Raw genomic sequence first — 57671 nt, 5'->3', positions numbered from 1 at the left:
CTGGGACTAAACGTTGGCGATGCTCAAGATCAACGCCATAGCTCCAAAAAGGTTCTTTATTCCCAGCCCGGCGACCGTAGACACGTACCCCCATAATACCGGGAATTTTTAGCTGGCGGATAAACTGCGTAACTTTGTTTGCTACTTGTTGACGCTCTGGACAAACTGGTGCATCACACATGATGTGCAATAAATCATTTTTGTTCAGCAGCAGTACGCGAATTCCACCTGTCAATAGCCGCCAATCCAGGTCAGGATTGAGTAAGCGTTCCAGTAAAAAAACGATCGCTGGTTGATCGCCAGTATTCGCCAAATCTAGCGGCGATGTGGCAAAGACGGGATGCTTTGCAGCAGGTAAAGCCAGCCAATCAATCCAAGTAGGTTGCTTGTCGCCTGCTTTTTGTCCGTATACGGTGGCGGCAAGAATGCCTTGGGGAGCGATCGCTTCTAGCTGAGGTAAAATCGCCTCTAAGCACACTACCTTGTCGGGGATTGGGGCAGTTCCTAAGGGATCAAAAGCTGGCGTACAAAAGATATGTAGGGTTGATTCTTTAACAGAAGTTTGGACAGCAACTTTTAACTCTGACAATACCTCAGTTAATAATCGAGCGATCGCTTGGACATCCCCCCAACGCGCCCACTCCTTAAGCATCACCTCTGGTGGCGTCAAATCTACTCGCAGCAGCCAGTCAGGGGCTGTTTCGCCGCTCACCTGGGAAACAATTATTGCATCTTGGTAGCCGGAAAGCTTCAGATAACGCAACTTCTGCGCTATCGGTTCAGCAAGCAACGATGCATCAGGGCTATAGCTCGACTGGCAAAATATCCATAGGCGATTTTCTTCCGGCTGAGAGTTCTTTGACTTATATGGCTTAATCTTTACTTGTACTGATACGCCTAATACACTTAAAGTTTCACTAAGATACCGGGCAATGGCTTCTGGGTTGCCTTGGCGTGCCAAACTTTCGTTAGAGACAATCAGCGCCCCACCCGATTGTTTTGATTTTTCCGAGTCTACTAGCAGTGCTTGCTGCACCTGCTCCAGATGCTTTTCTATCTGATTCAAGTAAACCCGATGGCACCATTTGGGGCGCTGTTCCCCTTTTCTCCGGCCGTAGACAAATACTTGATATATTGAGGGTTGTTCGTTGCTTGTGAGGATATCCAAGTTTGTTTGCTGTAGTGCTTGCAGCAAATCAGACAAAGTATGCCAACGCTGGGGACATTCTGTACCTTCACAAAGAATATGAAGGTCATTTCCCCGTAATCGGACTTTCACCCCGAAAGTGTTGATCCCTGTTGCTTGGCTTACCCATTGCACTAAGGATTGCTGGCGATCTGGTAATACTGTTTTCATCGGAAGTTAAATTTACAGGAAGCGATTGTTGGGGGATAGTGCCTGCACTTGTAAACTAGAAACATAGGTCTATCACACTGTGACGGTTTTTTTTAACAATTTTGTTACCTTCGTAGCTTACAAAATCGGACAAGATAGTCTTGTACAGGTTGCGAGTCTGACTAATGTTGAGTTTTGCGTTTATTTTACTAATAAGGAGTCATAAATTAGAAGTTAGGAGTTATGAGCAAAGCCGGAGACGCTCTGCCTCTGGTTAAGGGTTAAGAGCCAGGAGTCAGAATAATTCTATATGACTGGCTGATGACTTGTCCTTTAAAACTGGACTTGCGTCCCATTGCGCTAACGGCCCTGATGAGCGAAACAAACAACAAGCTTATCTCATTTAAACTCCGTCTTTTGATCATTGGAGTAATCCTAATTTCTAACTTTTAACTCCTAACTCCTTTTTACTCATAATTCCCATAACCAAAAATTAGCAATGCCTTCTGCCAACCAACAGCCCTCATCTAACCCCGCATCCAATCCGGATTTATTTAGCATTCCCCAGTCGTTCCTTTTACAAGTAGGTACAGCGTCTATATTACTGTTGCTCATTACAGGAAAAAATACAGTAAGAGCACTAGAAGCCATAGGGGAAGCCAGTGAAGAATTATTTCGAGGCGATCGCCTACCCATTCTCGACTTCCCAGAGGATCACGAAACTGATCAAACTTAAAAAATATACACCAAATAATTATCTGCTCAGGAACAACCGGATGAGCATTAGGTGTAAAACCTAGAAGCGTAAACAGTAATTAGCTTTACAACAATAGAGAATATGGGTTCCCTTTTATACTCTTCGTCTCAAACTGCGGATATATACCCGGTGTCGGAATTATTTTTACGTCATCGTCTCCAGGTAGTGGAAGAATTGTGGGAGTCAGTTCTCCGGCAAGAATGCGGTCAAAACATGGTAGACTTGTTGCGCCAGTTGCGCGATTTATGTTCACCAGAAGGACAAGCAAGAAATGACCAAGCATCCTCAGCCGTAAAATTGATTGAACAACTAAATATCAACGAAGCAATCCGCGCAGCTCGTGCTTTCGCTCTGTATTTTCAGTTGATTAACATCATAGAGCAGGAATATGAACAACGGCAGCAATTGAGTCGCTATGAGGCAGAAACAGAGGCTATAGCGCCAGAAACAGCATCAAATGTTAACTATTCCTCCAATCAAAGAGAAGATGACGCGCCTGTTAGCAGGGGAATAGCAGCAGAGTTGCTGAGAAAGAGTTATTTAGAAAAAGCGCCAGTCAAACCAAAAGGTACTTTCGCTGCCTTGTTTCCCTATTTATTCAAACTGAATGTACCACCCCAGCAAATTCAACGTCTAATTGCACATCTGGATGTGCGCTTAGTTTTCACAGCGCACCCGACAGAAATTGTTCGTCATACCATCCGAGATAAGCAGCGACAGGTGGTACAACTATTACAAAAACTGGATGCCTTGGAAAACCACTCTGGTAGCACACCAGGAGCATATCCTTGGGAAGCAGCAGATGTGCGCGAACAATTGCTCGAAGAAATTCGGCTGTGGTGGCGCACAGACGAACTTCACCAGTTCAAACCCACTGTGCTGGATGAAGTAGATTATGCCCTACACTACTTCCAAGAAGTTTTATTTGATGGCATCCCCCAACTGTATAAACGTTTCAAACACACCCTATCCAATACCTTTCCTTGGCTAGAACCACCGAGTAAAAACTTTTGCTCTTTCGGCTCCTGGGTAGGCTCAGACAGGGATGGGAACCCATCAGTCACACCAGAAATCACCTGGCAGACAGCTTGTTATCAGCGCAAAATGGTGCTGGGGAGATATATTCAATCAGTGAAAAATCTGATTGAATTATTGAGTGTGTCGATGCACTGGAGTGATGTCTTACCAGATTTGCTGGAATCTCTAGAGTTGGATCAGTCCCAGTTGAGTGAGGTATACGATGCACTGGCGCTGCGTTATCGACAAGAACCGTATCGGCTGAAACTGGCTTATGTACTGAAACGGCTAGAAAATACTCGCGATCGCAATCTAGCCTTGTACAATCGGGAAACGCCAAAAAATCAAGATAGTCCCCTGTATCTTTCGGGAGCCGATTTTTTAGCAGAACTGCGGATGATTCAGCGCAACTTAACAGAAACAGGTTTAAGCTGTCGAGAATTAGAAAATCTGATCTGTCAGGTAGAAATTTTTGGTTTTAACTTGACACAGCTAGATATTCGCCAAGAATCATCTCGCCACGCCGATGCGCTCAATGAGATCCTAGAATACCTGCAAATATTACCTCAACCTTACAACGAACTATCTGAGGAGCAAAGAGTCGCTTGGCTCACAGGAGAACTGCAAACCCGGCGGCCGTTAATTCCGGCAGAATTGCCATTTTCCGAAAAAACCAACGATGTAATTGAAACCTTTCGCGTCGTGCGATCGCTACAACAAGAATTTGGTGTCAACATCTGCCAAACTTACATTATCAGCATGTGCCGCGACGTGAGCGACGTGCTGGAAGTACTACTGTTAGCCAAAGAAGCCAGACTTTTTGACCCCGCTATTGCTGTGGGAACTATTCAAGTTGTCCCCCTATTTGAGACAGTAGAAGATTTACAACGCTCCAGAAGCGTTATGCAAAAACTGTTTGAACTCCCGTTATATCGGGCTTTGTTAGCCGGCGGCTACGAACAGACAGTAGAGGATGCCGATGAAAATTCATCCTCCCCTGCCTCCCCTGCCTCTTCCTCCCCCCTCTCCTTTAACTTGCAAGAAGTGATGCTGGGGTATTCTGATAGCAACAAAGACTCTGGTTTTTTAAGCAGCAACTGGGAAATTCATAAAGCTCAAAAATCACTGCAAGAAATAGCAGAAAACTATGATCTAAATTTGCGGATTTTTCACGGACGCGGCGGTTCTGTGGGACGGGGTGGGGGCCCTGCTTACGAGGCGATTTTGGCTCAACCGGGTCATAGTATCAATGGGCGAATCAAGATTACCGAACAAGGAGAAGTTTTAGCTTCCAAATACTCCTTGTTGGACTTGGCTTTGTACCACATGGAAACCATTACCACTGCTGTGATTCAAGCTAGCCTGCTGCGGACAGGGTTTGATGATATTGAACCCTGGAATGAGATTATGGAAGAATTAGCAGCGCGATCGCGTCAACATTATCGGGCTTTAATCTACGAACAGCCTGATTTTGTTGACTTCTTCCACCAAGTAACCCCAATTGAAGAAATTAGCCAGTTACAAATTAGTTCCCGTCCAGCCCGACGCCCATCTGGTAAAAAAGATTTAAGTAGTTTGCGAGCTATTCCTTGGGTATTTAGCTGGACACAAACCCGCTTTTTGCTGCCTTCCTGGTACGGCGTTGGCACAGCTGTGCAAAACTTCTTGAACGAAGAACCAGAAGAACACTTGAAATTGCTACGTTACTTTTACGTTAAGTGGCCCTTCTTCAAGATGGTGATTTCTAAGGCCGAAATGACCTTGGCAAAAGTTGACATGCAAATGGCACACCACTACGTCCAAGAATTGTCAAAACCAGAAGATCAGGTTCGTTTTGCCAAGGTTTTTGAGCAAATTGCTAGCGAGTTCTATCTTACAAGGGATTTGGTCTTAAAAATCACCGATCACAATCGACTATTAGATGGTGATCCTGTCTTACAACGATCTGTGCAGTTACGCAATGGCACGATTGTCCCTTTGGGATTTATCCAAGTTTCCCTGCTCAAGCGCCTACGGCAGTCCCTAAATACTACTGCTACTTCTGGAGTCATCCACTCTCGTTACAGCAAAGGCGAGTTACTGCGAGGAGCATTGTTAACTATTAATGGGATTGCAGCCGGGATGAGAAATACAGGTTGAACCACTGCATGGAGTCATTTGTCATTAGTCCTTAGTCCTTGGTAATCTTCAAATGACAAATGACAAATGACAAATGATTAAAAACAGAGTTTTAATTTGCACTTTTTTGGCGCTGTCATCAGGTTTTTTTGGTGCTTACACCAGTGGCCAAATCACCATCATGCTGCATAGCCAAAAGTGCCAAAACCAACCTTGGGGTTTAAAGGAGATGTGCAACGCTTGGATCACACCAGGAGCAATATGGCAAGGTAGCACAACAGGACTATGGACAGGAACTATTTTAGGGGCATTTGTTGGTGGCTTGGTAACGCGACAAGTTCGTGATTAATCTCGGTGGGAAAAAGGTGTCAGCAAGGCTGGTAAAATCTACCCATAGCCTTAAGAACAAATCACCATGCCTACCGAAACTAACCCAGGGAATCAAACTACCACAGGTGCTGATGCTATTGATGAAGCGATCGCACAGGGAATTGATTTTGATGGTTCTCCCATTCCGCCTGCCAAGCTAGAACTTTATAGTAAAGTCATGGCGCTAGAAGGCAATAGACAGCGCAGTGGCGTATCTAATACTATGCGATCGCGCATTGTGCGAATTGGTGCAAAACACATTCCCCAAGCAGAACTCGACCAATTACTCGTAGATGCTAGTTTCGCACCCCTAAAAGAGAAAGAAATTGCCTTTTTCTATAGTGGTAAATAAAGTTAGAAGTTAGGAGTTAGGAGTTCGTTGAGATAAGATACTCTAGCGATGTCTGGCGACAAACTCTGACACTCCTTTGCACAGCGTAATGCTGTTAATTCCCTACCGCCACACGTCTGGGGTTAACACATCAATTCAACTTTCTACCTCACACATCCCAAATTGCCATCTGTATTTTGGCTTCTTGAGTTTTTTCCTATTGCGTCGAAAAGTGTATCTTCAGCAAGATATTGTCAACTTTGCCTTGTGTTTGAATTGGCAGGTGGCTATATGTACTTAATTAATAGCTGAAAGACTTGGAGAACACATGTCAGAAACTACGTCAAATTCAGAAATGCTATACCGAGTTCTCGGCAGTACAGGAGAGAAAGTTTCTGCGATTGGACTAGGTGGTTGGCACATTGGCTTGAAATACGTTGATGAGCAACTGGCTATCCGAATTGTTAGAACAGCCATTGATCGCGGCATCACCTTTATGGATAACTGTTGGGATTACAACGATGGAGTCAGCGAGATTCGCATGGGAAAAGCGCTGCGCGATCGCTATCGAGATAAAGTATTCTTGATGACGAAAATCGATGGCCGCTCTAAGAAAGAAGCAGCAAGACAACTAGACGAATCACTTCAACGCCTACAAGTTGATTACATCGATCTTGTGCAACACCATGAAATCATTCGGTACGAAGACCCACATCGAGTTTTCTACAAAGAAGGGGCGAATGCTGCCTTGATTGAGGCGCAAGAAGCCGGCAAACTCCGATACATTGGCTTCACTGGGCATAAAGACCCGTATATTCATTTGCACATGCTGGAAGTTGCAGCCACTTATGGGTTTAAATTTGATACGGCTCAGATGCCGCTCAATGTGATGGATGCCCACTACCGAAGCTTTGCAAAGCTGGTTGTGCCAGAACTGGTGAAACAAAACATCGGCGTTCTGGGGATGAAAAGCTTGGCAAACGGTATTCTTTTACGGTCAAATACTGTAACGCCAATTGAGTGTTTACAATATTCTTTGAATCTGCCCACATCGGTTGTGATTACCGGAATTGATAGCATGGAGATTCTAGAGCAAGCGTTTGAAGCAGTGCGGACGTTCCAGCCAATGAACGACGAGCAGGTGCGATCGCTCTTAGCAAAAACGGCAGAAGCAGCATCACGCGGCGAGTTTGAGCCTTTCAAAACCTCATCAGTTTTCGATGGCACTGCCCAAAATCCAGATTGGCTGGGAGAGGAGCCACAGCGCCTCCAGGAATTCATGCCAGCGTAGCAGAGTAGATTGCATTAGTTGACACAACTGGTTTAAAACTGGGGAATTTGTTGCTTTTTCAATTGCTTTGTAATAAACCAGTGCTAGAGTCTCAACCATGATCACGGAAGTTGTCCAATCTTCATCGTTGGGATTGCATAGCGTATTTTCCGAAACAGTGTGCCGCCCCAGTTACGCTGTAAACAAGGTACTTAGGAAGGTTTCTTAACCTTCCTAAGTACAGCATTTCATTCATTCATAGTGAATTAAATTTGGCAATACCTTGCAATGTTAATGCGTCCCTCTGCAATGTTAATGCGTCGGCTGCAATGTCAATGCGTCCCTCTACAATGTCAATGCGTCCCTCTACAATGTTAATGCGTCGGCTGCAATGTTAATGCGTCCCTCTGCAATGTTAATGCGTCGGCTGCAATGTTAATGTGTCCCTCTGTAATACCAATGCGTCCCTCTGCAATGTTAATGTGTCCCCCTGCAATGCCAATGCATCAAGATGCATTAAAAACGCCACGCTTTTACGCAAAACTGTACTAAGTCGCCTCCATGACGTTGTTGTTCTTTGATGAATAGTTAAATCACATCAACATATTTGGGATCTTTGATGTGCATAGTTTTTAGCAGCAGCCAGCAAGGGCAAAAACTGACTTTAAACCTCTTAGACTGTAATTGCGATCGCAGCCCCACACTTTGGGCATTTGGAAAGTAACCGCAAAAGGAAGCTTAAACTAACTGCCTCCACAAGCTATAAAGTATGTGTAGATCAAACAGCGAGATGTTGAGAAAAAAATCTGTATGACAAGCCATCAAGAAACCCTAACTAGTAACGAATCCGTCAATGAGCTAATCGCCGAGACGAAAAGTATTAACCATCTGGAAGTAATTGAAAATGTCATCGACTCTTTGGAACAAGATGACAGTGCGATGGTTAACCACACTCCAGAGGGTGGTTATCACTGGAAGTTTAAATATGGAAGTGTGGAAGTATTTGTCCAACTCAACGGCACAAGCGATGAAGACACTATAACGGTTTGGTCTGCGGTGCTAAATTTACCTGCTAAAAATGAACCTAAGTTGATGCGGTATCTTTTGGAGTTGAATTGCTCTAGTACTTTTGAAGCGCGTTTTGGTATTATTGAAAACCGAGTGGTTGTGATCTCAACACGCACCTTAGCAGAGTTATCTCCTGGTGAAGTGTCTCGGCTGATTACCATTGTGGCAACCATCGCTGATAATAACGATGAAGCTTTACAATCAGAATTTGGTGCAACTTGACTAATCGCTTCGCTTCAGTTATGAGTTATGAGTGCTGAATTATATAAATTTTTTAATTCAAAACTCCTAACTCCCAACTCCTAACTCTTGAATTCTAAAGTGTGGCGACTAATTCCTTTGCTAGAGGCGGGTGGCAATGTGCAAATGGCAATTGACCGCTGGTTACTAGAACAGCACCAGTCTGGACATCCGCCAACTCTGCGCTTTTATACTTGGTCGCCACCTGCGATTTCTCTCGGCTATCATCAACGCCAATACCCTGAATATTGGCAACATTTAACTTGGCAAGGGCAAAAACTGGATTTAGTGCGGCGTCCTAGCGGAGGGCGGGCGGTGCTACACCAAGGTGATTTAACTTATGCTGTAGTAACATCTGGACTGGTGGGTAGTCGCGTTCAGGTATACGAAAAAATTTGTGAGTTTTTGATTCAAGGCTGGCGATCGCTCGGCGTAGAATTAGATTACGGTACGGCTGGGCGAGGTTACATCCACAACCCTAACTGTTTTAGCACCGCTACCAGTGCAGATTTAGTTTTGCCAGATGGTGCCAAACTTATTGGTAGCGCTCAACTGCGACGTGGTGGGGTAATTTTGCAACATGGTTCTATCCGTTTGCAACCGGATGCTGAACTGTTCACTCAAGTATTTGGTGCAGAATCTTTTACGACTATACAACTGCCTCAAAGTCTGAGTGTAGAAAAAATTATTGCAGCTTTAATTGCCGCAGCTAATAATTGTTTTGATATGCAGATAGAGGTGAAACCCCTCTCCTCATCTGAGTGGGAAGCAATTTTGGAGCAACTTTAGCAACGTAACGATGCTAACGTTGCAGTGTTAGCGTCGGCGTAAGGCACCAAATCAAATTACAGTCTTTATTGAACATATTAACTACTTTAAATCATTTGTACAGGGTGATATTCCAATTTATGATTGGCATACTTGGTTTAATAAATATGCACCTCAGCTATTTTCAAATATAAAGCGTTTAGATTATCTGCGTTTGAAATTTTACCCTCTAGAACACTTGTGTAAAATTTTAGATAAATACGGCATTAGTTACAAAAAGCGGGAACGCTGCTATAAGTGTAGCGATGTATTATTCCAGGCAATTCCCGGTATAACAATTAAAGAAGAAATCATAACCTTCGCCCAAAACGCCAAGTTTAATGCAACAGAAAAAATACCTGAAGAAGCTTGGATGCATCCGGGTATGCACTGTCCAAATTGTGGTTTTACTATTTTTCACAGTTATAAAATTGACTAATTAATTTTATTGGTTAGTGTAGTGCATTCGGCGTTGAGTCAGCCGATTGATTTGCACCTGAATTTCTAGTTTTGTAGGTGATTATCTCAAAAACTCTAGCGCATGTGCAAGAAAATTTTCTGCATACCAATTAAAAAATGCCTGGGAGTGTTGCCGTGTTTCCACCCCAGGCATCTTTTATTCTTAACTTGCTCCTCACACAAATATAAGCTATCACTATATCTATCAAAAGGCAAGTATATTGAGTGACACTTTCTAAACTGCACCACTAATCCAATTTTTAAATACCAATTAAAAAATGCCTGGGAGTGTTGCCGTGTTTCCACCCCAGGCATCTTTTATTCTTAACTTGCTCCTCACACACTAATATAAGATATCACTATATCTATCAAAAGGCAAGTATATTGAGTGATACTTTCTAAACTGGACTACTAATCCAATTTCTAAATACTAATTAAAAAGCGCTTGGGAGTGTTGCCGTGTTTCCACCCCAGGCGCTCTTTATTTATAACTTACTCCTCACACACGATTAGACAATATCACTAACTCAATCAGAAAGCAAGGATATTGTGTGACACTTTCTAAACTGCACACGTGATGGGCAATAATTAGTGTAAAAAGTGACGTACACCCGTGAATACCATCACCAAACCCAGTTCGTTAGCAGCAATGATAGAATCTTGATCGCGCAAACTTCCCCCTGGTTGGACAAGGGCTGTAATTCCGGCTGCTGCGGCTGTTCTGACTGAATCATCAAATGGGAAGAATCCATCGCTGGCTAGAATTGCATCTTTGGCTTTTTCTCCAGCTTGTTCTAGGGCAATTTTAACTGAGCCGACGCGGTTCATTTGACCAGCACCTACTCCTAGTGTAGTGCGATCGCCACTGACAACAATGGCATTAGATTTAACGTGTTTGCAAACTTTCCAAGCAAACAGCAATTCGGCTAATTCGCTAGCGGTGGGTTGACGTTCGGTAACTACTTGCCATTGATTGGTATCAGCAATAACATCATCACTAGATTCGACAAGGAAACCACCTGCGATCGCTTTCACTGTATCCTTAGGGCCACTGCTCAAATCAGATAGAGTTAAAACCCGCACGTTAGATTTTTTGCCAAGGATTTCTTGCGCGTCCGCTTCACAACTTGGTGCAACGACACATTCTAAAAATGTTTTAATTAACTCTTTAGCTGTTGCCGCATCAATCGGACGGTTGAGTGCGACAATCCCACCAAAGGCAGAAGTAGAATCAGCATTGAAAGCTTTTTGGTAAGCTTCAGAAATACTGCTTCCCAGTGCCGTACCACAGGGATTTGTATGTTTGATAATCGTTGCTGCTGGGGTATCAGTGAATTCAGCAATAATTCGGCGTGCTGCTTCTAAATCAACTAAGTTATTGTAACTAAGTTCTTTGCCTTGCAGTTTTGTAGCGGCTGTCCATCCCGTTGGGGTAGTACCAGTTTGATACCAGGCGGCGGGTTGATGGGGGTTTTCGCCGTAACGCAGAGATTGCAATTGTGTGCCGTTAAGGGTATGATGCTGCGCCTCTGCGAGATAAGATGCGAACTGACAAGTCAGCGCTTGCGCTATCGCTTGATCATAACTAGCAGTATGCGAAAATCCTTTTAATGCCGCCTTTTGCCGAAACTCTAGGGATGCTTCGCCGTTATTTTGGCGCAATTCTTCCAAATACTCATCATACTGTGCTGGATCGCATAATACAGCGAGATGGGCGAAGTTTTTCGATGAAGCGCGTAGCATTGCTGGCCCACCGATATCAATTTGCTCAACAGCTTGGGATAATGTCACCCCTGGTTTAGCGATCGTTTCCTCGAAAGGATATAAATTCACCACCACTAAATCAATCGGGCGAATTTGGTTATTTTCTAAATCTGTAATATCTTGGGGAACATCTCGCCGGACCAAAATCCCGCCATGAATCCGGGGATGCAGCGTTTTGACTCGGCCACCTAAAATTTCTGGAGAACCTGTGTAATCTGCAACTTTGGTAACAGGGAGTCCTGCATCTTTGAGGGCTTGGGCTGTTCCCCCACTGCTGATTAAATCAAAGTCGAATTCTTCAACCAAGCTACGGGCGAGGTCAATTAAACCAGTTTTGTTAGATACACTCAGCAGGGCTAGACGCGCCATTGATCAATTCCTTAAAAGTAGGCTGGGAGCGAAGGATCTCAAGTTTTGCATAAGCCTCGCTTCACTTCAAGAGTATTAGGAATTATTCTGAAATCTGGTAGTGGCGTGACAACAATAAGTGATTGACAGGTTCTCCCTAACTCCTTTGACATTGAACAGTTTAGGCTAGAAAAGCAAATAATATGAAGAGTATGCAAAGATATTCATTTAAATCTAGACATCTAAGTAAAAATTCGGTATATGTTTATTGTCAGGTTATTTAGATATTTTCTGTTTTTAAGTTAAACATCAGCGGCAATAGCCTAGAACCAAGGCATAGAGATTCCTGCTCTTATGCCCTGCCAAGTATTTCCTCTTTTCAAGCTAGTAAGACTTACGCATTGACAAACCAACTAAATTGCGGGCTGTGGTTTTCAGGCATTCAAGCTTGATTTTTAGATTATTTTTCAGCGGTACTTACGGTTTTTACTGGCCTGGGCTACTGATGAAGGATGATTGAAATACTCCTGAAACTAGTTGTTTTTGTGAATCCACACGCTCATGAATTTGTACAGCGCTTAAGACTTAGATAGTCCTAGATTGGTTAGATAAGTACTACTTGCAAGCCAATCAAAAGGGGAATCTTCAAAGAAAAATTTCTAATCCTCAAGAGTCACATGAAAGAATGTCGAAACGTCAACATTTGGCGAATTTTTGTGTACTCAAACAGCATTAACTGTAACTTGAGAACTTAATTTACTCAAAACAATCGATTTAGGTAGAAAAAAGTTATGGCAAATATCATTGGAACCGACGGGAATGATACCCTACTGGGCACTAACAGCGACGATACAATTAATGGTAACGGTACTACTACTCCAGCTAATGAGAACAACGATATTCTGACTGGTGGTGGTGATGATTACTTGATTGTTAACTTTTCAAAAGGCAATAACCTGCTGAATGGTGGTGACGGCAACGATACGTTCTCCAAGAACTACAGTGGCAATGATACGATAGATGGAGGTAAAGGTGACGATTTGTTGTCCTATGACAGCGATGGTTTCTACGCTATTACCGGGGGAATCACTTCGACTTTTAATCCTACTACTAACATTGGCTCAATTAAGCTAGGCACGAACCAGGTTAGCTACAAAAATATCGAACAATTAAATATCTCAGGTACATCCTACGATGACAATATTGTAGGGAGCAACGGCAGTGATGCGCTTGGTGCAGGCGGTAATGGCAATGACACTATATATGGGGGAATAGGTGACGATTTGTTGCTCGTCTATAACAGCAATGCTACCGGAAGAATTTCTTCGATAGATGGGGGAATAGGTGACGATTTGTTGCTCGTCTATAACAGTTCTGCTAGCGGGGGAGTTACGACGACATTCAATCCTACTACTAATATTGGCTCAATTAAGGCAGGCAAGAGTCAAGTTAATTACAAGAATATAGAGCGATTAAATATCTCAGGTACATCCTACGATGACTTGATTGTGGGCAACAATGGCAACGATACGCTCGATCCGGGCGGGAATGGAAATGATACTATAGATGGGGGAAAAGGTGACGATTTGTTGAGCTTTTATACCTATGCTAGCGAGGGAATCACAACTACATTCAATGCTATTACTAATGTTGGAACAATTACGGCAGGCACGACGAATCGGGTTAGCTACAAGAATATCGAGCAATTAAATATCTCAGGTACATCCTACGATGACTTGATTGTGGGGAGCAATGGCAATGATACGCTCGATCCGGGCAGCAATGGCAGCAATGGCAATGATACGATAGATGGGGGCACAGGTGACGATTTGTTGTCCTATACCCCCAATGGTGGCCCGGGAATCACTTCAACTTTCGATGCTACCACTAATACTGGCTTAATTACGACGGAAATAAATCGGGTTAGCTACAAGAATATTGAACGATTAAATATCTCAGGTACAGAGTTCGATGACAATATTGTGGGCAGCAATGGCAACGATAGGATAATAGAAAACTTTACTTTCTCTGCTGGGTTTCGTGATCTTGTAACCATTGAGGTTATTGATGGCAATGACACAATAGATGGAGGTAAAGGTGACGATTTATTGATCGTCCATGACGGGGGTGGTAGCAAGGGAATCACTTCAGCTTTCAATGCCACCACTAACTCTGGCTCAATTACGGATGGCACGAATCGGGTTAGCTACAAAAATATCGAACGGTTAGATATTATAGGTACAAATTTCGACGACTTGATTGTGGGCAGCAATGGGGATGATACTCTCGACGGTAGTAATGGCAATGATATCCTCATAGGCGGCAAGGGTAATGATAGCCTAATTGGAGGATCTGGTACTGATACCTTTGCTTTCAATAGTTTCAATCAAGGCATTGATAGACTTGATGACTTCAAAGCGACTAATGAACTCATTCAAGTAACGGCTGATGGTTTTGGCGGCGGGTTATCAATCGGTTCACTTAAGACAAGTCAGTTTACCCTCGGAGCATCTGCAACCACTAGCACTCAGCGATTTATTTACAACAATATTACAGGTGCATTGTTCTTTGATAAAGATGGCAGTGCAAGTGCCTTTACTCAGGTACAATTTGCACAATTATCGGCTGGGTTGTCACTAACCAAAAACAATTTTGCAGTTGTTTAATCGTGATTAACGCTCTATCACTCTAGGAGGATGTTTTAAAAGTCCTCTAAGTGAAGAGCAAAACATTTTAGATACCCCTAAATCCATGCCACTTACTCATGGAGAAACCCCCAAGTGGAGCGACTGGTGTGGGCTAGGGGGGATTGAATAAGTGCCTAAAGCACCAGCGTCTTGAGCAAAAAACAAGTCGGTACTAGCCTTTTTTGTAGGTTTTCTTGCCTGCGACTTCGTGAGAGGATTGACCCAGTATTTAAACAAAGCTTAAGCATACTGTTTTTAAATACATCATAGATCCTCAATTCCATCGGAGTGGCTAACAGTGGTAAATAGTGAACTGAAGAATAAAGTAGCCTTGATTACTGGCGCAAATAAGGGTCTATGACTGGAGATGAGTCGTCAACTGGGACAACATGGATTGACGATTCTGAATACTAAGTCTACTTCAAGAGATAGGATCTACTAAAAGAGTAGGATTTTAGGAGTAAACCTCTGTCTTTACAAGCTATTACCGTTTCTACAGCAAGTTCTCAACCCCCCGTAGGCTTAATTGTCACTTTGCATGGTTGGGGAGCTAATGCTAAGGATGTAGCATCTTTGTTACCTTTGATCAACTTACCTGATTACCAGTTTGTATTACCTGATGCACCTTTTCCTTATCCCTATTCCCCTGTAGGGAGGGCATGGTATGACCTACGGGTGGAGAATATGTATCAAGGGTTGGCAGAAAGTCGGCAACTGCTAACTGATTTCTTGCAATCTTTAGAAAGCAGCACTGGTGTACCTTTGTCACGCACCATTTTAAGTGGATTTTCTCAAGGCGGAGCAATGACTTTAGATGTCGGCTCAAAATTACCCCTAGCAGGTTTAGTTGTGATGAGTGGGTATTTACATCCTGATGCATTAACAGCAGCTAAAAGTGGGATTCCGCCGACTTTAATTACTCATGGTAGATATGATGAAGTTGTACCACTGCAAGCAGCTTTGAAGGCACAAGAAACTCTAAAGTCTCTAGGAGTGGCAGTAAAATACCACGAATTTGACATGGGGCATGAGATAAATCCACAAACGTTAGAGGTACTACGGAATTTTATTGTGAATACAATTAGCTAGTCAGGATTACGAATTTTTTATGAATTCTGGTATAAATGCTGAAAATTTTCATGAAATCAATGACCTCTAATGAGTAAGATATATAGGGTGGCTGCGTTCAGCGCAACTTAACCCATGCTGAAGGCGAGTGCTGCATAAGGGAGGGGCGAGCATTATGACAACTCTAAGCATTTCCAAGAAAGAAATTGCTGCCATGACTGCGGCAGAAGTAGAAGAACTGGCTACACGTCTGGAGCTAGATAATTATAGTAATGCTTTTGAGGGTTTGAATGATTGGCATTTATTGCGAGCGATCGCATTTCAGCGTCCAGAGTTAGTTGAACCCTATATCTACCTCTTAGACTTGGAACCCTACGATGAAGCGTAGTTGAGAGTTAGGAGTTAGGAGTTAGGAGAGACGCGATTAATCGCATCTGTACAGGAGTTAAGACTTGGAAATTAATATTCGTAACTACTTGCTCCTAAGTTACTACTTACTCCTAACTTTTTACCATGACTAATCCAAAATTGAACAGGGTTCTAATTGGAGTATGTGGCGGTATCGCCGCATACAAAATTTGTGAACTAGTTTCGACGCTGTTTAAAACTGGGGTGGAAATCCGAGTCATCCTTACCCGTTCGGCGCAAGAATTTATCACCCCTCTGACAATAGCCACTCTATCCCGTCATGCAGCCTACACAGATGACAATTTCTGGCAACCAACTCACTCTCGTCCATTGCATATTGAGTTGGGTGAATGGGCAGATGTCATGGTAATTGCCCCCTTGACAGCTAATACATTAGCAAAATTAGCCTGCGGGATGGCTGATAATTTACTCACAAATACCGTACTGGCTTCTACTTGTCCCGTTCTGTTAGCACCTGCAATGAATACAGATATGTGGGAACAGCTATCAGTGCAGCGAAATTGGCAACAGCTATTGATAGATAGCCGATATCATGGGATGAGTACAGCATCGGGTTTATTAGCGTGCGATCGCATCGGTGCTGGTAGATTAGCAGAACCTACAGAAATTTTGGCTCACATCCAATCGTTATTACACACTCAAGGCAAACGAGATTTAGTCGGTAAACGAGTCTTAATTAGTGCTGGGGGAACGCGAGAGTTTCTTGACCCAGTGAGGTTTATTGGTAATCCTTCCACAGGTAAAATGGGATTAGCTTTAGCGCAAGCCGCACTTCACCGAGGCGCAAATGTAACTCTGGTGCATGGCCCAGCTAATTGGGATGTACCATTGGGAGTGCAGGCAATTCCTGTGATTAGTGCCGAGCAAATGCAGCACATCATGGTGGAGTGTTTACCCAATGCTGATGTAATTGTGATGTCAGCAGCCGTGGCAGATGTGAAGCCACGAGATTATAGTACAGAGAAATTGCCCAAGCGATCGCTCCCCCAAGCCTTACCCTTGGAACCTGTACCGGATATAATCGCCCAATTAGCAAAACTCAAACAGCCGCATCAGATATTAGTTGGCTTTGCTGCACAAACTGGAGATATTGTCAACCCTGCATTAGAAAAGTTACAGAGTAAAAAATTAGATGCTATTGTAGCCAATCCGATTGATCAACCTGATAGTGGTTTTGGTAGCGATAATAATCAAGCCATATTTTTAGATAGTCAAGGAAATCAGCTAGTGATCGCACCTTGTTCTAAATTAGAAATGGCGCATCATTTATTTGATTTTCTCATCTCCTAATTTTAGATTTTCAATTTTGGATAATGGAATTGAATTATTGAAAATCTAAAATTTAAAAGGTCTGTTCGCCTAGCATCTAGAAGAGTTTCCCCGAATTTCAATGCGAGAACAAATCTAAAATCCTGTTGAGTAAAATTCTTTACTTAGTTTTTAATGCATCCCCATGCATTGGCATTGTAAAAGGACGCATTAACATTGTATCGGAATGCATTGGCATTGTAGAAGGACACATTAACAATGCGGACGACGCATTGGCATTGTAGAAGGACACATTAACAATGCGGCCGACGCATTGGCATTGTAGAAGGACACATTAACAATGCGGCCGACGCATTGGCATTGCGGCCGACGCATTGGCATTGTAAAAGGATACATTGGCATTGCAAGGTATTACTGAATTTAATTTGCTATAAATTAATGAAATTTTGTAGTTAATAAGCCAAAGTTAGAGGTTGTTTGAAAAGTGGTGTGATTTTAATTGCGTTGTTACCCCCCTTAGTCCCCCCTTGTAAAGGGGGGAAACAAGAAAAATCCGGTTCCCTCCCCCAGGGCGGGCGCATCATGTCATTAGCTCTTACTTTATTGCGAAAAATTTAGGCGTTGGCGTAGCCCGCCGCAGGCATCGCTTTGAGGCTTAAAAAACAATCAAACGCAAAAGGAAAGATTGTTTTCATTGGTTTTTAACTTTCGTTGTGATCAAGAGTAATTTAGATGCGTTTGCCCTAACCCTCCCCAATATATCGGGGAGGGTTAGGGAGGGGTAAAAAAATATTTTATACATCATTATGAACTTTTCAAACATCCTCTTAAGACTCCAACCTAAAACTTGAATTTATTGAGCTTGCTGAAACCCCAGAACAAGCCCGAAAGCTGGTAGGAATAGTGTGAGTGACACCAGAGATATCAAGCAGCAATGGGAAAGGAAACTACTACTTTGAATTGGGTATAACCCGTATGGTCTATGGCTTTAAGGTCACTTCTCTAGATTTTATAATATAAGTAAGACTTAAAAATCACGCTTCAATTATATGAAAATCCTCTCATCAGAGCTAGTACATTTGGGATTTGGCAAATATGTGCGTTCTGACCAAGTAACAGCAGTTATACCAATAGAAGAGGAGCGAGGCCCAGGGCGACGAACCTTTGTTCACGTTCAAGGGCAAAACGATCCAATTATTGCCTCTCGCGCTGAAGATACCATCGTGCGTGATTTAGTACAGGAGCCACGCGAGGTTACGCAAGCCCGTCAGCAGCAAGAAATTCTTCAAGATTTATTGGTAAATTTAGGTAATGTTAATTCAACTGTGCGTCGAATTAACCGTGATGAAGGCAGTTTGGATCTTGATTTGTTAGAGCGACGAATTAAGCAAGTCCTTGAAAATTAATTGCAGAAATCAGCAAACTAAATAACGGAGAAGGATATTGCTGAATACAATTACAGACCAAGTTCCAGTATCAAATACACAAACAAAATCACCACGGTTGTGGATACCTGAACGGGTACTGTTTACACCTGCTGCCCTAGATGAGGTTTGGGGGCAGCAGATTCTTGCACGTGTGCAGTCACTCAACCTACCGATAGAAAAATTATCACAAAACCGCCTGAAGGGATTGCGCGGTGAGTCTGAGCGGGATACTTACAACATTGCCAAGCGTACCTTAGCGGTGGTTACTGCACCACCCAGTTCTTTTAAACTGAGTCCCATCCCACCTTCTGCGGATTGGCAGTTTCACCTTGCTGAGGGTTGTCCGGCTCATTGTCAATACTGCTACCTAGCTGGTAGCTTGTCGGGGCCACCTGTCATCCGCGTTTTTGCAAACTTACCGCAGATATTAGACAACTTAGCTAACTACGAGCAACAGGGGAAAACTACGAGTTTTGAAGTTAGCTGTTACACTGACCCATTGGGTATTGAGCATTTGACTGGAAGTCTGGCTGAATGTATCCGTTACTTTGGCACTCGTAGCAATGCACATCTACGTTGGGTATCGAAGTTTGATGCTGTGGATGGATTACTGGACTTACCACACAATGGGCATACCCGCTGTCGGATGAGTGTTAATGCAGCACCGATTTCTGGTAAGTTTGAAGGTGGCACAGCTTCCGTAACATCTAGACTTAATGCATTGCGACGGTTAGCGCTACCACAAGAGCGTGGCGGTGGCAATTATCCAGTCGGCTTGGTGATTGCGCCAATTATGCCGATAGACGATTGGCAGATACACTATAGTTCTTTGTTTGACCAGATAAACGAGGCACTGGATTTTGACTGTGACCTTACTTTTGAATTAATCTCCCATCGGTTCACACCTGGGTCAAAAGAAGTATTACAAACTTGGTATCCGCAATCAAAATTAGAGATGGATGAGGCAAAACGCAGTGTCAAGCGTAATAAGTTTGGTGGGACGAAGTACGTTTACGATAAGGACACAATGAAGGCGTTGCGTAGCTTTTTTGAGAGTGAGATTACTAAGCGCTTTCCAAATGCTGAAATTCTTTATTGGACTTAGTACAGTATTTCATTAATTCGTAGCGAATTAAATTTGGCAATATTCTGCAATGCCAATGCATCGACTTACTTTGTTAATGCATCGGCTTGCTTTATGAATGTGTCGGCTTGCATTGTGAATGCGTCGGCTTACAATGCCAATGCGTCGGCTTACAATGCCAATGCGTCAGCTTACAATGCCAATGCGTCGGTTTACAATGCCAATGCGTCGGTTTACAATGCCAATGCGTCGGCTTACAATGCCAATGCATCGGTTTACATTAGACCTCTTGCAAAAATCCTTGAATCACCCCTCCCCAACCCTCCCCTTTATAAGGGGAGGGGGCAATATTTCAAGTTTCCCTCCGTTGTAGCAAGTGGCGTGGGATAAAGGGGGGTCTATTCGACTTATGCAAGAGGTCTATTGTTAATGCGTTCTCCAGCATTAAAAACGCTACGTTTATAGGACTTACGCAAAAATTACCAAAAGGCTTAATTTATCGAACCGCCAAGACGAGGCAGTGCGTTGGGCGGCTCTGCCGACTTGAAGCAACTGCCGTGCCAAGAGCGCCGAGAATTCGTAGAGTGTGCGTAAGTCCTAGTTTATATGCAAAACCGTACTTAGAAGACGACTTCGCTCAAATATAGTTTGAGCAAATTACAGCTATTTTTAGCTAAATAGACCACGCAGTAGGGGATCTTGGCCTTGCGCCCCTAGAACAGATGTGGTTCAAAAAAATGAAACAGGCTGTAATTATTGGACAAGAGAGCGATCGCATAATATATCAATGATTTTTAAACGCTTGGGCGCTAACAGATGGGCGGGAAACAACGCGATCACTTTTCACTGGGTTGGGCTATTCGGCATCGCAAAGCGGGATAATTTGGGCAGATTACAGGCGGCGTTATACATTAATAAGTGTATCTGCAATACCGGACTTGTTCTGGCTCAGTCTCAATAGCAAAGGTTTGGAGATGTTTACTTTATCAGAAACTTCTATCCTGGGGACAATCCTACTGGTAGCTTTAGGCATTTTGGGTTGGGGCTTTTATCGCGCCAGACCTTTTGGTAAGCTGGGAATCTTAGCCTGGTTACAGTCGGTGGTGTTGATGACTCCCTGGCTCCTGTTTTTTGGATTGTTTGCCGCAGGGATTTACATAAATATAGCGGGTATATTGTTCTTAGTGGTGACATCCGCCGGATTGTACGTCTATTTGGGCAGACAGTTACGCACAGCTGGACAAGATGCTATCCTTAAGCAACGCGCAACAGAAAGACTCGCCGCTAATTCCTCAGTTGAAGCAAATTCTCCACAACTAGCAGTCGCAGAACTGAAACCGGAGATTCCGCCAATACCGGAAGATGACTTAAATGCAATTAAAGGTATCTTTGGTATCGATACATTTTTCGCCACAGAAACGATTGCCTACCAAGATGGAGCCATTTTCAAAGGCAATTTGCGGGGAGAACCAGAAGAGGTTCACAACCGTCTAACAGCCAGTTTACGGCAACGCCTTGGTGAGCAATATCGTCTGTTTTTAGTCGAAAACACAGAGGACAGACCAGTAGTAATTGTCCTGCCGAGCCGCAATGATCCCCGGCCGATGTTGTTATCGCAAAAAGCTTTTGCAGGTATTCTGTTGATAGCAACTATTGCTACAAATTTAGAAGCTGCGGGCTTATTGCTGAATTTTGATTTTTTTGGCAATCCAGGGCGGTTTCAAGAAGCTTTGCCCATAGGGGCTGGGATATTTACGGTTTTAGTAGTTCACGAAATCGGTCATTGGTTACTTGCCCGGCGTCATAAAATCCGCCTTAGCTGGCCTTTCTTTTTACCAGCTGTGCAAATTGGCTCTTTTGGTGCAATTACCCGCTTTGAATCTCTATTGCCCAACCGCAAGGTATTATTTGATATCGCTTTGGCAGGGCCAGCCGCAGGTGGTATTGTTTCTTTGTTAATGCTGATCACTGGCTTGCTGCTTTCCCACCCAGGCAGTTTATTTCAATTACCAAATCAGTTTTTCCAAGGGTCGATTTTGGTGGGAAGTTTAGCGCGAGTTGTCCTTGGCTCGGCGTTGCAATCATCCTTAGTAAGTGTTCATCCCCTAGTGGTGATTGGTTGGCTGGGATTAGTAATTACCGCTTTGAACTTAATGCCCGCAGGACAACTAGATGGTGGGCGCATTGTCCAGGCGATTTATGGACGCAAAACCGCAGGAAGGGCAACAGTAGCAACTTTAATTTTACTGGCGTTAGTGTCTCTGGGTAATACTATTGCCATGTACTGGGCGATCGTGATTTTCTTTTTGCAACGGGATCAAGAACGCCCCAGCTTGAATGAAGTCACTGAACCTGATGATGCTAGAGCCGCTTTGGGGCTTTTGGCTCTATTCTTGATGATTACCACGCTTTTACCTCTAACTCCCGGCTTGGCTGGGCGTTTGGGAATAGGATAGTGCTGAGTTAGGAGTACAGACGCGATTAATCGCGTCTGTACAGGAGTTAGGAGTGAAGCACATACGTTATACCAATTCTGTATGAAGATGCGCCAAACTACAGTGAACCTTCACTGTAATTAAGTGATGTGTTCACTGACAGCTTGCTAAGAAAATTAACTGAACGGTTTCCAACCTGCTAGCAAATTCGGGTAAGTTACGGATGTAGGGAAGATTTTTTGGAAACCAATCTGGCGTTCTTGTGGCTTTTCTTTGCTAATATTCCAAAGGGTTTCATAGAAGAAGAAAGAGACTCCAGCAAAATTGCGATCGCGTACTTTTTGCACTTGTGTTTGAATCTGTTGCATCGGTACAGATTTGTTTTTCAACCCAGCCATAATGCCCACACTCACTGGAATATGGCTCTTTGCCACTTTCACTTCTGGATACTCTAATTCACTCACAAATACATTTAAATCATCCCGATATACCTGCAAAACTAAGTCTTCAATAATTCCCAGCCGTTCCCACTTCTGCCAGTCTGCTAAAAAGAAGTTATAAGAGAAACGCTGAGGATTAGGAGCAATGGAAACTAGGCAATCTTTTTTAGTAGCTTTGATAGCTTTGAATACCCGTTTCGTAAACTCGGTGATTTTGTTAGCTCTCCAGCGCACCCATTCAGGATCTTTAAAGTTTTTGGAAGGAGCTTGACCACGGTGTTCTTTTTTGTAAAGTGCCACTGTATAGGCATCGTACCCTAATTCTGATGGTAAGCCAAAATGGTCATCAAATTGAATACCATCAATATTGTAATTTCTAACAATTTCAACGATTAAATCTTGAATAAACTGTTGCACTTCTGGGCGAAAGGGATTTAGCCAAACGCGATTATGTGGGCCTTCTTTGACAATCCGAGTGCCGTTGCTGCGACTGGTGAGCCATTGGGGACGATTTTTAGCTAATAGAGAATCCGCTGGTGCCATGAAACCAAATTCAAACCAGGGAATCACTGTTAACCCTTTTTGATGTCCCACATCAACAATTTCTCTGAGGATATCTCGCCCTTGCAATCCGGGTGTGGGATCGAGCGATCGCCCGATAACTTTGGCTGCAACTTTGCTAGGATACAATGTATATCCCCAATTCCAAACCGCCGGATATATAGTGTTAAAATTGAGTTGCTCAAGACGTTGCAAAGATGCCTTAAGGCGATCGCGCTCGAATAACACATCACTATCAATATTTGTTAACCACACTCCCCTTAACTCAGATGCGGGCGTTCGGGGCAGATTAATTTGAGCGTTCAATGGGAACGATAGCATCACCGTAGCTACCACACTCAAGATAACTATAACGGGAAACAAAAGAGACTTTCTGCTTTGGCGAATATTCCACCAAGAATAAAACTTAGCACACCACTTTACAAACCTTTTCATCATTTGGCTACAGACATGATCAAATTATGAACAATCAGCATGAATAGCGATCGTTTCGATTGTAAGCGCTAAAACAATCGCTATTTAATCCCATCACTGAGGTTTACTATTTGGCGCTGGCTGCAAGCTGATTCCAAGCTTTGACTATTGTCTGTAAACTCTTTGGCAAGTTATTTAGAGAAATATCATTGTACTGAATTGTACCCTGTTGACTGGTGATAGTGTAGGTGATATAATCAGCCGCACCACTAGGCGCTGGGTAACTCAGATTCCGAAACTTACTAAATTTAGAAAGTTCTAAAAATCTTTGAAATTGTTGCACTTGTTGCACAGAAACGCGGCGAACGCTACGCTCAGAATCATTGGCATCACCAATCCGCACCCGAATCAATCGCCCATCTTTGAGTAAAACAGTCTCATAGGTTCTGCCAGCAAAACCACCACTGGAGATTTGCCGAAATACTACATATTGAGCTAATGGTGGTGGTAACTCGCTGACTGGAATTTGCACAGGGGCCAGTGTATTTGAGCTAGCCTTTTGATTCAGCCTGATTGCAGAACCTGTTTGATTGGTATGATAAACCAAGGTTTGTTCACCTTGACCAACAACCACCCGCCAACCTGGTAGCAAAGCTTGGGTACAAAATTCATCAGCATTAGGTAATTCTAAACAGCCATCTCTCCAAGTTTGCTGTTGAGCCTCAATGATGGTTAGCTGAGAAATTGGCTGTTGCAAACGTTTCGAGGCGGCTTGCAAAACAGCATTTTTTACAGATGCAGGTAATTTATCTGAAGAAGTGTTTGTCGAAGCTAAACGTAGCGATCGCCCGTTACTATTGGTATGATAAATCCAGTTTTGTTTGTCATTGGACACTACAAGCCGCCAACCAGGAACTGACGCTTGGGTACAGAGTTCATCAGGTTGAGGCAGTTCCAAGCAACCATTACGCCAAGTCTGTTGATTATAATCAATAATTTGCACTTGTCTGGTTGAAATTCCCTGTCTGCGTCCTAAATCTTGCAGTACCGCGTTAGCTACTAGGCGTGGCAAGCGGTTTGGTTTAATATTGTCCTTGAGAACTTCATTGCTTGTTTCTAACGAAAACTTTGCAGTAGCGCCCGTAGCATCTTTGATAAGTGTTAAACTGCTAGCAATAGACAAAATTCCAGTCAAAATCAGAGCAGTGAAAATTCGCATTTTATTGGGGTCAAAGTAGTCTTTCAGCATAAATTTCATAGTATATAGGGATGTTAGCCAACAGTTATAGAACTCATAAATAGTATTCAGGCAAGAATATACAATAAAGTATATAATTCTATAACTTTACCAATTGAAATTAATTTAGTATCTCTTTTCTAAAACAGCTATAAAGACAGACGCTGCTGTAGTGATTGTTTGTTCCTTATGCAAATTCTGGATAAAAATGCACTTAATTAAAACGCCCTATGAGCTAAAGAATTGAAGAAGTTTTAGCAACAGTCTGTTAGGCAGAAAGTATTGCCTTAACTTCCCCAACATTTAAACCGATGATCGCCCCCACCCATTTATAGTGTCGCTGCAAGTTCCTGTAAGCGATCGCTTCCATCACGGAAGACGGGCCAACCATCCCCCACCAGCACTGCTTCTATCCGACTCAGTTGAGCCAATCTGTGAACAGAAGCAACAGCCTCGTCTCGATTCAGCAGCTTGTCATCTGGCAATATAGTTAAGCTACCTGCTTTGCGTGCCCTGACTAAATCTCCTGTAATCAAAGTCGTCTCCTCCAATAACAGAGCCAATTCACCGGGAGTTTTCGAGCCTTGGAGTTCAATCACCTTAAGTCCTGGTACAAATTCTTCTCCATCAGACAGCCAGCGATCGCAAGGTATGGGGAAAGTGTGTTTTTCTGCCAGAGGGCCAGCTATCTTAGCATAAGTTTGATCGGCAATTTCTTTACTTGCCCTGACATGCTCGGAATTTGTCAGCACAATCCAAACTACACCACCGAGGGATTTCAGATGATTCCAATCATGGTTTGATAGGGCTACTGGGTCAATCAAGATGTTGCCATCTGGGCGAATCCAGGCAATCCCATTGAAATCAATATTTCTTGCCGGATTGAAATTAGACCAGCTATAAAGATCGGGACGGTGCAAAGATTTCATGATGATTCTGGATCAGTACTTCAATAATTGACTATTAGTATCAATAATTAAGTATATAGATTATAAGGTTGCATTCTCTCTGGATCTGGAATTTGAGTATACTACGATAAATCTATCGATATTGTGAATTTTATTTGGTTTACAGAAATTCCCGGATAACTGCAATAGAGATCAACGGAGGTATAGGGGTGAATGAGATGCAGCGCCAAAAAATATCAGCGAAGGCAGACCAGTTTAAAGAGTCAGTGATTCGAGAGATGACGCGGGTGGCACTGCAACACGATGCAGTGAATCTGGCGCAGGGGTTCCCTGATTTTCCCTGTCCCTTAGAGTTGAAACAGGCAGCTTACGAAGCAATAGAGGCAGATGTCAACCAGTATGCCATTACTTGGGGCGATCGCCCATTTCGTCATGCGATCGCCAACAAAGTTCGTTGGTATCTCGGTTTAGATATCGATCCCGAAACCCAAATCACCGTTACCTGCGGTTCCACAGAAGCAATGGCAGCTGTGATGCTGGCGACAGTCGATCCTGGGGATGAAGTGATTGTATTTGAGCCATATTACGAAAACTACGGCCCCGATGCGATTTTAGCTGGTGCTATACCCCGCTATGTGACACTGCATCCCCCCGATTGGACATTTGATGAAGCACAGTTGCGTCAAGCTTTCAATGCCAATACCAAAGCTATTATTATCAACACACCCCACAACCCCACAGGTAAAGTCTTCACTCGTGAAGAACTCGCCCTAATTGCTGAACTTTGTCAAAAGTGGGATGTGTTAGCGTTCACAGACGAAATCTACGAACATATTCTCTATGATGGCACTCAACATATTGCCTTAGCGACCCTTCCCGGAATGGAAGAACGCACCGTTACCATTAACGGTTTATCCAAAACTTATAGCGTCACTGGATGGCGAGTCGGCTACATTTTGGCAAACCCCGAATTGACGGGAGCGATTCGCAAAGTCCATGATTTTCTCACTGTTGGCGCTCCCGCACCATTGCAACGAGCCGCAGTTGCCGCCATGCAATTGCCACCATCCTATTATCAAGAACTAGCCAAACTTTATCACCAGAAGCGAGACAGAATTTTACAGATTCTAGATCAAGTTGGCATTCCCTATTTCGTTCCCAAAGGAGCTTATTACGTTCTTGCAGATATTTCCAAATTTGGCTACAAAACTGATGTTGAATTTACTTATCATCTAATTAAAAATATTGGTGTTGCCGTAGTTCCTGGTTCCAGCTTTTTCAGCCAACCAGAAAAAGGACATTCATTGATCAGATTTTGCTTCAGCAAAAGACCTGAGACATTACAAACAGCGAGCGATCGCTTACTCAAACTCCAATCAATTCTACAACCCACATCGTAACACTAATTACTTCTCTCTGCGGTTCGTTATAGTAAGAGGTTCTGAGTTCATGGGACGCACTTGTATGCTGTATACAAAAATGTGCGTAGGCGTAGCCCGTCGTAGACATCGCACTGCAATGGCTTGTGAGATGATGAGCGATGACGCGAAAATGATGGAATGTGCTGCTTGCCGCAAGTGTGCAGAATCTTGCAGAAGTATGCACATGATGCCTGCATAATTTCTCAATCTAGCAGAAGTTTCTCTGCAACCTAATATTCAAGCGCTCAGATTCTTCAAATCTGGGCGCTTGAAGTAAAGACTTGACTAATGGGATTTAATACATTCGTCAGGGAGGAACAAGCCTCAAACTTATGTAGGGTAGGGGAAATACACAAAATGCTCAAAAACAGCCCAAACCCAGATATATAGCAACAGCCAAGGTGGTTAGGACATTAACAGATGATAAAACTTAGACACAAAAAGGCTTTTCACCCAGTCCCCAGTCCCTAGTCCCCAGTCCCTTGCTATATCAAGAAACTAAGCAAATCGATGTCAAAGTTTTTCTCTATATAGATTTGAGGCTATTTTTGGGGTATTTTTTACCTAAGTCCCACTAAACAACGTTCAAATTGACATGCACAATCATATCGTTGAAATCTTTGTCACCCCCATTTCCTAAATCCTCAAAGCCAAAGGTATTGTTTTTTAACAGACGAATGTGATCTGTCTTATCTGAGTTAGCTCCCAAAAATGTGAAGTAAGCCTTCGGATCGTTATTAGCATTGCCATCGAGAATGGCATCGGGTTTCCCATTGACAATAATAAACGGTGCAAACAGAGAATCAGGCTCGAAAGTGCCAGAGGAAGTTGCGGTGCCTTGGTTATTCACCGTCAAGTCAATGCCTGTAACACGTCCACGCACAGCAGCTTCGGTATAACCAGCCTGCCCGACGAGAATATCTGCTGTACCATCGCCGTTGGTGTCAATACCACCATTTTCATCAGCAACTTTATAAAAGCCTACAAAATTGTTGTATGCAGCTTCTCTATTAACGACAAAATCAGCTTTTACTGCTTGTGTCACACCACGTAAGTCAAGGAGTTCTCCTTGTTGCTGTCCTTGGGAAGCTGCACCCAAAGGCAAATCTTCATCTGTTGCCTGAATTTTGACCACCAGATCCTGGAATTCGTTACTGTTACTAGCTTTCCAAGACAAGGAGAAGTTATTGTTACTCAAGCTTGTAATTTTGAGATTGGTCGAGTCAGAAATCAGTACGTTTTTAAAAGGAGCTTGTCCAGCCAAGATACTATCAGTAGTGCTACTGGGTATCAAGTAAAATCTTAGCTGTTCACCAGAAGTAAATTCCGCTAAACTGCTCAAATCAGCATTAAATCCAGTCGGATAATTGGTAAGCGAGGAGAGAAGCACCTTGGATCGTTTCAAAGCGGCTTCAGTGTAGCCAGCATCACTAGAGGCAATACCTTGAATTTTCCCTTGTTCATCATCTACCGCAAATACTCCCAGTTCATAAATTTGATTAGAACTCTGTTCTGTGAGCTTGACTGAGAGGGTTGCTTTTTCACTGTTACCTTTACCTTTGATAGTAAAGATATCGTTATTAGCATTCTTCGTAAGGGTTGGTACATCGTTAACACCGGAATCATCCAGGTTATTAACTGCGATCGCCAACTCTTTATCAAAGAATGCTCCAGTTGCGTCAGTTGTCCGAACCCGGATGTTGTAACTAGATTTAGTTTCAAAGTCAGGGGAACTATTGATTTTAAGTTGACTACCATCAACGGTGAATGCACCATTATCAGTATCGCCAGTCCCCGATATTAAGCTGTAGGTAAATGTGTCGCCTGGATCTGGGTCGCTAGTCGTAAATGTGCCAACTACTGTCCCCGCAGCTACATTCTCGTCAATAGCTAGCTCACTTACTGTCACATCTGTGGGCGTATCGTTAACACCAGGATCGTCCAGATTGTTAACTGCGATTGTTAACTGTTTGGTATAGGAAGCTCCACCTGCATCAGTTGTCTGAACTCGGATGTTGTAACTAGATTTGGTTTCAAAATCTGGGGAACTGTTGATTTTAAGCTGACTACCATCAACGGTGAATGCACTATTATCGGTATCGCCAGTCCCTGGTACTAAAATGTAGGTGAATGTGTCGCCTGCATCGGAGTCTGTGGTGGTAAATGTGCCAACTACCGTCCCAGCAGCTACATTTTCATCAACTGCTAGCTTACTTACTGTCAATTCTGTGGGCGCATCGTTAAGGTTATTAACTGCAATTGCTAACTGTTTGGTATAGGAAGCTCCACCTGCATCAGTTGTCTGAACTCGGATGTTGTAACTAGATTTGGTTTCAAAATTTGGGGAACTGTTGATTTTGAGTTGATTATTAACAACTGTGAATGCACTATTATCGGTATCGCCAGTCCCTGCAACTAAACTGTAAGTAAATGTGTCGCCTGCATCGGGGTCTGTGGTGGTAAATGTACCAATTACTGTCCCCGCAGCCACATTTTCATTAACGTTTAACTGGCTTATTTCCAAGCCTGTGGGAGCGTCGTTGAGATTATTAACTGCAATTGCTAACTGTTTGGTAAAGGAAGCTCCACCTGCATCAGTTGTCTGAACTCGAATGTTGTAACTAGATTTGGTTTCAAAGTTTGGGGAACTGTTGATTTTGAGTTGATTATTAACAACTGTGAATGCACTATTATCGGTATCGCCAGTCCCTGCAACTAAACTGTAAGTAAATGTGTCGTTTGCATCTGGGTCTGTGGTGGTAAATGTGCCAATTACTGTCCCCGCAGCTACATTTTCATTAACGTTTAACTGGCTTATTTCTAAGCCTGTGGGAGCGTCATTAACACCAGGATCGTCCAGATTGTTAACTGCAATTGTTAACTGTTTGGTATAGAAAGCTCCACCTGCATCAGTTGTCTGAACTCGTATGTTGTAACTAGATTTGGTTTCAAAGTCTGGGGAACTGTTGATTTTGAGTTGATTATTAACAACTGTGAATGCACTATTATCGGTATCGCCAGTCCCTGCAACTAAACTGTAAGTAAATGTGTCGTTTGCATCGGGGTCTGTGGTGGTAAATGTGCCAATTACTGTCCCCGCAGCCACATTTTCATTAACGTTTAACTGGCTTATTTCCAAGCCTGTGGGAGCGTCATTAACACCCGGATCGTCCAGATTGTTAACTGCGATTGTTAACTGTTTGGTATAGGAAGCTCCACCTGCATCAGTTGTCTGAACTCGAATATTGTAACTAGATTTGGTTTCAAAGTCTGGGGAACTGTTGATTTTGAGTTGATTATTAACAACTGTGAATGCACTATTATCGGTATCGCCCGTCCCCGTAACTAAACTGTAAGTAAATGTGTCGCCTGCATCTGGGTCTTTGGTGGTAAATGTGCCAATTACTGTCCCAGCAGCTACATTTTCATCAACTGCTAGCTTACTTACTGTCAATTCTGTGGGCGCATCGTTAAGGTTGTTAACTGCAATTGTTAACTGTTTGGTATAGAAAGCTCCACCTGCATCAGTTGTCTGAACTCGGATGTTGTAACTAGATTTGGTTTCAAAGTCTGGGGAACTGTTGATTTTGAGTTGATTATTAACAACTGTGAATGCACTATTATCAGTATCGCCAGTTCCTGCAACTAAACTGTAAGTAAATGTGTCGTTTGCATCTGGGTCTGTGGTGGTAAATGTGCCAATTACTGTCCCCGCAGCCACATTTTCATTAACGTTTAACTGGCTCAATAGCAAATTTGTGGGAATTTCGTCAACCAAGTAACGCACCACAGCAAAGTCAGTACCGTCAGTTCCGGCGACGATAATCTTGCCATCGGGCTGTTGAACAAGTCCATAGGCAATGTCAACGGTGAGTAAGCCTAAATCAGTACTGACCTTACCATCATTATCGAAGGTGGTGTCGATTGAGCCATCACTGTTGTAACGCACTAGAGCAAAGTCATTATTGCTTACTCCAGCGGCAAGAATCTTGCCATCCGGTTGTACGGCGAGGCTGTAGACAATTTCGTTGGGGAGCAGGCCGAAATCAGTAGTAACCTTGCCATCACTGCTAAAGCTAGTGTCGAGCGAGCCATCGCTGTTGTAACGGGCTAGGGCAAAGTCACCGTTACTCTGCCCCGCCACGAGAATCTTGCCATCTGCTTGTACAACAAGGCTGTAGATGCTATCGATAGTAAGTAAGCCGAAATCAGTAGTAACCTTGCCATCACTACTAAAGGTAGTATCAAGTGAGCCATCATTGTTGTAACGTACTAGGGCAAAGTCACCATTACTTACTCCAGCGACGATAATTTTGCCATCAGCTTGTACAGCAGTGGTGTAGCCGATGTCAACGGCGATGAAGCCTAAATCAGTAGTAACCTTGCCATCACTACTGAAAGTGGTATCGAGTGAGCCATCGCTGTTGTAACGTGCTAGGGCAAAGTCATTGCCGTCAGTTCCGGCGACGAGAATCTTGCCATCTGCTTGGATAGCAACACTGTGGCCAATGTCAGTGGTAAGTAAGCCGAAACCAGTAGTAACTTTGCCATCACTGCTGAAGGTGGTGTCGAGTGAGCCATCGCTGTTGTAACGTGCTAGGGCAAAGTCACTGCCGTCAGTTCCAGCGACGAGAATCTTGCCATCTGCTTGGATAGCAAGGCTGTAACCGATGTCAGTGGTAAGTAAGCCGAAACCAGTAGTAACTTTGCCATCACTGCTGAAGGTGGTGTCGAGTGAGCCATCAGTGTTGTAACGTACTAAGGCAAAGTCACCGTTGCTGTCTCCTGCGACAACAATTTTGCCGTTACTTTGTAAAGCAACACTGCGGCCGATATCAATAGCGATGAAGCCTAAATCAGTAGTGACCTTGCCATCACCGCCAAAGCTGGTGTCAGGAAGTACTACAGCTAGTACTGAAGCGTAGGCTGCCATCACTTCTGGCTGGAATGCTAGAGAAGGAACACTTACTCCTGTGTTTACTTCCAGTTTCCAGTCACCGCCTAATGCAGTACTCCCCGTTAAATTATCAGATGCTACTACTACTGCACCTGTGAGTTCGCTCAGGCGCTGTACAAATGCCATGCCTTGCTCTGTTTTAGCTACTTCACAACCGTACAGTAGGAGTTGTGCATCTGTACTCAATGCACTTGCCCAACCCATAAGTTGTGCTGCATAGTGATTGAGTGTTTCGTTGTTGAGTTGACTGTTTCCTAAATAGACTCGTCCTGGTGCGCCGTGAGAAACAATATGTAGGCTGTTAACTCCCTGATGGGATGCCAGTACTTGATTAATTTGCTCAATGCCATCCCGCTCGATATCTAGAACTACAATAGAAGTATTCAGCAAGACACCTGTTACCAAGGTTTGGTAGTTCTCCACCCGTGAGTCGATGAAAACTAGGCGATTAGCAGAAATTTCCTCCTGAAGATTTTGAGTAAGCTTGGTACTGATTCTGGTAGATATTGTGTCCAACATAATTTATGATTACTTAAAGTTTGTTTTTACGAAAAAAGTTATAAAGCGTGCGATTCGTTGTGTGATGAATCATGGTAATCAGTCCATAAATAATCACACCAACCAAATCTATAAATAGAAATGCTTGAACTTTTGGAAGAATGCAGGTTAAGGTCGATCTCCACAGAACTAATTACACAAAATTTGGATTTAAATTCTTACCTGGGAAAGAATTTAAATGTAATTAATGCTCTTTTTTTGTCCTGGCGATAGAAAAAATATTGATTTTGAATCTTTTTCAAAGCCTCGCTTGATTAGTAAATCTGAAAAACTCTTGCTTAGAACCAAGCACGGATAAACAAGATTTTAAATATTCTCTAATGAAAGTAATAAAAGAGCGTTAATCGTTATTATTTTGGGTTTTCTATTACAAAATAATCACACAAAAACAACGATTTGTTGGCAAAGCTGACAAGCTAATACCGTTGGTTTGTGAAACTGTATATATTTATCCTCTAGCTACGCTACGCCCTTTTGTTTTGCTAAACCAGAGGGGTTTTATTTATCTGTATGTTCATAATGTTCATACAAAATTAATAGAATAATCTAAGACTATTTACAAAAACCAACATTCACCTCAGTAAAATAACTGATTGTAACACGTACAAAGTATTACATACTACATATTGACTCCGCATTTTACAGGTTAATTTGAAAATTTTGATATTTTATATAAGCTATAACAAAGCTTTCAGCCATTGAAGCTCAATTCTACATTTTGCGATCGCTTATAAAGTTAATGTCCAAACTCACCTTTTTGACAATATTATCAATAATTTCAGGCTGCCTGAGTCTAAACGCTTTGATCGCTCTCCATAGATGATAAAATTTGGATGGTGCAAGCTATCATCGTTCGCAGCAAATTTAAGATTACTTAGATTCATTAAATCGTGAACTTGAAAAAAACAATGGCTGCTTAACTGCTTCAGATTTGCCTCCAATGCACCACCATAGAATTCTGTAAAAGATATTTGCCTGCAAGTAAAACGATTGTAAGAATAGTTTTATTTTTTCTGTCATTCTTTTACTGTAGTCAAGGTGTTATTTAAGCTATCAATTAATTTTCAAGTTTTCGACTTACATAAGCTCAATGAATATAGTATTTTCTCAGAAATAATTTAGGATTGCTATAGTTAATTGATTACTATTTAGTTTTACTAATCGCATACTTTCTAACTTGTACGCTCGTATATGGTCTAATTACAAAATATCAGCAGCGATCGCCTTTTAGCCAATGCGATCCTTGTTTCATAGTGAACTAGGATTTGACGATTTTCAGGTTGTAGTCTAACCCAACCCTCCACAAGCATTTTATGCAACACCCTCTGTTACATATATCTCTGCGTTCATTCCATCAAAATCAACCGCAGAGGATCTAAACGCACATACCAAGGAAAAGGTTGGTCTTTCATAGTCGCCCATTTTTCTTTGAAGACTTCAGCTTGCAGATGATAATCTTGAGAATTCTTGCCAGCCGAATGTAGTTTGAGAAATAACGTCATCCTATGGGGCGTTTCACTTGTTCGTACTACCCAACAGGGAAAAGTATTTTCCTGTGATGAGTTGTTGGTAAAAATGAACTGATGGGCACGAATGCCGATGTGGGATAATTCGCTCTTGACAGGTTCAACGACTTGGAGATTACAACCCCAATCAGTCGCTTCTACCTGTTGTGATGATTGGAGGACAGCACGGGAGAAGTTTTTACATCCTGTAAGTTGGGCGACGCTCACAGTAGCAGGATGCTGGAAAATATCATATTTGCTGCCATAATGAACTGCTCTACCATGCTCCAATACCAACAGATTTGGGCAAATCCGATAAGCTTCTTCCATATTATGAGTGACAAATAGAGTCACACCTTGGTAGGTAACTAGAGTTTCTGTCATTTGCTGCTCTAATTGACTACGCAGATGGGTATCAAGTGCAGAAAACGGCTCATCTAAAAGCAGCGCTTCTGGTTGACTTGCTAATGCTCTTGCCAAAGCTACCCGTTGTTGTTGTCCCCCTGAGAGTTGGTGCGGATAGCGATCGCCTAATCCCTGCAACTGCATTGCTATTAGTTGCTCCTCTACCTGCACCCGAATACTACCAGCAGATAGTCCTTTGGGCAAGCCGAAAGCGATATTTTGCGCCACACTCATGTGGGGAAACAGGGCGTAATTCTGCACTAAAAAACCGATGCGGCGATCGCGACTGGGTAAATTAATTTTTTGTTCCGAGTCAAACAGAACTCTACCATTTAAAACTATGCGCCCGGTTGTGGGCGTTTCTATCCCCGCAAGGCAGCGTAAAATCATGCTTTTACCTGCTCCAGAACCCCCTAACAATCCCAAGGGTTGCTCATCAGTAGTGAAAGCAACTTTTAAATCAAAGCTAGAAAGTATTTTTTCAATGTTGACTAACAATCTGCCAGATTCAAAGCTAGTATGCGGAGTATAAAGATTTTCTCCCCCTGCTTCCCCTGCTCCCTGCTCTCTGCCCCCTACTCCCCTCCTCTTTTCTCTCAATTCTTGCCAGAAGTTGACTGCAATAATTCCAGATAGAGAAATCACCATAATTGCGATCGCCCAGAACCACGCTTCATTCATTGCTCCCGCTTCCACCGCAAAATAAATCGCCATTGGGATTGTCTGCGTAACTCCTGGAATGTTACCAGCCAGCATTAACGTCGCCCCGAATTCTCCCAAAGCACGGGCAAAAGCGAGCATTGTGGCGGCAACAATGCCAGGTAGTGCTAGGGGTAAACTGATACGCCAAAAGATTGTGGCTTCAGTTGCACCAAGAGTTCTGGCGACTCGCAGCAAATTACCATCTATTTGTTCAAAGGCTCCTAATGCAGTTTTATACATCAAAGGGAAAGAAACTACGGTAGCTGCGATCGCTGCACCATACCAAGTAAAGACGATGCTAAAGTCAAAAGCCTGCATAAGTTTCCCTACAGGGCCATTTTTCCCAAAAAATAGCAGTAATAAAAAACCGACAACCGTGGGTGGTAAAATCAGAGGCGCAATAAAGATGCCCTCAATCAACGATTTACCTTTGCCACGATATCCCAGCATCCAGTAGGCAGCAGCGATACCCAAGAAGAAGGTGATAAATGTAGCAAGTAATGAAGTTTTGAGTGATATCCAAAGAGGCGATAAATCCAATGGCATAGTTGTCTGGGGAAGAATTAGCTCAACTAATCCATAATTTACCAACTTTATTTCCAATATGTTGTGAAAAGTTGGTAAATTACATAACAAATACAGCAATCCTGAATCATTCGTCAGAAACAAGATCCCCGACAACTTTTACGAAGTCGGGGATCTGCGGTTTGCGATTCTCACAAATCAAAACAGGGGTAAGATCACTGAAGCTGGAATCTTTGACTGGCTTTTACCAGAAGTTAAAAAATGCTATCCAAACGTAGAGAAGGAAGGTTATCAAAATAGCTGGAATACAACTTATCAAACATATCTAAAAGAATATATTAATCAGCAGCTTCAAAAAATTGTTGAACTTTTCGATGATCTATTGTGTGAGCTAAAAGGCATAATCTAGCAATAAGATTGATCAAGCTTCAAAAAGTCTACCTGGTAAGCTTTTTGAAAAATCTGTTGTAGGGGCACAGCATTGCTGTGCCCGTAGGGCGTGGTCTGTAATTAGTCTAATTGACTGCTGTAAGCACTAAAACCATAAGCCAAAGTTTCTTTTAAAGCATCTGATGGTTTAAGACTTCTGTTAATAGCATTAGCAAAGGGCACTGGAATTCCTTTAATGGTTTCCGGCAAAATTGCATATTCTTCCGTTGGTTCGACAATGTATTGTGGACACTTCGTTTGGATACCAGTAGTCGCTAACATTTCATTAATTTCAGCAGATGTATATTGCTTGAGATAAACTGGGTTTCTCACAAATGGGTTTAGCCTTCTGATAAAATTATGGATAATATGAGAAGGACAAGACTTGTTGTGAAATGAATGATTAAAAACAAAAATTCCACCAGGTTTTAGTACGCGAGATATATCAGCCAACAAATTTCTTAATTGTGCATCTGGGATATGCATAAAGACGCAGTTAGAAATTACCAAATCTATAGAATTATCTTCTAAGGGCAATATTTCAGCAGAATCGCAAATCAAGTTAAATTCAGCTTCTGGGAAAAAATTATATTCTTGTTTAACTTTGATTAACCGCCGCAATAAAGGTTCAGAAATATCAATTCCATAATATTTTTTGCATCTCAGATTTTTAGCTTTCGAGAGATGTAAAGGTGCGCGACCATAACCAGAACCAATTTCCAGAATAGAATCAACAGATTTATTCAACGGAAATTTGTCCCAGGTACCTCCAGGCGTGCCAGTTAGCAGAGTGTAATCTTGTTTAATGGGCGATGCATCTGTAACTTTTTCAATTTTTTGGGAACCATAGTATGTTTTACCAATTGCGTCCCATGTTTTTTTGTGTTGAGTATTATTCAGTTGTTCGTAGTCACTAGGAAAATAAATGCCATCTCGTAATTCAAAGTCATTTAGACTGGATTTTACATTTGCTAATTGAGTCATTAGGATTATTCCTTATGAATAGTTAGTTCTGTTTTCTGTTATACTCTTAACTCAGCATTAACCGCAAGGGATTTTTACTGAACTGCTTTCCCTTAGCCTTTTTTCAAAGTTTATAACTGTTTTCAATTCGATGGAATATATATCGTAGGGGCGCAGCTGGGCTACCAAAGCGCGTATTGTATCCAAAGGAAAACTGCTGTAGTAGCAACCCGTCGCCTAATCAGAACACGAGTTCGTATACATTAGTTAATGGACTGCAACAATCGGAGGCTAGGATGGTAGAAGGGTCACAACAAAAACGGGTGGTAGTTGTAGGTGCAGGTTGGGCTGGTTTAGGAGCAACCTACCATTTGGCAAAACAAGGCTATGATGTGACCCTTCTAGAAGCAGGCCCCTATCCCGGTGGATTGGTGGCAGGGTGGCAAACAGCCGCCGGAAAATCTGTTGAAGCTGGCATTCATGGCTTTTGGTATCCTTACAAAAATATTTTTTCCCTAATTAATGAATTAGAAATTAATCCTTTTACTACTTGGACTCGTTCTTCGCAATATTCACCAGCAGGTTTGGAAGTTGAATCACCGATTTTTCAAAACTTACCGCGACTCCCCTCCCCACTAGGAACTTTTCTCTACACTCAGTTTAAACGGCTGCCACTAATTGACCGCCTCAGCGCCCTGCCTTTACTTTATGCTGTTGTTGATTTTGACAATTCTGATGATGCTTGGCGGCGCTATGACTTTGTAACTGCCCGTGAATTGTTTAAAGACTTTAACGTTTCCTCTCGACTTTACCGCGAGGCTTTTGAACCAATGTTATTAGTGGGCTTGTTTGCCCCTGGTGAACAATGTTCAGCCGCAGCAACTTTAGGGATGCTTTACTTTTTTATTCTGGCTCATCAACCGGATTTTGATGTAGTTTGGTGTCGGGGAACTGTCGGGGAAAAGATATTTCGTCCTTGGGTGGAACGGATTGAAAAAGCTGGTGTGCGAGTGTTACCTAAGCGCCGAGTTACAGACTTAATTGTTGATAGTAATCATCGAACAAAGGGTGTAGTTTGCGGTGATGAAGTAATTGAAGCAGATGCGGTGATTTTTGCGGTTGGGATCACGGGGATGAAGAAAATTGTCTCAACTAGTCCTAGTTTACAAAGTCGTGAAGAATTCCGTAATTTGAGCAATTTAGGAGCAATTGATGTTTTAGCAACGCGACTATGGTTTGATCGCAAAATTGATATTCCTCGTCCTTCTAATGCTTGCTTTGGATTTGACGCAACTACAGGTTGGACATTTTTTGATTTGAATGCTTTACATGATGAATATCAAAATGAGCCAGGAACAGTAATTGAAGCTGATTTTTATCACGCTAATCAGTTTCTCAGTTTGAGCGATGAGGAGATTTTACCAATAGTTCAGGGTTATTTAGCAACTTGTGTGCCAGCGTTTAGGCAGGCAAAGATCATTGATAGCAGTGTAATTCGGCTACCTCAGGCGGTGACTCACTTTGCACCTGGTAGCTATCGTTATATGTTGCCCGCTAAGACAAATTTTGAAAATGTGTTTATGAGTGGGGATTGGATTGTGAACCGTCACGGTTCCTGGTCACAGGAAAAGGCTTATGTTACTGGTTTGGAGGCAGCGAATTTGGTAGTGTCTTATTTGGGAGAAGGTCAGCCATCTGAGATTTTAGCTGTAGAAGAGGATGAAGTGCATATACAAGTGGGGCGATCGCTCAACCAAACTTTGCGTAACTTGGGCAAATCTATCCTACCTGACTTTTGGTTGCCGTAATCCTTAGGGGCGCGAAGAGTAAATCATTAATTGTAATCTAAATTCGGTAAGCTAAAGAAAGCTATTGCGATACCATCCTTATAATGTAAATCAAATCACATAAGCTTATGGAGCCAGACTCTTTACAAACCGAAGTGATTCTGACGCACCCGCGTGAGTCCCTCGGTAGAGTGCAACTTGATTGGACACCCCAACCCGGAAACTATCTCGATTTTCAAGGTAAAACCTATGCAGTTTTAGAGCGCCGCCATCGATACCAACTTAAAGCTGGGCGATACCGTTTGCATAATGTTGCCATTTACGTGCAGTCGGCTAAACGACCATCTGAGAAAAGTTTGGTTGAGGGACGTTGGGTAATTGGTGATGCCACCTGCTGCTACAACGCTCATTCAGAAATTATTCGCTGTGCAGTCAACCCAGATGGCCCTTGCAAATCTTGTCGCTTTTATGAAAACTTAGAAGTCATTTAATTTTAGATTTTAGATTTTTTTAATCCAAAATCCAAGTTGCGCTTCTAGCGCACCAAAGGTGCAACCTAAAATCTAAAATTGGCAATCCCTCAACTTCCCGCACCAAAAACTTCTCCCACAGTTAAGCGGGTACCATTAACAAAATCCCATCCCGACTGGGGACGTTTACCAGCTAGCTGAACCTCTCGCAACAGCAACAAACCTTCCCCAGTTTGGACGATCGCCCCAATTCCTTTGGCAATGCTTACTACAACTCCTGGTCTGTCTGATATATTTGACAAATCAGGCAATTTATGAATTAATTCTTGTAATTCTGGTGGTAGCTCGCGTAGACGCGGAGCGGCTTGTCGCCAGACATCGCTTACAGAACCAAGAGGAGCAGAAGCGGTGATTTTTAACGGGTTATTACGAAAGCTAGCAGTGCAGTTAGGGTAAAAGCCTTTGATTTGATTGTGTAATTGGATCGCGCTTTTTGACCAATCCAAACCATAATCTGGTTTTTGAATCAGAGGTGCATAAGTAGCTGCTAAATTATCTTGGGCAATTGGTTGAATTTCTTTACGTTCCAACTTCAACAAAGTTTCTACCAATAAATCCCCACCGATCCCCGCTAGTCTGTCGGCTAAATCTTGGGCATTATCCAGTAATCCGATCGGTGTAGTGGCTATTTGTAATATTGCCCCAGTATCCATCCCCACATCCATTAACATGGTTGTGATCCCCGTTTCCCTCTCACCGTTATACAAACACCACTGAATCGGCGCTGCACCGCGATATTTGGGTAAAATCGAGCCATGCACATTAATACAGCCCAACTTTGGTATATTTAGGATTTTTGACGATAATATCTGTCCGTATGCAACAACAACAAACACATCTGCGTCTAATTGTTTGAGTTGGGTTAAAGTTTCAGTGTCTTTTTTCACCCGTTCGGGTTGCCATACTGGTAAGTTGTGAGCAATAGCGATCGCTTTTACAGGTGTTGGCGTAAGTTTATTTCCGCGTTCCCGGCGTTTATCTGGTTGGGTGACAACTGCCAACACGTCAAATTCTGAATGATTCAATAACTTTTCTAACGTGGGCACAGCAAACTGTGGTGTACCAAAGAATACAATTTTCATTAAGAATTTAGTTGTTAATCGTTAACCATTAGTTAATGGTAAATAATATCGGCTGTTTGGTGATAGAATATTTTCGTATTGGTGAAACCAAAGGCTGCAAGATTTAACTTAATAGTTAAGTTGACAAGTGTAACAGCTAGTATGATCTGCATCTGCCTTTAGTGAGTCTCATCGTTTAGTGGTGTATCGTCACGAGCCGCTAGAGCATCTACCGAGTAAATTTTCTTGTGTTCCCGATCATTTTTCCAAAATTGGCGTTAAATACACTTGAGTTTCTAAAAAACTATTGCTTGTTTTAGCTATTTTTGTAGTTGAGATTGCAATTTATAACTTTGGGTTGCTGACAGCAGTATTTTCTGAGTATGATGTATTATGCGTCGGCTTTCCCAGGTTTTAACTAACGCCTCATGTTTACCATTATCAGGGTTTGCGCTGTTATATTTAGTGTGTAACCTGGCTTATTTGCTGCGTAATAGCGATCGCTATTATGATCCCCAATAGCCGAGTTATCTCATTCTTAATTGCCAGCGTTACCGCCTGAACTATGCCTGGAATATCTCTTAACCAATACCTGTTTTTGGTGTGGTTGGGTATAGGAACTGCAACACTTTATATCGTGTAGTAATTACTGAGTTTTCAGCATATTTACTAAACTCACATATTTTTGCCAAAAAAACTACTACCTGAGTAAAAAAGGTGTAAACAATGATACTGAATTTTTGTAAAAATCTCCAAACTTTGAAGAAAATATTTCGTCAAAGCTTTTAGTTTCTTGTTATACATATAATTACCGCCTGCCCCATTGCTGCATAGGTATTGCTTCTCACATAGCAACCGCCCTTCTAGAGAGTCTACAAATGCTTAAACCCCTTTTACTATCAGGATGGTTCCGCGTACAACCATTTCTGAATTACGTTGTCGTTGTGATACTGATTGCACCTTTGCTAGCGGCGTCAGGTAACTCGACCCCAGTCAGATCCGAAGTAGCTAAATTAACACAGATAACTGGAAATTCTGACTCTGTGTCAAAGAAAATAGCTGTAGTTGGGGAAGCTGATATAGCTAAAATATTAAAAACAGATCAAATCAACTCTCTAACAGAAGAATTTGACTCTGTGCCAACACAAAGTACTGCTGTTCAGGAACCGCAAGTATTACCAGCGGATAAAATTGAGTCTCTGGCTAAAGCAGATAGTTCTGTGTCAAATAGCGATTTAACTGTTCCTGATAGTTTGGCAGCAGTTGAACTCGCACCATTAACAGATGTTCCTATTAGTCAAGTTAATTTAATCCGAAAACTCAAAGCTACTAATATCAAGTCTTTGAAAGGAAAAGAAAATTCTCTCTCAAGAGAAAAGTCTTTTACTAAATCATTGACAGCAATTCAAATTGCACCAACTCTTAGAGCGCAACCAACCACAACGACGGAAATACCTGTTGTTGAACCAGTTGAGGAGTCCCAAACAGAACAAGTAGATCCCATAGGTAGTCCTCATCCTATTCCTTGGAAATGGATTACAACTACTCAAGAAGCAATTAGTTCCAAAGGTGGTTCGGGAGTGCGTCACTACCGCAGCATACCCGTGGTTTCTCCAGATGGTAAATATGCTGTTTATAGCCGGGTACAACTGGAGGTAAAACCCCAAATGTACAACAGCCGTGTTACCAGCGTTCTGTTTGTCCAAGATATGCAAACTAAGAAGTTGTGGGTAATGGCTTCAACTACTCCTGTTAGTGATCCTTTATTAAAGATAAAGGCTGTAAAAGCAGCGTCATCAGAAGAAAGTGATCCGAATGGTCAAATTGGGGTATTAGTTCCAGTTAGTTGGTCGGAAAAAGGCGATCGCTTCTTAGCACGCAAGTTTGAAGGTATATTTAACACAGGTGACTCCACAGATAGTGCTGTGATTTGGGATCGGCAAAAAAATCACGCTAACACGGTTTCTCCTATTAATCAGGAAGAACATGAAAAAATTGCAGTATTGTTAGGCTGGAGTAAAAGCCAACCGGATCATGTCCTATTTCGTGCGGGTGAATTGGGCGAGGAAAATTGGCCATTAATGCAAGTTGGTAATGATGGTAAAACTGTCACTACAACAAACGATGATCAACCAATTACTTTTGGTAAAAAGGTTACAGAAATTTGGGCAGGACCACAAGTAGCCTACCGATAGTTTATTAAAAATATTATATGCTCCCGTTGTCGTCACTGCTGACAACGGGAGATTTTTTGGCTTTGCATAAAATAGGAATGATTCTTGTGGGGTGGGTATCTTGCCCTCTAAAAAGTAAAACTACCGTCCCACAAAGGTTTCAACGTCAGGTTAAGTGTTGCCAAAAAATGGAGAAAGTCTAGCTTAGACTGTAGACGCTGTAATCCACAGCCTACAATACTTTTGACCCCAATTAGTCAGAATTGCTTGACCAGGTTTTTTGAAAATTTTACTTTATCAATTTCTGTTATGTTAGGATAAAAGCATCAACCTGTACAGACTTGGTGTACAGGTTAAGCGAGAATGTACTTAATTCAATTTACAAGTAAAAACGGAACTTTTGATACTTATGGTTTCTGCTAGTTATACTTACACACAAGCACGAGAAAAGCTGTCTGAACTGTGCCAGAAAGTTACTTCAGAACGCGATTTTGTAATCATTACACGTCGTAATGCTGAAAATGTAGCTTTAATACCTGTTGATGAACTTTCTAGTATTCTAGAAACTGCTCATCTTTTACGTTCTCCCCGTAACGCTGAACGTTTGCTAACAGCTTTAAATCGAGCTAAATCAGGAGTTGTCAAATCTCAAAGCTTGGATGAGCTTAGTAAGGAGTTAGGATTTGACCAAAAAGAAGAACCTCAAAAACCAATCAAAACAAGAAATTCCAGCAACTCCAAACCAAAGAAAAACAGTATTTCAGCCTGAATTTTTAGAAGACTTAAAATTTTGGGTGGAAAATGATCAACGAGTTACCCTTAAAGTTTTGGATCTTGTCAAAGAGACTTGCCGAGATCCTTTTAAGGGGAAAGGTAAGCCGGAACCTTTAAAATATTTAGATCCTAATACTTGGTCTCGCCGTTTAACACAAGAACATAGAATTGTATATCTTGTAAAAGATGATGAAATAAATTTTTTACAAGCTCGCTATCATTATTAATTATTAATTATCCCAAAATATTAAGTAGCATTATTTAGTTTTGCGTAGCTTGCCGCTGTAGGCATCGCCTAACACTTCCAACACTCCAAAAATATCTACCTGCTGACAAGCTCCTCTCAAAATTCTAGCGACTGAGTTATAAGTGGGTATGCAAAAATATTCATGTCATTGCAAATAAAACTAAGTAATCTCAAACCCTTGTGATTACTTGGTTGCGGTACACTCACAATGTATATTTAATTTTGCATAAATACTCAGTTAATTAGAAGAGTGATAAGGAAATCAGTTTGCTTATTGCTTCTCAACCAGAGTGCGTATATCCCAAAAATCAATATAGTGACTTCCTGCGACGGCTCTAATTTCTTCTGCTACTATACCATTTGTTGACATAACAAAAAAGCGTTTGCCTCTTACGCTTAAAAGCTGAAGGGGGCGTTCAAAATCATCATCACCACTGATTAAAACAGCCATATCATAATGATCAATAGTGTTAAACATATCTAGCACTATTTCGACATCTAAGTTTGCTTTTTGTTTTGTAGTCCCATCAGAAAGCAGAATATTCTTTAAAGTTTTTGTGACCAACGTATAGCCCATAGTTGGCAATGCTTTTAAGTAAGCTTCCTGTTTAGCTTCTGGAGGAGCATCTACACCCATATAATAAAACGCATCAATCAATTCGCCTTTTGTTCTTACAAAATCCAAAATTTTCTTTGGATCTGTCCACCATCTTAAACAATCTCTCTGCATATAGAAGAAGTTTGCACCATCTAGGAAAAGGGATACTCGCATTTATTTACCTAGCTTGTTGGACAAGACTAGTGTTCCCTTACTTGATTATTTTGTAACACTTAACTCAAAAAGCGTTCGCCTGTTATCCTATTGTTCTAAAAAGTCGCGGTATAGCTCCTATATGTAACCACTTGACACTATAATCATTTATAAATCATCCGCGCACCCTATGTAGAGTGGCTTTCAGCTATTTATATCTAGCCAAATGACTTGCAGAAACTGCTAGAAAATAAACACTTATTTATCACCCCTTTCCCACTCAGGTATGGCACCTTTGACCCGGCGGATGGGCAAATTAGCAATTAAAGCTGTGGTTCGTTGGTTGCTTTCTAAAGAAAACTCTAAGCCTTCTGTCTCAACTTCAACATAGCGACAGACTACATCTAAGATTTCTTGCCGCATTTTTTCCAACGTTTGAGGGTCTATGTCAGCGCGATCGTGAGCAATCACCAATTGCAGGCGACGTTTAACTTGAGTTCGACTGCTATCAGGACCGCGAAAAAAAAGTCGTTCTAGAAGTTCAATCATTACGAATAGGTCTGGCGCGGAGACTGGAAAAGTAAGTTAAACAATCTTTGTCCTGAACAACCTTCGTAGACGGGCGAAGATGCTGTCTTGGGACGAGTCGATCTCCATAAATTGGACACTTTCCCCTTCCAATCTACGAGCAATGTTCTCAAAGGCTGTAGCAGCTAAAGAGGGATTTTCCGCTAACACTAAGGGTTCGCCGCGATTGGTAGATACAATAACACGCTCGTCGTCAGGGATTACCCCGATCAGGGGAATGGCGAGAAGTTCCTGAACATCTTGCACTGACATCATATCATTTGCCTGCACCATTGCGGGTCTGATGCGGTTAATTATTAAATGAACACGCTTGATACCTTGTGCTTCTAGTAACCCTACTACCCGGTCAGCATCACGAACTGAGGAAATTTCTGGTGTGCTGATAACTAGCGCTTCTTTTGCCGGGCCGATCGCATTTTTAAACCCATTTTCAATGCCAGCGGGGCTATCAATAATCACGTACTGATACTTTTGCGCTAAGGCATTCACCAGTAACTTCATCTGTTCAGGTGTGACTGCATCTTTGGAGCGATTTTGGGCTGCCGGCAGGAGTACGAGATTGGGTTGGCGCTTATCTTTCACCAAGGCTTGTTCTAAGCGGCACTCTCTGGCCAAGACTTCTACCGCAGTATAAACGATGCGATTTTCCAGCCCTAGCAGCAAATCCAAATTTCTCAAACCAAAATCCGCATCAACCAAAGCAACTTGACGCCCCATTTTGGCTAAAGCCATGCCCAGATTTGCTGAAACTGTGGTTTTACCCACTCCTCCTTTACCGGAGGTAATCACTATAATGCGAGTCATGATAGAAATGCGGTCAATGAGGGTTCTGGAAATATAAAACTGTAAATTGCAGTATAAAGTATGAAGTATCGTATCAGGTATGAAGAAATATCTAGTCTCGCTGATTCGGGCGAGGGATGAATATTTTTTTATTGCGATGTCTGGCTACAAGCCACTTTGCCTCTGTGCTCAGTTGTGTGCAATACACTTCGCTAGGACAAAGGGATTAAAGTAGTGTATTCCATCTACATGAAAACCGCTATATTTCATCCTTCATATTCTTCATTCTTTAAGTAAATATTCAGGGCTACTGATTAGATCTTAGTAAATTGGTTTCTAGAAAAATCACTAGCCCTAGCGATGCGAATCCCTTGGGGCATAATATGTGCCACTTCTGGAGAAAATTGCGTCGGTAATTTTTCTGGTGCTCTAGCTACAGCATCTGCGATCCGCAATTGGGTAGGTTCCATTTGCAAAGCCATAATCAGACACTCACGATTGCCTCCGGCCCCAGCATGAGCAATTCCACGTAGACGACCCCAGATGATAATATCTCCATCTGCAATTACAATACCACCTGGATTTACATCTCCCAAGATAATTACTGTACCAGGATGACGAATTTCTACTCCAGAGCGGACTGTTGTTTCTAGATAGAGAGCATCTGCTTGGGGTGTCGCTGTAGCTTTGGACTCTGAAACAAGAGTTGTTACGGGCTGTAGTTGTTCTACAGAATATCCAGATGTCACAGCAGCGATCGCAGTTTGCCGACGACTCGTCGAGACAGATATTAGCCGGAGTTGAACTTCACTCAAAGCCTCGGCTAGTTCTTGCAGCTGTCTGGTATCTACTAGGCGGTCTTGTGCCATTAGATGTACAGGCGTGTTAGATATACGGAAGCGATCGCCTGCATTCAGACGTTGCCTTATTTGTTGCCAAATATCAGACCAACTGAGTTCTGAGCCAGATCCTTGAGATTCCGGAGGTAAAATTAATAATAGCCGTCCCTCCTGACTTTTTAACTGGACTTGAGTATTATCATTTACACGATGCCCTGGTAATACTAACTCATCGGGATTTAAATCAGTCAGGATAAAATCTGATCCCGCATCAGGATTTGACTCTACATCTGGGTTAGTAGGATTTGACTCTACATCCGCAAGGACAGTATTTGATTTTAAATAAAGGAGGACAGAATTTAACTCAGCATCCGGGAGGATAGAATCTGACTCTAGATCAGAAACAGTAGGATTTACCTCTACCTCAGAAAGGATAGAGTTTGGTTCTGCATCAGGAAGTGCAGAATTTGACTTTAGATTCGGAATCGCAGAATCAGAATTCATGCAGTACTAGCCAAAAGACAAGGGACAGTTTTAGCCAACAGATTTTGGATTTTCAATTTTGGACTTCGACTTCGCTCAGTCGAACGATTTTGGATTTGTGTCACCCACAAAAGGTGAAAGCACGTAGCAGGACGTTAATCTGACATGAACCAAAAGATCCTTTAATCTAAAATCTAAAATCTAAAATTGGCACGGTTAACCTCTGATAAACTGTCCCCAAGGCATCATCATCGCCGACGTTACCTGGAAACAGCACCACAGGCAAATTAGGAAACTGGGGATGATCGGATGGCGTTAGGACCATTGAACAACCAGCTAAAATTTGACCGAGTAAGCGGGCTGAAGTTAAGGCTAGTCCAGTACTCAAGACATCGTTTGAGGTAATACCACCCTTGCTGATTAAAAATCCTATATCAGATGGTAAACCCCGCACAATATCCATCAATAAACTTGAAACTTTTGCCCCAAACTCCAATCGAGTGTTGACATCTTTAAAACTCAGTTCCTGACGGCTAGTATAAACCACTGGTGTTTTGCCAGCGTCGTGTACCGCCCGTGTACTTTCTTTGATTTCAGTTAGCAGTGCCGCAGATTCATCTGCCTTCTCATCAAGTAATCGTGCTACATTTACTTCGATTCCCACAGTTCCCTCTACTTGCAATAGCGCTGCTAATTGCTGAGTAGTCTTTTTCACATGGGAACCAACAATTACCGCACCTGGTTTGCCTTCTCGCACGTACTGCGCCATGTTTTCGGCGGCGATGGGTTGGGGTGGTAAAGCGGCTAAAGCTGTTAAAATACTGGCTGCACTGCGAAACAGAAAGCGTTTCCCTTGACTTACTGCTGTTAATATGTCTACTGCAAAGCGGTTGAGATCAGCTTGAGTTTCACCATCGACGACAGCGCACTGATTACCACTCAGTTTTAACAAGCGTTCTAGACTACCAGCCCGAATATCGGCCAGGAGAAACCTTTCTACAACTTCGGTACTAATTCGTCCTTGAGTCTTTTCTTCGACATACTTGGGTAAGTAACTGTGATGGTAGCTGAAGACTGAATCACGGGCAAATTCGGTTTCATGCACTGGGGTGGGTACACCAGCAATAATCAAGTAATGCACACTATCGCGGGTAATGCGTCCGCCATCAAAAAATGCAGGTACGAGAAAATGAGCATCAAAGGGGCCGAGTTCTTGTGCGATCGCATCAGTTTCAATGGGATAATGCCCTCGCAAAGTAGAATCAGAACGGCTGACAATCAGAAAATCGTCAATTCCTTCTGCATTCAAGGCGATTTTCAAGTTATGGCAAACTTCTTTGATAACAGATGCAGCTGATTCTGGGGTTAGTGATCTAGTGTTAGTCAGCACAAAGAAAATCGGCGAATCATCCTGCAACCCGCTGCGCAAAGTGTCCACATCCCAGTGCATTAGCAGCAAGCAGCTGTGGACTGTTTGAGAACCTGTAGGGTCATCATCCAGGACAATTATTTTTGGTTTGTTGCTCATTTTAAGTCAACGGGGCGATTGTTTTTTAGGAAAGTTCGGATTTGGAAAGTATTTTGCTAAACATCAAAAATTGCAACCTAACTTCCTACCCCCTTCCCTACTAGGGTTGGGGAGAGATTCAAAGCCTTTCTCCTCAAAAAAGAGAGGTTTATCAGTAGAATTTGTGACTTTTCAAACATCAATTCAGCCTTTCTGCAACTTTCTGATTTCTGCTTGCACATCGATCGCAATTTGCAATGATTGATTTAGCAGTTGAGCATATTCGCCTGCTTGACTACTAAGTTGTAAAGCTTGCAGACTGGCTAAATTATTGACAAATAATTCTTGGTTATTAGCAAGCAATTTTTTATTATCTCGCAAAATTCGTTCCGTTTTCAGAGCGCGGACTAAATCTTCTCTAATCAGTTGCAGGGCGGCGGTTACTTTATCTCGGTCATGGATACTGCTTTCTACGTTTCCTGATGCAGCCAATTGGTCATTAATATCTATAGCGTGGATCAGGTCATGATATTTATCAACTTCATCTAAAAGTATTGTCAGTCCTTCAGGACAGGTTACTTGTCGCCACAGCCATCGCCCCACTAATATCGGCATTGGCACTAGAATTAGTAAAAGAATTCCTAGTCGAATTGAAGATCCAATTGTCGGCAGAATAATAAACGCGTAAACAAAGCCAACAATTATTGGCGTTAGCGCCAGCGTCACCAGCATTTCATTAATCAAAAACCCTAATCGCTTCTTGCTATCTCGCAGAACCGAGGGTCGAAAAACGTCTTCTGGATCGAACCCAGTCAAACGTCTCAGTTCCCCCTTGCTAATTTCCAAGCCTATTAAGTCCGGCTGCACGGCTGGATAACTCCTATGGAAGCCCAAGTTGCGTATTCATTTTAATCGGCTTTGGTAGAGAAACAATGGGTCGTTACGCTTTTCCTGTGCAGTTATCATCGCTGCAAATATTTTTTCTATTTTTTCCAAAACTTGCGTAAACCCCCCCACCTCCTTCGTATAACGCTTTAAAGAGGTAGGGGAAAAAGCATGATGCATTAAAAATCAGTAAGTTATAGCTTAAAAGTCGTATAAGTATAATATTTGTAATATAAAATACAAGTAAAACTTAATTGTGTTCAGGACTTATGCCACTAAGGGTTTCAGCGTCAGCTTTGGTGTTTCAACAAAAATGGATAAAGTCGAGCCAAGGTAGAAGAGCAACTTAGTTCTGTAATGCATAGGGAGGTTTGGGTTGTAGCTTTGGGCTACTAATGCTACATACTCAGTATCCCTCATGCTGAGGTTATGAATTTCAGTCAAGGTGCAATACCAGAAATATTCCTTAAGTCTAAATTAAAGCTTACTCAAAGAATGAGGTTTTCATTTCCCAATTCCTAGAGAATATATGAAATACTCTTCATAACCTCTCAAATTCTCAGCGTCAGAAATCGATAATTACTAAGGTAAAAGAAAATGGTTAAAACTAGAGCAATTGACATTCTTTCATTAATTGAAGCAGAACATCGCTAAGTTGAGAAACTTTTTCCAGCTAACGTCAATCGTCCAACTATTTGTATAAACAGTTAGCCATAACTTGCACGTAATTAGTGTATTAAGATTCCTAAATTATTCCTTCATTGGAGACTAGAAAAATGACTGCTACAAATGATCAGCGTAAAATTCGTTATGCCGTTGTTGGTTTAGGTTGGTTTGCTCAAGAAGCCGCCTTGCCTTCTTTTGTCCACGCCGAAAACTCGGAATTAGTGGCACTGGTTTCAGATGATGCCACTAAAAGCGAAGAACTGAGCAAAAAGTATGGCATTAAGCATACTTACTCCTACGAGGAGTATGAGGACTGTCTGACAAGCGGCGAGGTTGATGCCGTTTATATTGCGCTGCCCAATCACTTGCATTGTAAGTACACTGTGCGGGCTGCTAATCAGGCAATTCATGTATTATGTGAAAAGCCAATGGCAACGACTGAAGAAGAGTGTGAAACAATGATTAAAGCTGCCAATGATAACAATGTGAAGCTGATGATTGCCTACCGCTTACATTTAGAAGAAGCCAATTTACAAGCAGTCGAAATTGTGCGCTCAAAGCAAATTGGTGAACCACGGATTTTCAACTCGGTTTTTACTCAGCAAGTAGAAGAAGGCAATATTCGTTTACGAGATGCTACAGGTGGTGGCACGCTCTATGATACTGGCATTTACTGCATTAATGCTGCACGTTATTTATTTCAAGATGAACCAATTGAAGTATTTGCAGTAGCTGCCAATAAGGGAGAAGAACGCTTTAGCGAAGTGGAAGAAATGACTAGCGTCATCTTGCGTTTTCCTAACGAGCGATTAGCAACATTTACCTGTAGCTTTGGAGGGGCTAGTGTTTCGAGCTATCAGATTGTAGGTACTCAAGGCGATTTGCGAGTAGAATCTGCCTATGCTTGGCAGGGAGAACTGAAGCACTACCTAACAATTAATGGTGAAACCCAAGAGCGTACCTTTGAGGATCACGATCAACTAGCAGCTGAATTTATCTACTTCTCTGATTGTATTCTGCAAGATAAAAACCCAGAGCCATCTGGAACGGAAGGGTTGATTGATGTTTCGATTATTCAAGCACTCTACAAGTCAATTGAGACGCGTCAACCTGTGCAGATAGAAACTCGCGACGGCGGTAAACTACGCCATCAACGTCCCACATCGGCTCAAACTATTCAGCGTCCTCCTGCTGAGGAGACGCCAGACCTGATTCATGCTGCTGCACCTTCTAAGGAGTCGTAAGTTAGGTTGAAGTATCCTTTGACCAAATAATATCAGCTTGGTGAGACAAGGGGCAAAATCCCCTTGTTCATCCGATTAATACAGTTCATGTTGTAGCGATCGCTCAACAAAAAAAGGCAGATAAATCAATGGCGGATCAAGTACAATTACTGGCGACAATGATCTATTCTGCCCCGTGAACAACTAAATATAAAAAACTTAAGGATAAAGACCTCTGTCAGTCAGGGCCTGCGCCACTCTACCTACCCCCAGTGTGTAAGCTGCTAACCTTAAAGGAATTTGCCGTACCAACGAATGCTGAATCACCCGGCGGTAGGCTTGCACCATCAAATACTCCATTTCGCGGTTGACGCGTTCCTCATCCCAAAATACATAGGAAAGACCCTGTACCCATTCCAAATAACTGACTACCACACCACCAGCATTCGCTAAGATGTCCGGTAGCACTGTTACACCCCGTGCTTCTAACGACAAGTTAGCCTCAAGAGTAACTGGCCCGTTAGCTGCTTCTGCCACAATCTGTGCTTGTACCTGATTCACATTTTCTTCAGTGATCTGGTTTTCCAAAGCCGCTGGTATTAAGACATCGCAGGGTAAACTTAATAAATCTGCATTGCTAATTGGTACAGATTGCGGGAAACCCACAATACTCTTGCGATTTTCAGCAGCGTAGACTCTCAACTTGGGAATATCAAGACCAACTTCGGAAAATACTCCCCCAGCACCCGTTGAAACAGCGATAATTTTCGCGCCTGCTTGATGTAGTAATTCAGCTGCGGCACTACCAACGTTACCGAAACCCTGGATAACTACTTGCACTCCTGCCAAGGATTTACCTTGTTCTGCTAGCGCCTCACGGACAATAATCATCACGCCACGTCCGGTTGCCATTTCCCGTCCCAGCGAACCACCAATAGAAAGGGGTTTCCCAGTCACAACCCCTGGTACAGCATGACCGACATTTACAGAGTAAGTGTCCATCATCCAAGCCATCTCACGGGCAGAAGTACCCATATCCGGTGCAGGAATATCTACCGCAGGCCCAATATCTTTAATCAACTCGCTGATATATCGGCGGCTGATTCGCTCTAATTCGCCAACACTATAACGTTTTGGATCTATAGCAATACCACCCTTACCACCACCGTAAGGAATACCTAACAAGGCACATTTCCAGGTCATCAACATTGCCAAAGCTGAAACTTCGCGCAGTGTCACAGCCGGGTGATAACGAATTCCACCTTTGTAGGGGCCTAAAACATCGGAGTGCTGCACTCGATGTCCAGCGAGAACTTGTATTTGCCCATCATCTAGTTTCACGGGAATGGAAACCGTGACAACCTTACGCGGGTGGCTGAGAATTTCCAGCAAACCTTGATTTAAATTTAATTCTTTAGCTGCCGCTTCTAAGTAGCTACAGGCTTGGTCAAATGGGCATATATGTGCTGGAGAAGCAGGTTATGGCAGCAACAGGGATTTTAAGATCATAAAACTTTCTCCTAATCACGGTATCTTTACGAACCGGATATCATATTTAACTAGCTTATCTTTTTTTTTGGGGAAAACAGAGCTTTTGTAGTTTTTGTTACAGTTTTATATTTGATATCTTGATACGCCTGCAAAGCAGTATGCGAAGTTAAGGAATTGCAAAAAAAAATTATCCAATCTTGTGGAAAGTGCCTCTCTAGCCAACCTTCGTAAAATCTCGTTTCCAGTCTCTGGCTAGAAATGCATACCCTGGCGGCTCTGCCGCCAGGAGAACGTAAAAGCCTCTCTAGACAAGTCCTTCAGAGATTGCCTCGTTCCCAGTCTCCGACTGGGAATGCCTAATGGGAGGCCTCAAGACTTGCGGCAGAGCCGCAATGAAAGAGCATTTCCAGCCAGAGGCTGGAAACGAGATTTTAAAGGAGTTTTTGCTTAAGTTGACACGTATGGGCAATGCCATGTCCGAGCAACAAATGCTTAATTAAAACTTATACATGATGTCGCTCAGATAGTTAAACCCACAAGTTTTTATCTTGTTAACGCGATCGCTGCATTCTGTCCCCCAAAGCCAAAACTCAAACATAATACCTGCCTAACTTTACTTAGACGGGCTGCTGTAACCACATCTAAATCAAATTCTGGCTGCTGCAATCCTACATTAGGTGGTAAAATTTGATGCTTTAATGCCATGAGAGAAAAAGCTACACCTAAGGCTCCAGATGCTCCTAGTGTATGACCTGAGCTTCCCTTGGTGGAACTAACTGCTACACCTTGGGGAAACAAACGCTGGATTACCATGCTTTCTATCCGGTCATTTAGCTGAGTAGCTGTGCCATGAGCATGAATATAATCAATATCGGCTGGTAAGAGACAACTACGTTCTAGACATTGTTTGATGGCAGCGATCGCATTTTTCCCTTGAGGTTCTGGTGAATTGGTATGATATGCATCGTTGGTTAAACCGAAACCGAGAATTTCACCATACACTTTTGCTTGACGCTGTTTTGCCAATTCTGCTGATTCCAAGACAAACACAGCTGCACCTTCCCCCAAAACTAAGCCTTCCCGATGCAAATCAAAGGGATAAGCGCCAGTTTTCGCCAAAGCACCCATCTGCTGAAATCCAGCTAAAGTTAAACGTGTAATCGGCGCTTCCACTGCACCAGCTAGAGCCTGTTGACATTGCCCAGTTTGGATCAGCAAAGCTGCTTGGGCAATAGACCAAATTCCAGTTGCACAAGCTGCCATCGGTGCCAAAACTATGCCAGATGCACCGATTTGTCTTGCAGCGGCGATCGCATTCATGTGAGGTAATGTATCTAGCCAATTTCCAAAAGAGGACACGGGCTTCGCCGTGTCTTCATACATTTGCCGCGCCAGCATCTCCCAAGACGCTTGATAAGAGCGACTCGATCCAATGACTACAGCACAATCAGTTAAAGGTGAAACTAATCTAGCATCTTGTAAAGCAGAAGCAACAGCCATCTGAGTTAACATTGGCAACTCAGATGGTTGTTGAGCAATCAAACCTAGAGGAAGTGGTGTAATTTCTGGAAATGGTTGATGCAACAAAATTCCAGATTTACCTGCTAGCAAATTTCGCCAACTATCCTCTAAGCTTCCACCCAAGGCAGAAATTAAACCAATACCAGTTACACAAACCTTAACCAATTTGAATTTTGGGATGAGGAGGATGAGGGAGATATGGGGGATGAGGAAACGTAATTATCAATCCATTTGTCCGAAAATTAAATTTTGATTCTCGATTTATAACCTTTCGAGATTTAATTCGCGGATATGTCTAATAAACTTCCTCATCTCCCCCATCTCGCCCATCTTTCCCTGTTCCTTTTACTGCCCTGGTGTTTTCAGATTTTCAGCACCTTGGGTGACTTTAGCAGATTCAATGCGATCGCCTTGCTGAATTTTGTTCACTACATCGAAGCCTTGAGTGACATTGCCAAACACGGCGTAGTTACCATCCAAGAAGGCCAAATCTGCTAAAGCAAAGTAAAACTGAGCAGAAGCGGAGTCTGGTGGTTGCGATCGCGCCATTGCTACTGCACCTTGTTTATGGGGCAATATGACAGGTTGAGCAGTAGCATCAAATGGTTTATTGTAAATCGGAGTATCTGAACCTTTTGGTTTAACTTCTAAAGGTATATAGCGAGGATTTCCCGTTTTTGGGTCAATATAGCTACCGGTTCCCAGTCTATTTACTGGAACTTTCGGGTCTTTGCTTTGGGGATCGCCCCCTTGAACTACAAACGGTTGGGGTTCGCGCACAACTCGATGGAAAGCTAAACCATCGTAAACACCCTTTTGCACTAAATCTACGAAGTTACCAGCTGTAATGGGGGCATCAGTGCCGTCTACTTCGATAGTAATCGGCGAACCTTTAACCGTGAGCACCACAGTAGCCTTGCCTTCGAGCCGTGGTAAATCTGTGATTCCAGGAATACTCTCACTAATTGTTTGAGATACAGATGTTGCTTCAGTAGTCGTCTTGGTGCTTGCCTGGCTTGTAGCCGAGGTAGCTGTCGAGCTTGGCGAAGACGTATTAGAAGCTACTTGCTGTGTGGAACATCCTCCCAACATCAAAGCACCGATGATCACAAGAGAAAGCAAAAATTGTGAAATTTTTAACCGCATTGCCAGTTACTGATTCAACCACAGTATCTTATCCTTTCGAGGGGCATTAGGAATTAGGGGGAGATGAGGGAGCAAGCAAAACATTATTTTTCTTCATTCCCCATGCCCCTTCAATTTTGGATTTGCCTTAGCGAGTCAGATGCTACGCACAGTCGCTAATGCAACGCTTACGATCCTCTTTTAGATTTTAGATTGTTCAATCCAAAATCTAAAATTCTTCTGCCCAATGCCCAATTAATTAAAGTCCTTCTAGTGAGACTCCCAAAAAGCGGGCTAACTTTGCGCCTTCTGTTTCTAACTCTGTTAAAGATAACGGTTGTCCAACGCGTGTTAAGGGTATATCTCGCCGGCCCTTAATGCGTAGATAGAGGGCACGAAGGGGATTAAGACCTTCTTTGACGGCTATTCGCACAGATTGCACATCTTCTATGCGGCTGTCAATCTCAATTCGGCGGTTTTTGCCAGGAAACCCCCAACGGAAGATTTTGATTGTGCCATTTTCCTGATTAAATTCGTTGTAACCGCCACCTACATCCAATAAAATCACTAACCACAAATATGTGGCTAATAGCAAGCCAGCAGTGCCATATAATCCCATTACCAATCCTTGGGGGACAAATACCAGTTTAGTTGGATCGGAAACTATGAGTAAATTAACTTTTAAATAACTTGATATCCCAGCCAATAAAAAGCCGCTGGCTCCCAAGGTAACGATAGTTGCCCAGCAGTAGTTACTGAAGCGACGAGAACCGAGAACATTTTGATGCAGGAGGCGATCGCCTTTGTTAATCGTTGTTGATGTCGTCATTGAACTACCATTGCCCGTGAGATACTCGCTGTCACATACTCGTACACTAAATGCTTTTGCATAGAGTGGTGGGTTCCTCTGCCAATCCGGCTATTGCTTAGGAGGCACGGAGAGCTATATTTGAAGTCCACGGGAACCCTGCCGCAGACTATAAATTTTTCACTTTGTACCCTACAAATTTTACTGTCCCAGATAATGCTGGCTTCCTTGATCCTACCGGACAAACCACTTAGGCTATTTGTATTAGTCAAGATATACCAACTTCCCTTTTCCTTGTCTAACGTTTCACATAGGTTTTCCAGAGGTGTATCAACGACGTGGCCGCAAAGTCATTATCCACATTTTACCAAATATCGTTGACAAAAACTCAACTGCGCCCTTCCATGTTCCTGCTACCGATATAATTTTTTAGGGTAATGTTGTACTATTTTTTTACTCAATGGCTGATAAAAATTCTTTACTTCCTCACTCTCTGCCCCTCTTATTCCCTGCTCCCCTCTCCCTGCCTCTTTTTTACCTCTTGAAATGAGTTATCTACCTACCTCCATCTGCATTAAATTTTTTTAGATTTCTGAGAAAAGTTGTGTCAAATTGTAAAATTTCTGATATTCATATTATTTATAAGGTTCGTGTTTCATAGCTCATTTCCTTTTGCATATCAGGCAAAAACCCTGAGTAATGTGATAAATTAAGAATCATTAAGTTACCACAAGCTAGATTACTAGCCGATGGTACGTGTAATGTCATAACCCTGAGAAATAATGACTTAACTAGTCAGTAAGCTCTCAGAATCTCAGTTACTTAAAAGCAGTTGAGATTGTCAAAAAAAACGTTAATTCCTCACGGTAGTCGGTTACATCGGCTCTCCGTATTGCTTTAGAAACGTTGCAATTTTAGTAAAAAAAGAGGATTTTAGTCCGATGACCATCGCAGTTGGACGCGCCCCCAGTAGAGGGTGGTTTGACGTTTTAGACGACTGGCTCAAGCGCGATCGCTTCGTATTCGTAGGTTGGTCAGGGATACTACTGTTCCCCTGCGCCTTCCTAGCACTAGGCGGTTGGCTGACCGGCACCACCTTCGTCACCTCTTGGTACACCCA

Annotated in this window: 43 protein-coding genes and 3 pseudogenes (1 of these 46 running past the window's edge); 27 read left to right on the top strand and 19 right to left on the bottom strand. The window is 42.5% G+C overall.

Annotated elements, in window-relative coordinates; genetic code table 11:
- Positions 1–1357 carry the beginning of a DUF1574 domain-containing protein gene (locus tag V7K35_RS15455; protein WP_335080141.1) on the bottom strand. 1652 nt of this gene lie to the left of the window's left edge, so the window shows 1357 of its 3009 coding nt (coding positions 1–1357); the start codon lies at positions 1355–1357; its stop codon lies beyond the left edge, outside the window.
- Between the two features lie 478 nt (positions 1358–1835).
- On the opposite strand from V7K35_RS15455, the gene V7K35_RS15450 reads away from it, so the two are divergent.
- The 8 genes from V7K35_RS15450 to V7K35_RS15415 all read left to right on the top strand — a co-directional run bounded on the left by V7K35_RS15450 (position 1836) and on the right by V7K35_RS15415 (position 9752).
- On the top strand, positions 1836–2072 hold the full coding sequence (locus tag V7K35_RS15450; RefSeq protein ID WP_335080140.1) for a hypothetical protein: 237 nt from the start codon (positions 1836–1838) through the stop codon (positions 2070–2072).
- Positions 2073–2174: 102 nt separating this feature from the next.
- Positions 2175–5249 (top strand): phosphoenolpyruvate carboxylase, encoded by a 3075-nt coding sequence (gene ppc / locus V7K35_RS15445; protein ID WP_335080139.1) that lies wholly within the window; start codon positions 2175–2177, stop codon positions 5247–5249.
- 73 nt (positions 5250–5322) lie between these two features.
- A complete protein-coding gene (locus tag V7K35_RS15440; RefSeq protein WP_334794842.1) occupies positions 5323–5577 on the top strand; it encodes a hypothetical protein in 255 nt (84 codons plus the stop codon).
- A gap of 66 nt (positions 5578–5643) precedes the next feature.
- The gene (locus tag V7K35_RS15435; protein ID WP_335080138.1) at positions 5644–5949 is read left to right on the top strand and encodes a small RNA NsiR4-regulated ssr1528 family protein; all 306 of its coding nucleotides are present in this window, start codon (positions 5644–5646) and stop codon (positions 5947–5949) included.
- A gap of 307 nt (positions 5950–6256) precedes the next feature.
- Positions 6257–7219 carry an aldo/keto reductase gene (locus V7K35_RS15430; protein ID WP_335080137.1) on the top strand — a complete coding sequence of 321 codons (963 nt, stop codon included), beginning with the start codon at positions 6257–6259 and terminating at the stop codon, positions 7217–7219.
- A 789-nt stretch (positions 7220–8008) separates the two neighbouring features.
- Complete coding sequence (locus tag V7K35_RS15425; protein WP_335080136.1) at positions 8009–8488, top strand: YbjN domain-containing protein; 480 nt, start codon at positions 8009–8011, stop codon at positions 8486–8488.
- A 144-nt stretch (positions 8489–8632) separates the two neighbouring features.
- Positions 8633–9295 (top strand): lipoate--protein ligase family protein, encoded by a 663-nt coding sequence (locus V7K35_RS15420; RefSeq protein WP_335080304.1) that lies wholly within the window; start codon positions 8633–8635, stop codon positions 9293–9295.
- A 193-nt stretch (positions 9296–9488) separates the two neighbouring features.
- Positions 9489–9752, top strand: a complete 264-nt coding sequence (locus V7K35_RS15415; protein ID WP_335080135.1) for a hypothetical protein — start codon at positions 9489–9491, stop codon at positions 9750–9752.
- Between the two features lie 608 nt (positions 9753–10360).
- Here the strand turns inward: V7K35_RS15415 and purH are convergent.
- The gene (gene purH / locus V7K35_RS15410) at positions 10361–11905 is read right to left on the bottom strand and encodes a bifunctional phosphoribosylaminoimidazolecarboxamide formyltransferase/IMP cyclohydrolase (RefSeq protein WP_335080134.1); all 1545 of its coding nucleotides are present in this window, start codon (positions 11903–11905) and stop codon (positions 10361–10363) included.
- 770 nt (positions 11906–12675) lie between these two features.
- Between purH and V7K35_RS15405 the strand changes: the two genes are divergently transcribed.
- The 9 genes from V7K35_RS15405 (at position 12676) to V7K35_RS15365 (ending at position 22304) form a co-directional block, all read left to right on the top strand.
- Positions 12676–14550 carry a beta strand repeat-containing protein gene (locus V7K35_RS15405; protein WP_335080133.1) on the top strand — a complete coding sequence of 625 codons (1875 nt, stop codon included), beginning with the start codon at positions 12676–12678 and terminating at the stop codon, positions 14548–14550.
- 489 nt (positions 14551–15039) lie between these two features.
- On the top strand, positions 15040–15660 hold the full coding sequence (locus V7K35_RS15400; RefSeq protein ID WP_335080303.1) for an alpha/beta hydrolase: 621 nt from the start codon (positions 15040–15042) through the stop codon (positions 15658–15660).
- 154 nt (positions 15661–15814) lie between these two features.
- Positions 15815–16027, top strand: coding sequence for a protein IsiD (gene isiD / locus V7K35_RS15395; protein ID WP_190877921.1), 213 nt, complete (start codon positions 15815–15817; stop codon positions 16025–16027).
- A gap of 125 nt (positions 16028–16152) precedes the next feature.
- On the top strand, positions 16153–17358 hold the full coding sequence (gene coaBC, locus V7K35_RS15390; protein WP_335080132.1) for a bifunctional phosphopantothenoylcysteine decarboxylase/phosphopantothenate--cysteine ligase CoaBC: 1206 nt from the start codon (positions 16153–16155) through the stop codon (positions 17356–17358).
- A gap of 1028 nt (positions 17359–18386) precedes the next feature.
- Entirely contained in the window at positions 18387–18743 is a 357-nt protein-coding gene (locus V7K35_RS15385) for a hypothetical protein (protein WP_174708655.1), read from the top strand.
- Positions 18744–18846: 103 nt separating this feature from the next.
- Positions 18847–19869, top strand: coding sequence for a spore photoproduct lyase family protein (locus V7K35_RS15380; RefSeq protein WP_335080302.1), 1023 nt, complete (start codon positions 18847–18849; stop codon positions 19867–19869).
- Between the two features lie 93 nt (positions 19870–19962).
- Positions 19963–20238 (top strand): hypothetical protein, encoded by a 276-nt coding sequence (locus V7K35_RS15375; RefSeq protein WP_335080131.1) that lies wholly within the window; start codon positions 19963–19965, stop codon positions 20236–20238.
- A 334-nt stretch (positions 20239–20572) separates the two neighbouring features.
- The gene (locus V7K35_RS15370) at positions 20573–20809 is read left to right on the top strand and encodes a hypothetical protein (protein WP_335080130.1); all 237 of its coding nucleotides are present in this window, start codon (positions 20573–20575) and stop codon (positions 20807–20809) included.
- A gap of 13 nt (positions 20810–20822) precedes the next feature.
- Complete coding sequence (locus V7K35_RS15365) at positions 20823–22304, top strand: site-2 protease family protein (RefSeq protein WP_335080129.1); 1482 nt, start codon at positions 20823–20825, stop codon at positions 22302–22304.
- Positions 22305–22459: 155 nt separating this feature from the next.
- On the opposite strand, the gene V7K35_RS15360 is transcribed toward V7K35_RS15365, so the two are convergent.
- The 3 genes from V7K35_RS15360 to V7K35_RS15350 all read right to left on the bottom strand — a co-directional run bounded on the left by V7K35_RS15360 (position 22460) and on the right by V7K35_RS15350 (position 25864).
- Positions 22460–23719 (bottom strand): glycoside hydrolase family 10 protein, encoded by a 1260-nt coding sequence (locus V7K35_RS15360; RefSeq protein WP_335080301.1) that lies wholly within the window; start codon positions 23717–23719, stop codon positions 22460–22462.
- A 106-nt stretch (positions 23720–23825) separates the two neighbouring features.
- Positions 23826–24956 carry a hypothetical protein gene (locus V7K35_RS15355; protein WP_335080128.1) on the bottom strand — a complete coding sequence of 377 codons (1131 nt, stop codon included), beginning with the start codon at positions 24954–24956 and terminating at the stop codon, positions 23826–23828.
- Positions 24957–25264: 308 nt separating this feature from the next.
- Positions 25265–25864, bottom strand: a complete 600-nt coding sequence (locus V7K35_RS15350) for an MBL fold metallo-hydrolase (protein WP_335080127.1) — start codon at positions 25862–25864, stop codon at positions 25265–25267.
- Positions 25865–26061: 197 nt separating this feature from the next.
- On the opposite strand from V7K35_RS15350, the gene V7K35_RS15345 reads away from it, so the two are divergent.
- Together V7K35_RS15345 and V7K35_RS15340 are read left to right on the top strand one after the other, a co-directional pair.
- Positions 26062–27243, top strand: coding sequence for a pyridoxal phosphate-dependent aminotransferase (locus V7K35_RS15345; protein WP_335080126.1), 1182 nt, complete (start codon positions 26062–26064; stop codon positions 27241–27243).
- Positions 27244–27268: 25 nt separating this feature from the next.
- Positions 27269–27463, top strand: a pseudogene (locus V7K35_RS15340) (hypothetical protein); the annotation flags it as partial.
- Positions 27464–27838: 375 nt separating this feature from the next.
- Here V7K35_RS15340 and V7K35_RS15335 read toward each other — a convergent pair.
- Complete coding sequence (locus tag V7K35_RS15335; protein WP_335080125.1) at positions 27839–32740, bottom strand: DUF4347 domain-containing protein; 4902 nt, start codon at positions 32738–32740, stop codon at positions 27839–27841.
- An 871-nt stretch (positions 32741–33611) separates the two neighbouring features.
- On the opposite strand from V7K35_RS15335, the pseudogene V7K35_RS15330 reads away from it, so the two are divergent.
- A pseudogene (locus tag V7K35_RS15330) lies at positions 33612–33901 on the top strand (IS630 family transposase); the annotation flags it as partial.
- Positions 33902–34125: 224 nt separating this feature from the next.
- Here the strand turns inward: V7K35_RS15330 and modB are convergent.
- Both modB and V7K35_RS15320 read right to left on the bottom strand, forming a co-directional pair.
- The gene (gene modB, locus V7K35_RS15325; RefSeq protein ID WP_335080300.1) at positions 34126–35937 is read right to left on the bottom strand and encodes a molybdate ABC transporter permease subunit; all 1812 of its coding nucleotides are present in this window, start codon (positions 35935–35937) and stop codon (positions 34126–34128) included.
- Positions 35938–36426: 489 nt separating this feature from the next.
- Positions 36427–37329 carry a class I SAM-dependent methyltransferase gene (locus V7K35_RS15320; protein WP_335080124.1) on the bottom strand — a complete coding sequence of 301 codons (903 nt, stop codon included), beginning with the start codon at positions 37327–37329 and terminating at the stop codon, positions 36427–36429.
- A gap of 275 nt (positions 37330–37604) precedes the next feature.
- Between V7K35_RS15320 and V7K35_RS15315 the strand changes: the two genes are divergently transcribed.
- Together V7K35_RS15315 and V7K35_RS15310 are read left to right on the top strand one after the other, a co-directional pair.
- Entirely contained in the window at positions 37605–39116 is a 1512-nt protein-coding gene (locus tag V7K35_RS15315; protein ID WP_335080123.1) for a hydroxysqualene dehydroxylase, read from the top strand.
- Positions 39117–39223: 107 nt separating this feature from the next.
- Entirely contained in the window at positions 39224–39586 is a 363-nt protein-coding gene (locus tag V7K35_RS15310; protein ID WP_334794570.1) for a DUF6464 family protein, read from the top strand.
- An 89-nt stretch (positions 39587–39675) separates the two neighbouring features.
- Here V7K35_RS15310 and fmt read toward each other — a convergent pair whose 3' ends face one another.
- The gene (gene fmt / locus V7K35_RS15305; RefSeq protein WP_335080122.1) at positions 39676–40707 is read right to left on the bottom strand and encodes a methionyl-tRNA formyltransferase; all 1032 of its coding nucleotides are present in this window, start codon (positions 40705–40707) and stop codon (positions 39676–39678) included.
- 857 nt (positions 40708–41564) lie between these two features.
- On the opposite strand from fmt, the gene V7K35_RS15300 reads away from it, so the two are divergent.
- From V7K35_RS15300 to V7K35_RS15290, 3 genes are all read left to right on the top strand, one after another.
- Positions 41565–42881 (top strand): hypothetical protein, encoded by a 1317-nt coding sequence (locus V7K35_RS15300; RefSeq protein ID WP_335080121.1) that lies wholly within the window; start codon positions 41565–41567, stop codon positions 42879–42881.
- A 388-nt stretch (positions 42882–43269) separates the two neighbouring features.
- Positions 43270–43629 carry a type II toxin-antitoxin system Phd/YefM family antitoxin gene (locus V7K35_RS15295; RefSeq protein ID WP_335080120.1) on the top strand — a complete coding sequence of 120 codons (360 nt, stop codon included), beginning with the start codon at positions 43270–43272 and terminating at the stop codon, positions 43627–43629.
- A gap of 25 nt (positions 43630–43654) precedes the next feature.
- A complete protein-coding gene (locus V7K35_RS15290) occupies positions 43655–43861 on the top strand; it encodes a Txe/YoeB family addiction module toxin (protein ID WP_334786279.1) in 207 nt (68 codons plus the stop codon).
- A gap of 291 nt (positions 43862–44152) precedes the next feature.
- On the opposite strand, the gene V7K35_RS15285 is transcribed toward V7K35_RS15290, so the two are convergent.
- From V7K35_RS15285 to V7K35_RS15260, 6 genes are all read right to left on the bottom strand, one after another.
- Positions 44153–44653 (bottom strand): LabA-like NYN domain-containing protein, encoded by a 501-nt coding sequence (locus V7K35_RS15285; protein WP_335080119.1) that lies wholly within the window; start codon positions 44651–44653, stop codon positions 44153–44155.
- A 237-nt stretch (positions 44654–44890) separates the two neighbouring features.
- On the bottom strand, positions 44891–45181 hold the full coding sequence (gene minE / locus V7K35_RS15280; protein WP_334794576.1) for a cell division topological specificity factor MinE: 291 nt from the start codon (positions 45179–45181) through the stop codon (positions 44891–44893).
- Positions 45182–45217: 36 nt separating this feature from the next.
- Complete coding sequence (gene minD / locus V7K35_RS15275) at positions 45218–46024, bottom strand: septum site-determining protein MinD (RefSeq protein WP_334867319.1); 807 nt, start codon at positions 46022–46024, stop codon at positions 45218–45220.
- Between the two features lie 293 nt (positions 46025–46317).
- The gene (minC, locus tag V7K35_RS15270; protein WP_335080118.1) at positions 46318–47346 is read right to left on the bottom strand and encodes a septum site-determining protein MinC; all 1029 of its coding nucleotides are present in this window, start codon (positions 47344–47346) and stop codon (positions 46318–46320) included.
- Between the two features lie 166 nt (positions 47347–47512).
- Entirely contained in the window at positions 47513–48853 is a 1341-nt protein-coding gene (locus V7K35_RS15265) for a four-carbon acid sugar kinase family protein (RefSeq protein WP_335080117.1), read from the bottom strand.
- Between the two features lie 183 nt (positions 48854–49036).
- Positions 49037–49699, bottom strand: coding sequence for a hypothetical protein (locus V7K35_RS15260; RefSeq protein WP_335080116.1), 663 nt, complete (start codon positions 49697–49699; stop codon positions 49037–49039).
- A 794-nt stretch (positions 49700–50493) separates the two neighbouring features.
- Between V7K35_RS15260 and V7K35_RS15255 the strand changes: the two genes are divergently transcribed.
- On the top strand, positions 50494–51627 hold the full coding sequence (locus tag V7K35_RS15255) for a Gfo/Idh/MocA family protein (protein WP_335080115.1): 1134 nt from the start codon (positions 50494–50496) through the stop codon (positions 51625–51627).
- Between the two features lie 198 nt (positions 51628–51825).
- Here the strand turns inward: V7K35_RS15255 and V7K35_RS15250 are convergent, their stop codons facing one another.
- The 4 genes from V7K35_RS15250 to V7K35_RS15235 form a co-directional block, all read right to left on the bottom strand.
- The gene (locus V7K35_RS15250) at positions 51826–53067 is read right to left on the bottom strand and encodes a Glu/Leu/Phe/Val family dehydrogenase (RefSeq protein WP_335080299.1); all 1242 of its coding nucleotides are present in this window, start codon (positions 53065–53067) and stop codon (positions 51826–51828) included.
- 573 nt (positions 53068–53640) lie between these two features.
- Entirely contained in the window at positions 53641–54783 is a 1143-nt protein-coding gene (locus V7K35_RS15245) for a beta-ketoacyl-ACP synthase (RefSeq protein WP_335080114.1), read from the bottom strand.
- A 180-nt stretch (positions 54784–54963) separates the two neighbouring features.
- Positions 54964–55764 (bottom strand): peptidylprolyl isomerase, encoded by an 801-nt coding sequence (locus V7K35_RS15240; protein ID WP_335080113.1) that lies wholly within the window; start codon positions 55762–55764, stop codon positions 54964–54966.
- A 238-nt stretch (positions 55765–56002) separates the two neighbouring features.
- The gene (locus V7K35_RS15235) at positions 56003–56572 is read right to left on the bottom strand and encodes a photosystem I assembly protein Ycf4 (RefSeq protein WP_335080112.1); all 570 of its coding nucleotides are present in this window, start codon (positions 56570–56572) and stop codon (positions 56003–56005) included.
- A 920-nt stretch (positions 56573–57492) separates the two neighbouring features.
- Between V7K35_RS15235 and V7K35_RS15230 the strand changes: the two are divergent.
- A pseudogene (locus tag V7K35_RS15230) lies at positions 57493–57671 on the top strand (photosystem II D2 protein (photosystem q(a) protein)); the annotation flags it as partial.

Origin of the sequence: Nostoc sp., from assembly GCF_036917275.1 — a bacterium.
Taxonomy (GTDB): domain Bacteria; phylum Cyanobacteriota; class Cyanobacteriia; order Cyanobacteriales; family Nostocaceae; genus Nostoc.
This window is presented reverse-complemented; position numbering and strand designations above follow the sequence as displayed.

Coding starts and splice junctions, on each gene's coding strand:
- V7K35_RS15320 (WP_335080124.1), bottom strand. CDS start 37,329: ATGACTCAATTAGCAAATGTAAAATCCAGTCTAAATGACTTTGAATTA.
- fmt (WP_335080122.1), bottom strand. CDS start 40,707: ATGAAAATTGTATTCTTTGGTACACCACAGTTTGCTGTGCCCACGTTA.
- V7K35_RS15405 (WP_335080133.1), top strand. CDS start 12,676: ATGGCAAATATCATTGGAACCGACGGGAATGATACCCTACTGGGCACT.
- V7K35_RS15375 (WP_335080131.1), top strand. CDS start 19,963: ATGAATGTGTCGGCTTGCATTGTGAATGCGTCGGCTTACAATGCCAAT.
- coaBC (WP_335080132.1), top strand. CDS start 16,153: ATGACTAATCCAAAATTGAACAGGGTTCTAATTGGAGTATGTGGCGGT.
- V7K35_RS15420 (WP_335080304.1), top strand. CDS start 8,633: ATGGCAATTGACCGCTGGTTACTAGAACAGCACCAGTCTGGACATCCG.
- V7K35_RS15350 (WP_335080127.1), bottom strand. CDS start 25,864: ATGAAATCTTTGCACCGTCCCGATCTTTATAGCTGGTCTAATTTCAAT.
- minD (WP_334867319.1), bottom strand. CDS start 46,024: ATGACTCGCATTATAGTGATTACCTCCGGTAAAGGAGGAGTGGGTAAA.
- V7K35_RS15385 (WP_174708655.1), top strand. CDS start 18,387: ATGAAAATCCTCTCATCAGAGCTAGTACATTTGGGATTTGGCAAATAT.
- ppc (WP_335080139.1), top strand. CDS start 2,175: ATGGGTTCCCTTTTATACTCTTCGTCTCAAACTGCGGATATATACCCG.
- V7K35_RS15440 (WP_334794842.1), top strand. CDS start 5,323: ATGATTAAAAACAGAGTTTTAATTTGCACTTTTTTGGCGCTGTCATCA.
- V7K35_RS15365 (WP_335080129.1), top strand. CDS start 20,823: ATGTTTACTTTATCAGAAACTTCTATCCTGGGGACAATCCTACTGGTA.
- purH (WP_335080134.1), bottom strand. CDS start 11,905: ATGGCGCGTCTAGCCCTGCTGAGTGTATCTAACAAAACTGGTTTAATT.
- modB (WP_335080300.1), bottom strand. CDS start 35,937: ATGCCATTGGATTTATCGCCTCTTTGGATATCACTCAAAACTTCATTA.
- V7K35_RS15315 (WP_335080123.1), top strand. CDS start 37,605: ATGGTAGAAGGGTCACAACAAAAACGGGTGGTAGTTGTAGGTGCAGGT.
- V7K35_RS15360 (WP_335080301.1), bottom strand. CDS start 23,719: ATGAAAAGGTTTGTAAAGTGGTGTGCTAAGTTTTATTCTTGGTGGAAT.
- isiD (WP_190877921.1), top strand. CDS start 15,815: ATGACAACTCTAAGCATTTCCAAGAAAGAAATTGCTGCCATGACTGCG.
- V7K35_RS15300 (WP_335080121.1), top strand. CDS start 41,565: ATGCTTAAACCCCTTTTACTATCAGGATGGTTCCGCGTACAACCATTT.
- V7K35_RS15335 (WP_335080125.1), bottom strand. CDS start 32,740: ATGTTGGACACAATATCTACCAGAATCAGTACCAAGCTTACTCAAAAT.
- minC (WP_335080118.1), bottom strand. CDS start 47,346: ATGAATTCTGATTCTGCGATTCCGAATCTAAAGTCAAATTCTGCACTT.
- V7K35_RS15345 (WP_335080126.1), top strand. CDS start 26,062: ATGCAGCGCCAAAAAATATCAGCGAAGGCAGACCAGTTTAAAGAGTCA.
- V7K35_RS15240 (WP_335080113.1), bottom strand. CDS start 55,764: ATGCGGTTAAAAATTTCACAATTTTTGCTTTCTCTTGTGATCATCGGT.
- V7K35_RS15295 (WP_335080120.1), top strand. CDS start 43,270: ATGGTTTCTGCTAGTTATACTTACACACAAGCACGAGAAAAGCTGTCT.
- minE (WP_334794576.1), bottom strand. CDS start 45,181: ATGATTGAACTTCTAGAACGACTTTTTTTTCGCGGTCCTGATAGCAGT.
- V7K35_RS15355 (WP_335080128.1), bottom strand. CDS start 24,956: ATGAAATTTATGCTGAAAGACTACTTTGACCCCAATAAAATGCGAATT.
- V7K35_RS15255 (WP_335080115.1), top strand. CDS start 50,494: ATGACTGCTACAAATGATCAGCGTAAAATTCGTTATGCCGTTGTTGGT.
- V7K35_RS15285 (WP_335080119.1), bottom strand. CDS start 44,653: ATGCGAGTATCCCTTTTCCTAGATGGTGCAAACTTCTTCTATATGCAG.
- V7K35_RS15265 (WP_335080117.1), bottom strand. CDS start 48,853: ATGAGCAACAAACCAAAAATAATTGTCCTGGATGATGACCCTACAGGT.
- V7K35_RS15450 (WP_335080140.1), top strand. CDS start 1,836: ATGCCTTCTGCCAACCAACAGCCCTCATCTAACCCCGCATCCAATCCG.
- V7K35_RS15430 (WP_335080137.1), top strand. CDS start 6,257: ATGTCAGAAACTACGTCAAATTCAGAAATGCTATACCGAGTTCTCGGC.
- V7K35_RS15235 (WP_335080112.1), bottom strand. CDS start 56,572: ATGACGACATCAACAACGATTAACAAAGGCGATCGCCTCCTGCATCAA.
- V7K35_RS15425 (WP_335080136.1), top strand. CDS start 8,009: ATGACAAGCCATCAAGAAACCCTAACTAGTAACGAATCCGTCAATGAG.
- V7K35_RS15310 (WP_334794570.1), top strand. CDS start 39,224: ATGGAGCCAGACTCTTTACAAACCGAAGTGATTCTGACGCACCCGCGT.
- V7K35_RS15435 (WP_335080138.1), top strand. CDS start 5,644: ATGCCTACCGAAACTAACCCAGGGAATCAAACTACCACAGGTGCTGAT.